Source organism: Exiguobacterium chiriqhucha RW-2, assembly GCF_000416965.1.
Taxonomy (GTDB): domain Bacteria; phylum Bacillota; class Bacilli; order Exiguobacteriales; family Exiguobacteriaceae; genus Exiguobacterium; species Exiguobacterium chiriqhucha.
Window position 1 is genome coordinate 569,515 of the sequence record NZ_ATCL01000014.1, and the last position, 57,671, is coordinate 627,185.

At 54.1% G+C, this 57,671-nt stretch carries 52 protein-coding genes and 1 riboswitch (2 of these 53 only partly in view); of the genes, 32 read left to right on the top strand and 20 right to left on the bottom strand.

The genetic code is table 11. The annotated features are described in order from the left end of the window. The 5 genes from wecB to M467_RS22530 form a co-directional block, all read left to right on the top strand. On the top strand, nucleotides 1-818 hold the 3' portion of the coding sequence (gene wecB, locus M467_RS22510) for a non-hydrolyzing UDP-N-acetylglucosamine 2-epimerase (RefSeq protein WP_021066435.1). The gene continues 289 nt to the left of window position 1, outside the view; the window shows 818 of its 1,107 coding nt (coding positions 290-1,107); its start codon lies off the left edge, out of view; it ends in the stop codon at nucleotides 816-818. Nucleotides 819-895: 77 nt separating this feature from the next. Then, entirely contained in the window at nucleotides 896-1,375 is a 480-nt protein-coding gene (locus M467_RS22515) for a hypothetical protein (RefSeq protein WP_021066436.1), read from the top strand. A gap of 24 nt (nucleotides 1,376-1,399) precedes the next feature. Next, nucleotides 1,400-2,833, top strand: coding sequence for an MBOAT family O-acyltransferase (locus tag M467_RS22520; RefSeq protein WP_021066437.1), 1,434 nt, complete (start codon nucleotides 1,400-1,402; stop codon nucleotides 2,831-2,833). An 18-nt stretch (nucleotides 2,834-2,851) separates the two neighbouring features. Next, entirely contained in the window at nucleotides 2,852-4,093 is a 1,242-nt protein-coding gene (locus tag M467_RS22525) for a DHHW family protein (RefSeq protein ID WP_021066438.1), read from the top strand. A gap of 79 nt (nucleotides 4,094-4,172) precedes the next feature. Further along, nucleotides 4,173-4,676: a YdcF family protein gene (locus M467_RS22530; protein WP_021066439.1), complete on the top strand. Its 504-nt coding sequence runs from the start codon at nucleotides 4,173-4,175 to the stop codon at nucleotides 4,674-4,676. A 34-nt stretch (nucleotides 4,677-4,710) separates the two neighbouring features. Here the strand turns inward: M467_RS22530 and chrA are convergent, their stop codons facing one another. Together chrA and M467_RS22540 are read right to left on the bottom strand one after the other, a co-directional pair. After that, complete coding sequence (gene chrA / locus M467_RS22535) at nucleotides 4,711-5,895, bottom strand: chromate efflux transporter (protein WP_021066440.1); 1,185 nt, start codon at nucleotides 5,893-5,895, stop codon at nucleotides 4,711-4,713. 5 nt (nucleotides 5,896-5,900) lie between these two features. Further along, entirely contained in the window at nucleotides 5,901-6,209 is a 309-nt protein-coding gene (locus tag M467_RS22540; protein ID WP_021066441.1) for a PadR family transcriptional regulator, read from the bottom strand. Between the two features lie 202 nt (nucleotides 6,210-6,411). Between M467_RS22540 and M467_RS22545 the strand changes: the two genes are divergently transcribed. After that, complete coding sequence (locus M467_RS22545) at nucleotides 6,412-9,096, top strand: HD domain-containing phosphohydrolase (protein WP_021066442.1); 2,685 nt, start codon at nucleotides 6,412-6,414, stop codon at nucleotides 9,094-9,096. Nucleotides 9,097-9,138: 42 nt separating this feature from the next. Here M467_RS22545 and M467_RS22550 read toward each other — a convergent pair whose 3' ends face one another. The 3 genes from M467_RS22550 to M467_RS22560 are packed head-to-tail and all read right to left on the bottom strand — an operon-like array spanning nucleotide 9,139 to nucleotide 12,303. After that, nucleotides 9,139-10,239: an ABC transporter permease gene (locus M467_RS22550; RefSeq protein ID WP_021066443.1), complete on the bottom strand. Its 1,101-nt coding sequence runs from the start codon at nucleotides 10,237-10,239 to the stop codon at nucleotides 9,139-9,141. After that, a complete protein-coding gene (locus M467_RS22555) occupies nucleotides 10,226-11,365 on the bottom strand; it encodes an ABC transporter permease (RefSeq protein WP_021066444.1) in 1,140 nt (379 codons plus the stop codon). The genes M467_RS22550 and M467_RS22555 overlap by 14 nt, the downstream gene beginning before the upstream one ends. A gap of 5 nt (nucleotides 11,366-11,370) precedes the next feature. Then, nucleotides 11,371-12,303 (bottom strand): ABC transporter ATP-binding protein, encoded by a 933-nt coding sequence (locus M467_RS22560; protein ID WP_021066445.1) that lies wholly within the window; start codon nucleotides 12,301-12,303, stop codon nucleotides 11,371-11,373. Nucleotides 12,304-12,449: 146 nt separating this feature from the next. On the opposite strand from M467_RS22560, the gene M467_RS22565 reads away from it, so the two are divergent. After that, nucleotides 12,450-12,848, top strand: coding sequence for a hypothetical protein (locus tag M467_RS22565; protein ID WP_021066446.1), 399 nt, complete (start codon nucleotides 12,450-12,452; stop codon nucleotides 12,846-12,848). A 55-nt stretch (nucleotides 12,849-12,903) separates the two neighbouring features. After that, nucleotides 12,904-13,101: a CsbD family protein gene (locus M467_RS22570; RefSeq protein ID WP_021066447.1), complete on the top strand. Its 198-nt coding sequence runs from the start codon at nucleotides 12,904-12,906 to the stop codon at nucleotides 13,099-13,101. Nucleotides 13,102-13,142: 41 nt separating this feature from the next. Here the strand turns inward: M467_RS22570 and M467_RS22575 are convergent, their stop codons facing one another. From M467_RS22575 to M467_RS22610, 8 genes are all read right to left on the bottom strand, one after another. Further along, nucleotides 13,143-14,063, bottom strand: a complete 921-nt coding sequence (locus M467_RS22575) for a CAP domain-containing protein (RefSeq protein ID WP_021066448.1) — start codon at nucleotides 14,061-14,063, stop codon at nucleotides 13,143-13,145. A 113-nt stretch (nucleotides 14,064-14,176) separates the two neighbouring features. Further along, nucleotides 14,177-15,412 (bottom strand): exo-beta-N-acetylmuramidase NamZ family protein, encoded by a 1,236-nt coding sequence (locus tag M467_RS22580; protein ID WP_021066449.1) that lies wholly within the window; start codon nucleotides 15,410-15,412, stop codon nucleotides 14,177-14,179. Nucleotides 15,413-15,573: 161 nt separating this feature from the next. Beyond that, nucleotides 15,574-17,208, bottom strand: a complete 1,635-nt coding sequence (locus M467_RS22585) for a C39 family peptidase (protein ID WP_021066450.1) — start codon at nucleotides 17,206-17,208, stop codon at nucleotides 15,574-15,576. A gap of 113 nt (nucleotides 17,209-17,321) precedes the next feature. Further along, nucleotides 17,322-18,080: an ABC transporter permease gene (locus M467_RS22590; RefSeq protein WP_021066451.1), complete on the bottom strand. Its 759-nt coding sequence runs from the start codon at nucleotides 18,078-18,080 to the stop codon at nucleotides 17,322-17,324. Beyond that, nucleotides 18,080-18,928 (bottom strand): ABC transporter ATP-binding protein, encoded by an 849-nt coding sequence (locus M467_RS22595; RefSeq protein ID WP_021066452.1) that lies wholly within the window; start codon nucleotides 18,926-18,928, stop codon nucleotides 18,080-18,082. Before M467_RS22595 ends, M467_RS22590 begins: the two co-directional genes overlap by 1 nt. Continuing rightward, nucleotides 18,925-19,128, bottom strand: coding sequence for a PLD nuclease N-terminal domain-containing protein (locus M467_RS22600; RefSeq protein ID WP_021066453.1), 204 nt, complete (start codon nucleotides 19,126-19,128; stop codon nucleotides 18,925-18,927). Before M467_RS22600 ends, M467_RS22595 begins: the two co-directional genes overlap by 4 nt. Before the next feature lie 106 nt (nucleotides 19,129-19,234). Beyond that, on the bottom strand, nucleotides 19,235-19,648 hold the full coding sequence (locus M467_RS22605; RefSeq protein ID WP_021066454.1) for a universal stress protein: 414 nt from the start codon (nucleotides 19,646-19,648) through the stop codon (nucleotides 19,235-19,237). Between the two features lie 109 nt (nucleotides 19,649-19,757). Then, nucleotides 19,758-21,239: a SulP family inorganic anion transporter gene (locus M467_RS22610; RefSeq protein ID WP_021066455.1), complete on the bottom strand. Its 1,482-nt coding sequence runs from the start codon at nucleotides 21,237-21,239 to the stop codon at nucleotides 19,758-19,760. 226 nt (nucleotides 21,240-21,465) lie between these two features. Between M467_RS22610 and M467_RS22615 the strand changes: the two genes are divergently transcribed. From M467_RS22615 to M467_RS22675, 13 genes are all read left to right on the top strand, one after another. After that, on the top strand, nucleotides 21,466-21,783 hold the full coding sequence (locus M467_RS22615; RefSeq protein WP_021066456.1) for an ArsR/SmtB family transcription factor: 318 nt from the start codon (nucleotides 21,466-21,468) through the stop codon (nucleotides 21,781-21,783). Nucleotides 21,784-21,796: 13 nt separating this feature from the next. Next, nucleotides 21,797-22,156, top strand: a complete 360-nt coding sequence (gene arsD, locus M467_RS22620) for an arsenite efflux transporter metallochaperone ArsD (RefSeq protein ID WP_021066457.1) — start codon at nucleotides 21,797-21,799, stop codon at nucleotides 22,154-22,156. A gap of 14 nt (nucleotides 22,157-22,170) precedes the next feature. Then, entirely contained in the window at nucleotides 22,171-23,928 is a 1,758-nt protein-coding gene (gene arsA, locus M467_RS22625) for an arsenical pump-driving ATPase (RefSeq protein WP_034797112.1), read from the top strand. Next, nucleotides 23,925-24,203, top strand: a complete 279-nt coding sequence (locus tag M467_RS22630) for a hypothetical protein (RefSeq protein WP_021066459.1) — start codon at nucleotides 23,925-23,927, stop codon at nucleotides 24,201-24,203. Before arsA ends, M467_RS22630 begins: the two co-directional genes overlap by 4 nt. Nucleotides 24,204-24,233: 30 nt before the next feature. Further along, nucleotides 24,234-25,520 (top strand): arsenic transporter, encoded by a 1,287-nt coding sequence (locus tag M467_RS22635; RefSeq protein ID WP_021066460.1) that lies wholly within the window; start codon nucleotides 24,234-24,236, stop codon nucleotides 25,518-25,520. A gap of 12 nt (nucleotides 25,521-25,532) precedes the next feature. Beyond that, nucleotides 25,533-27,191 (top strand): FAD-dependent oxidoreductase, encoded by a 1,659-nt coding sequence (locus M467_RS22640; RefSeq protein ID WP_021066461.1) that lies wholly within the window; start codon nucleotides 25,533-25,535, stop codon nucleotides 27,189-27,191. A gap of 160 nt (nucleotides 27,192-27,351) precedes the next feature. Beyond that, complete coding sequence (pulA, locus tag M467_RS22645) at nucleotides 27,352-30,273, top strand: type I pullulanase (protein WP_021066462.1); 2,922 nt, start codon at nucleotides 27,352-27,354, stop codon at nucleotides 30,271-30,273. A gap of 186 nt (nucleotides 30,274-30,459) precedes the next feature. After that, nucleotides 30,460-33,312, top strand: coding sequence for an EAL domain-containing protein (locus M467_RS22650; RefSeq protein ID WP_021066463.1), 2,853 nt, complete (start codon nucleotides 30,460-30,462; stop codon nucleotides 33,310-33,312). A gap of 107 nt (nucleotides 33,313-33,419) precedes the next feature. Then, on the top strand, nucleotides 33,420-34,493 hold the full coding sequence (locus tag M467_RS22655) for a nitric oxide synthase oxygenase (protein ID WP_021066464.1): 1,074 nt from the start codon (nucleotides 33,420-33,422) through the stop codon (nucleotides 34,491-34,493). 18 nt (nucleotides 34,494-34,511) lie between these two features. After that, on the top strand, nucleotides 34,512-34,928 hold the full coding sequence (locus M467_RS22660; protein WP_235045170.1) for an RDD family protein: 417 nt from the start codon (nucleotides 34,512-34,514) through the stop codon (nucleotides 34,926-34,928). A gap of 132 nt (nucleotides 34,929-35,060) precedes the next feature. Next, complete coding sequence (locus M467_RS22665) at nucleotides 35,061-35,912, top strand: DegV family protein (protein WP_021066466.1); 852 nt, start codon at nucleotides 35,061-35,063, stop codon at nucleotides 35,910-35,912. Nucleotides 35,913-35,931: 19 nt separating this feature from the next. Further along, nucleotides 35,932-36,255: a thioredoxin family protein gene (locus tag M467_RS22670; RefSeq protein ID WP_021066467.1), complete on the top strand. Its 324-nt coding sequence runs from the start codon at nucleotides 35,932-35,934 to the stop codon at nucleotides 36,253-36,255. 106 nt (nucleotides 36,256-36,361) lie between these two features. Then, nucleotides 36,362-37,279, top strand: coding sequence for a DUF5996 family protein (locus tag M467_RS22675; RefSeq protein ID WP_021066468.1), 918 nt, complete (start codon nucleotides 36,362-36,364; stop codon nucleotides 37,277-37,279). Between the two features lie 10 nt (nucleotides 37,280-37,289). Here M467_RS22675 and M467_RS22680 read toward each other — a convergent pair whose 3' ends face one another. The 3 genes from M467_RS22680 to M467_RS22690 form a co-directional block, all read right to left on the bottom strand. After that, nucleotides 37,290-38,018, bottom strand: a complete 729-nt coding sequence (locus M467_RS22680; protein WP_021066469.1) for a DUF4261 domain-containing protein — start codon at nucleotides 38,016-38,018, stop codon at nucleotides 37,290-37,292. 86 nt (nucleotides 38,019-38,104) lie between these two features. Continuing rightward, the gene (locus M467_RS22685; protein ID WP_021066470.1) at nucleotides 38,105-40,426 is read right to left on the bottom strand and encodes an ABC transporter permease; all 2,322 of its coding nucleotides are present in this window, start codon (nucleotides 40,424-40,426) and stop codon (nucleotides 38,105-38,107) included. A gap of 5 nt (nucleotides 40,427-40,431) precedes the next feature. Next, entirely contained in the window at nucleotides 40,432-41,130 is a 699-nt protein-coding gene (locus tag M467_RS22690) for an ABC transporter ATP-binding protein (protein WP_021066471.1), read from the bottom strand. Nucleotides 41,131-41,299: 169 nt separating this feature from the next. Between M467_RS22690 and M467_RS22695 the strand changes: the two genes are divergently transcribed. Both M467_RS22695 and M467_RS22700 read left to right on the top strand, forming a co-directional pair. Further along, entirely contained in the window at nucleotides 41,300-42,130 is an 831-nt protein-coding gene (locus tag M467_RS22695; RefSeq protein ID WP_021066472.1) for a DegV family protein, read from the top strand. Between the two features lie 129 nt (nucleotides 42,131-42,259). Further along, on the top strand, nucleotides 42,260-43,942 hold the full coding sequence (locus tag M467_RS22700) for a GGDEF domain-containing protein (RefSeq protein ID WP_021066473.1): 1,683 nt from the start codon (nucleotides 42,260-42,262) through the stop codon (nucleotides 43,940-43,942). 424 nt (nucleotides 43,943-44,366) lie between these two features. Here the strand turns inward: M467_RS22700 and M467_RS22705 are convergent, their stop codons facing one another. After that, the gene (locus M467_RS22705) at nucleotides 44,367-45,008 is read right to left on the bottom strand and encodes a homing endonuclease associated repeat-containing protein (RefSeq protein WP_235045171.1); all 642 of its coding nucleotides are present in this window, start codon (nucleotides 45,006-45,008) and stop codon (nucleotides 44,367-44,369) included. A gap of 453 nt (nucleotides 45,009-45,461) precedes the next feature. On the opposite strand from M467_RS22705, the gene M467_RS22710 reads away from it, so the two are divergent. From M467_RS22710 to M467_RS22735, 6 genes are all read left to right on the top strand, one after another. Then, a complete protein-coding gene (locus M467_RS22710; RefSeq protein ID WP_021066475.1) occupies nucleotides 45,462-46,274 on the top strand; it encodes an undecaprenyl-diphosphate phosphatase in 813 nt (270 codons plus the stop codon). Between the two features lie 94 nt (nucleotides 46,275-46,368). Next, nucleotides 46,369-46,511, top strand: a riboswitch (FMN riboswitch). 152 nt (nucleotides 46,512-46,663) lie between these two features. Then, nucleotides 46,664-47,743 (top strand): bifunctional diaminohydroxyphosphoribosylaminopyrimidine deaminase/5-amino-6-(5-phosphoribosylamino)uracil reductase RibD, encoded by a 1,080-nt coding sequence (gene ribD / locus M467_RS22715; protein ID WP_021066476.1) that lies wholly within the window; start codon nucleotides 46,664-46,666, stop codon nucleotides 47,741-47,743. Beyond that, nucleotides 47,724-48,365, top strand: coding sequence for a riboflavin synthase (gene ribE, locus M467_RS22720; protein WP_021066477.1), 642 nt, complete (start codon nucleotides 47,724-47,726; stop codon nucleotides 48,363-48,365). Before ribD ends, ribE begins: the two co-directional genes overlap by 20 nt. Continuing rightward, complete coding sequence (locus tag M467_RS22725) at nucleotides 48,365-49,549, top strand: bifunctional 3,4-dihydroxy-2-butanone-4-phosphate synthase/GTP cyclohydrolase II (RefSeq protein WP_021066478.1); 1,185 nt, start codon at nucleotides 48,365-48,367, stop codon at nucleotides 49,547-49,549. Before ribE ends, M467_RS22725 begins: the two co-directional genes overlap by 1 nt. Further along, entirely contained in the window at nucleotides 49,546-50,010 is a 465-nt protein-coding gene (ribH, locus tag M467_RS22730) for a 6,7-dimethyl-8-ribityllumazine synthase (RefSeq protein ID WP_021066479.1), read from the top strand. Before M467_RS22725 ends, ribH begins: the two co-directional genes overlap by 4 nt. A 94-nt stretch (nucleotides 50,011-50,104) precedes the next feature. Beyond that, nucleotides 50,105-50,920 (top strand): ZIP family metal transporter, encoded by an 816-nt coding sequence (locus tag M467_RS22735; protein WP_021066480.1) that lies wholly within the window; start codon nucleotides 50,105-50,107, stop codon nucleotides 50,918-50,920. A gap of 49 nt (nucleotides 50,921-50,969) precedes the next feature. Here M467_RS22735 and M467_RS22740 read toward each other — a convergent pair whose 3' ends face one another. Continuing rightward, nucleotides 50,970-51,338: an iron chaperone gene (locus M467_RS22740; RefSeq protein WP_021066481.1), complete on the bottom strand. Its 369-nt coding sequence runs from the start codon at nucleotides 51,336-51,338 to the stop codon at nucleotides 50,970-50,972. 54 nt (nucleotides 51,339-51,392) lie between these two features. After that, on the bottom strand, nucleotides 51,393-52,937 hold the full coding sequence (gene pruA, locus M467_RS22745) for an L-glutamate gamma-semialdehyde dehydrogenase (protein WP_021066482.1): 1,545 nt from the start codon (nucleotides 52,935-52,937) through the stop codon (nucleotides 51,393-51,395). Nucleotides 52,938-53,108: 171 nt separating this feature from the next. Between pruA and M467_RS22750 the strand changes: the two genes are divergently transcribed. The 3 genes from M467_RS22750 to M467_RS22760 all read left to right on the top strand — a co-directional run bounded on the left by M467_RS22750 (nucleotide 53,109) and on the right by M467_RS22760 (nucleotide 55,977). Beyond that, nucleotides 53,109-53,924 (top strand): nuclear transport factor 2 family protein, encoded by an 816-nt coding sequence (locus M467_RS22750; RefSeq protein WP_021066483.1) that lies wholly within the window; start codon nucleotides 53,109-53,111, stop codon nucleotides 53,922-53,924. Nucleotides 53,925-53,936: 12 nt separating this feature from the next. Continuing rightward, nucleotides 53,937-54,374 carry a thioredoxin-dependent thiol peroxidase gene (gene bcp / locus M467_RS22755; protein WP_021066484.1) on the top strand — a complete coding sequence of 146 codons (438 nt, stop codon included), beginning with the start codon at nucleotides 53,937-53,939 and terminating at the stop codon, nucleotides 54,372-54,374. Nucleotides 54,375-54,603: 229 nt separating this feature from the next. Continuing rightward, nucleotides 54,604-55,977 carry an alanine/glycine:cation symporter family protein gene (locus tag M467_RS22760; protein WP_021066485.1) on the top strand — a complete coding sequence of 458 codons (1,374 nt, stop codon included), beginning with the start codon at nucleotides 54,604-54,606 and terminating at the stop codon, nucleotides 55,975-55,977. A gap of 39 nt (nucleotides 55,978-56,016) precedes the next feature. Here M467_RS22760 and M467_RS22765 read toward each other — a convergent pair whose 3' ends face one another. Next, nucleotides 56,017-57,671, bottom strand: partial view of a methyl-accepting chemotaxis protein gene (locus M467_RS22765; protein WP_021066486.1) — the 3' portion only. Its footprint extends 49 nt past the window's final position; the window shows 1,655 of its 1,704 coding nt (coding positions 50-1,704); its start codon lies beyond the right edge, outside the window; the stop codon is at nucleotides 56,017-56,019.

Genomic DNA, 57,671 nt, shown 5'->3' on the forward strand with positions numbered 1-57,671 from the left:
CGACGACGACGTTCGCGGCCTCGCTCGCGGCGTTCTACAACCAAACTGCGGTCGGGCACGTCGAAGCCGGTCTTCGCACGTACAACAAGTACTCGCCGTTCCCAGAAGAGATGAACCGTCAGCTCACAGGCGTCATGGCCGACCTTCACTTCGCACCGACGGAAACGTCGAAAGAGAACTTGCTTCGTGAAGGCAAGCCGGAAGACAAGATCTTCGTCACGGGCAACACGGCAATCGACGCACTCAAAACGACGGTCCGCGAGGACTACTCGAACGAGTTGCTCGATTCAATCCGTGAATCGGGACGCCGTCTCGTCTTGCTCACGGCCCATCGCCGCGAGAACCTCGGCGAGCCGATGCGCAACATGTTCCGCGCTGTGCGCCGTTTGATTGAGAAGTACGACGATATCGAAGTCGTCTATCCGGTCCACATGAACCCGGTCGTTCGTGAACTCGCTAACGAGATTTTGCACGATATCGACCGTGTCCACTTGATTGAACCGCTCGACGTCTTCGACTTCCACAACTATGCATCGATTTCGCACTTGATCCTCACGGATTCGGGCGGCGTGCAAGAAGAAGCACCGTCACTCGGTGTTCCAGTCCTCGTCCTTCGTGACACGACGGAACGTCCGGAAGGCGTGGCCGCTGGCACATTGAAACTCGCTGGTGTCGAGGAAGAAGTCATCTTCGGCCTCGCCGATGAGCTTCTTTCTGACGCAACGGCTTACGAGAAGATGTCGAAAGCCTCGAACCCATACGGTGACGGGGAAGCGTCACGTCGCATCGTCGACGCCATTTTGGCAACAGACTTCTAATAATTTAATGTAAAAGAATAAGAGTTGTCTCGTACATGTGTACGGCAACTCTTTTCTTATAAAACGGAGGAAACGATATGGCAGTCAAACGAATTCGCCCTGCGATTTATCATTATTATCCGCGCGGTTACCAAAAGGATCACTTACGGATGCGCGAAGAAGGGTATAAGACAGAGGTTACGTTCATGCCGGAGAGTGAGTCCGACTCGATTTACGTGCAACTGTTCGATTTGAAATTCGAGATTCCGCCGTCGCAAATGTTTTTGCCGGACGCGCAGATGGACCCTTGCCAAACGATTGGCCTCGATACGCATATTCACGTGCTCAGTGACAAGACCGTGAAGCTCGAGATGTATTTCATGCAGTATACGAAGAAAGAACGCGTCTCGAATAAACGCTTCAAGTTGACGCTCAACCCGGGCGACAACCACATCGAGGAGTCGATTCCTCAAGTCGAAGGGGCAGAGTACTTCAAACTCTCTTACAAATATGTGATTGAGACGACGGAGCCTCAGACGATTCGACTCGATGATCTATACCTCTCGTTTGAGGAGTAATCTTGTAGGAAGGGACTAACTGATATGCTATTTAGTTCAACCGTCTTTTTATTTTATTTCTTGCCGATTGTACTCGGCCTGTACTTTATCTCACCGCGTCCCATCAAAAACACGATTTTGCTTGTCGCGAGTCTGTTTTTCTACGCCTGGGGTGAACCGCGATTTGTATTGATTATGCTCGCGTCGATTGCGATGAACTATGTCTTCGGGCTGCTCGTCGACCGCGACCGTCATCATGAAAAGAAAATCAAACTTTGGATGACTCTCATGGTGTTTGGAAACCTTGTAATGCTTGGGGTATTCAAATATACGAGTTTCTTTATCGAAAACGTTAACAGCGTGTTCGGTTTCTCGTTGAACGACCCAGAAATCCCACTCCCGCTCGGTATCTCGTTCTTCACGTTCCAAGCGATGAGTTACGTCATCGACGTGTATCGCAAGGACGGGCAAGTCCAACGCAACATCTTTGACTTGGCCTTGTATGTCTCGTTCTTCCCACAATTGATTGCCGGACCGATTGTTCGCTATCAAACGGTCGCCGATGAGATTGTCGACCGCCGCGAGACGATTGATGACTTCGTGTCTGGGATTCAGCGCTTCGTCATCGGTCTCGGGAAGAAAATGATTTTAGCGAACAGCGCCGGCTACGTAGCTGACCAGATTTTTGGCATGCCGGCCGGAGAGATGTCGACGACACTCGCCTGGATTGGGATTATCGCCTATTCGCTTCAAATCTACTTCGATTTCTCAGGATATTCAGATATGGCCATTGGGCTAGGGCGTATGTTCGGGTTCCACTTCTTAGAGAACTTTAACTACCCGTATATCTCTCGTTCGGTTTCGGAGTTTTGGCGCAGATGGCATATGTCACTCGGTAGCTGGTTCCGTGACTACGTCTATATTCCCCTCGGCGGAAATCGTCAAGGTGAATGGAAGACGTACCGCAACTTGGCTGTCGTCTGGTTCTTGACCGGGATTTGGCACGGGGCGAGCTGGACGTTTATCGCCTGGGGTGTATACTATGGGGTATTCATCATGCTCGAACGTGCCTTCCTCGGGAAATGGTTGAAGGCGATGCCGTCATGGCTGTCGCTCTCATTCACGCTGTTCGTCGTCATCATCGGTTGGGTCTTCTTCCGAGCTGACGATTTCCCGTATGCGATCGCTTACTTGCAGACGATGTTCGGCCTTCATGGCGGACCGTTGTTTGACCAGCAAGCGCTCTATTACTTGGTCCAATATGGTGTCGTGCTCTTGGTCGCCATCATTGCGGCCACGCCGATTCCACGGATTGTCGTCGGGAAGTTCTTGAGTCAAGAACTCGATGACACGAAAACGATGTCGACCCGCCGAATCGTCGGGCTCGTCCGGGTGAGCGGTGTGCTCGTGCTCTTCTTCTTGTCGATTTCGTATATCGTGTCGAGCACGTTCAATCCGTTCATCTACTTCCGCTTCTAAAGAGAAAGGAGCAATATGATGCAGAAGCCATTAGATTCTAGAAAACCTAGCCCGCGGCCGATTGAGCAAAAGCCGAAAGGGCTCGAGCAATCCTGGTTCGCCGATTTTCTGTTGCTCGGTGTCTTTTTAGGAGTGATTTTCCTCGGATTGGCCACGTATTGGTTCGGTCAAGATCGGGAAGTGTCGGTTCTAGAAGGGCGTCAGCTCGCGCAACAACCGGAAGCCTCGGTTAGTGCCGTGCGGGATGGTTCTTATATGGAGGAGTTCGAAAGCTACACGAGCGACCAAGTGTTCCAACGTGACCGTTGGATGGGTCTGCAGGCGGGCTTCCAAAAGAACGTCTTCCAACAAAAAATCAATAACGGGGTGCTCGCCCTCGACAATGGCGTGCTCATCGGTCCGGATGAGCCTGTCCGCGGGTTCGATAACATGAAGCGTCTGTTCCCTGAGTTCGGAGCCACGATGCAAGAACAGGATGTCCCGGTCTACTTCGCGTCCGCACCGAGTAAGCCGGTCCATGCGGCGCAAAATGAGATGATTCCGGACTACGTCATCAGTGGCGACTTAGACAGCCGTGGCAATCTTCATGACGCGGTCGAAGGAGCCGACTTTGAGCTCATCGACCTCGGAGATACACTCTTTGAGCGGCCGATGGAAGACATCTATTTCTATAACGACCACCACTGGAACGTCCAAGGGGCATTCCTCGGGTATCAGCAAATCATCGAACGGCTCCAACAAGATTATGAGGACGTCCCGAAATTAGAGGCGTCCGATATGGAAACGTTCAAAATCGATCAGCCTTACTACGGCTCCTACGCTCGAGAGATATCCCTCCCGTATGTCGAGAAGCTCGACTACTTGGAGTGGATGGAACCGAAAGACGGTTTCACGACCGAGGTATGCCGGAACGGGGATGATTGTGGTCACTCGGTCATCGCCCGCGAGGAAGCGGAAGAGACGAACCGATTCGCTGATTTCTATAAAGTGTTCATGAAAGACAACTATGGACAGTTGCGCATCGAGCAGAAAGATCCGATCAACGACTTGCACGTGCTCGTCTTGAAGGATTCGTACGCCAACCCGGTGCTTGGCTTCCTGGGGGAGTCGTTCGGGACGGTATCGGCGATTGACGTCCGCTACGCGGAAGGAAAAGTCGATATCACGGACTACGTCGAAGAGAACGATGTCGACCTCGTCTTGTTCATGCATAACGATCGTATCTCCGGGATGTCTGGGGATTATGAAGATAGCTTTTAACAAACTGCCAATCATCCACGTGATGATTGGCTTTTTTTGATGTGAAGTCGCTATACTAACAAGTAGGCAGGTGAGAGAGATGAAACGACGAACCGCCGACGGGACGTATCGGTACGTCCTCGTCCTCGGCGCCAAAGTGAATGGCATCCGACCATCGAGCGCCTTGCGCTATCGGATTGAGGCGGCCGCTGCCTATGCCAAACGGTATCCGCACGTCGAACTGATTGCTTCCGGCGGACAAGGTCCCGATGAAGGGATGGCCGAAGCAGACGTCATTGCCCGGGAATTAATGGCCCGAGGGATTGACGAGACGCGAATCCATATCGAGGCGGAGTCGACGTCGACGGTGGAAAACTTTCAGTTGAGCCGTTCGATTTGGGACGGCGAGCCCGGCCTGACGATTGTCACGAACGACTTTCACGTCAAACGGGCCCGGCTCGTCGGAAGGCTGTACTTTGGGCTCTCGACTGACGCGCTGTACGCGAAGACGCCGCCGGCCACGAAACTGAAATACGTCGTCCGCGAACAACTGGCGTACGTGAAACTGTTCATCAACTATATACGCTGGAAATGGCGGCCATGACAAAAGGGACTTCATCGTGAAGTCCCTTTTCGTGTTATAACGTACCGATAATCATCCCACCGATGACGCCGACGATGACGAGCGCCCACGGTGGCATCTTCCAATACGCAATCATGGCGAACAAGAAGGCGGCGAAGACGAAATCGACCGCACCGTTGACGGTACTCGTGAAAATCGGCTGATAAAAGGCAGCGATCAAAATCCCGACGACGGCTGCATTGACCCCGATGAGCGCGCCCGCGACTTTCGGGTTGCGACGGAGCGCATCCCAAAACGGCAAGGCACCGAGAATCAACAAGAACGCCGGCAAGAAGATGGCGAGCGTCGCGAGTAGTCCGCCCGGCACACCATTGATGACCGTACCGAGGTAAGACGCGAACGTGAAGAGCGGTCCTGGTACAGCTTGGGCAGCCCCGTAACCAGCGAGGAACGCCTCTTCGCTCAAGAAACCGGTCGGTACGAGCTCACGCTCGAGGAGCGGCAAGACGACGTGTCCGCCGCCGAAGACGAGCGCCCCGGCCCGGTAGAAGCTATCGAACAGAGCAATCGATTGACTTTCAATCGTCTCACGCAAAATCGGCAAGATGACGAGCAACGCACCGAATAGACCGAGCAGCGTCGCCCCGAGACGTTTCGAGAGCGGGAACGAAGCCGATTTGACGTCCAAGTTGTTCGGTTTGAAGAGCAAGAATCCGGCCAGACCGGCGAGCAAGATGACGAGTACCTGGCTGTAGGCGGTTTGCCATAACAATACGCCGGCGAGCGCAAAGAATGCGATCGTGCGAGTCTTCGCATCCGGTGTCAGTTTGCCGGCCATGCCGAGAATGGCGTGGGCGACGATGGCGACTGCGACGACTTTCAAGCCATAGAGCCAGCCTGCATCCGAGACGTCGAGTCCCGAGACAAGTAACGCGAATAAGATGAGGGCGATGACGGACGGTGACGTGAACCCGATGAACGACGTAATCCCGCCGAGAATTCCGCCTCGGACGATGCCGATGCCGATGCCGACCTGACTACTGGCCGGGCCAGGCAAGAACTGACAGAGGGCGACGAGGTCGGCGTAGGCACGCTCGTCCATCCATTTACGACGACGCACATATTCCTCGTGGAAATAACCGAGGTGGGCGACAGGTCCGCCGAACGAGGTCAAGCCGAGCCGGGTCGAGACGAATAAAATCTCCAGTAACGTCTTGAACGTTACACGTTGGTTAGACATGTGATTCACTCCTTAATCTCTTTAAATAGTTCATACGCTTTTTGACGGGCTTCCGCCAAGACGACGAGACCTTTTTCGGTCGTCGTATAGTTCTTCCGGATATGGCCTCCGACGAGCTCATTCGTCCGGACGAGCAGGCCATCCTGCTCCATCGTGTGTAAAATCGGGTAGAGCGTGCCGGCACTGATTGAGTAGCCGTGCTCCCGAAGTTCTTCGACCATCCACGCGCCATATACCGGATGTTCGGCAGCATGATGCAAGATGTGAATATGAATAAAGCCGAGGAACAGTTTGCGAAGGACGCGGTCTTCCACGTACATCATCTCCTTGAAATCGATTTTCGATATCGAATGTCGAAATCAGTGTAACAACCCACACAAATTTATGCAACCGTCGAACGTGCCCCTTTACAAAAACGTAATGTAACCGATTCATAAGAATCGAATCGGCAAATATAGGGAATTCATAAAAAATGAGGTAAACTGAATAATAGAAGTCAGCAGAGGAGGAAACGACGTGGCAGACCTAGACCAAACCAAATTCCAATCCTTGTTGCGCCATATGCCCCAAGGCTACGTCGAATTTAAAGTGCTCTACGATGAGGCGGGGGAGCCCGTCGATTACGAGTTCCACGAAGTGAACGAGGCGTTCGAGCGCATCATGAAGGCGAAGCGCGAACACTTTCTCGAGGGACGCATCACAGACAAGTTGAAAGACTTTGAGTACAGCGAGCGGGAGTGGATTGTCCAAGTCGCTCGAGCCGTCGATAGCGGTGAAACGATTACGTTCGAACACTTCTCACGCCGCAACAAGGCTTGGTATGAGTTGTCCGTGTTCAGTGAACGTCCGGGCTACGTGTCGACGTTATTCCATGACATCACACCGCACGTCCAAGAGAACAATGCACTGAAGCAACTCGTCAACGTGTCGCACCGGTTCGTCACGACCGGGCGCGAACTGTTGATGAACCAACATTTCCTCGATCAGATTCGAGGCTTTACTGGAGCAAAGGCCGTGACGCTCAATTTGATGGATGATGACGGGAAGACGTATTCGACCGTCGCGATGTCAGGAATGGACGAGCTGCTAGAGCGAAGTCTCGATGTGCTCGGTTTTCATCCGGTCGGCAAGAAGTGGCCAATCAGTTCGAAACGAAAAGAACTGTTACAGGCACCGAGTCCGATTGTGTTCGACGATATCATGCCACTCATCGATGGTATGTTGCCAAAACGACTCATCAAGAATATTTTGCGCATCTTCGACCTCGGTCAAGTCATCCTCTTTAAAATCGAGAAAGACGGTGTATTTTATGGAGATTTGACGATTGTGATGGACAAAAATAAACAGGCAAGCCGGCTCGGTCTCGTCGAGCTGTATATCGTCCACATCCTTGAGCAGATGACGAAAGCGGACCGACAGATTGGTGAGACGAAAGAATCGATGTTCGAAGGGTTCGCCAACGTTGATTTGGAATGCATCATGTCGTTGAAGACGCACGAAATTTTCCACTTGAATGCAGCCTGGGAGCGTGTGCTTGGTTTTCCGCTCGAGGAATTGGAAAATATGGACTTCACAAGTCTCGTCCATCCCGAGGATGTCACGAAAACAGACGAAGCGTTCACCTCTCTTGAAGAAGGGAAAGAGATTTACCGATTCATCAACCGCTATCGCACGATTGATGACGATTATCGCTTCATCGAATGGCACTCAAAAGTACAAGGCAACTACATCTATGCAGTCGCCAAAGACGTGACGGAGCGCGTTCAACTCGAGGAAGAACTCGCCGAGCGGGACCGCTTACTCACGAAATTGTCGGATCAAGTGCCCGGTGCCATCTATCAATTTGAGCGCCTCCCAGACGGTAGTTTCAACTTCCCGTTCTTTAGCCGAGGATTCGAGGTGTTGACCGGGATCACGCTCGAGGAGATGAAGGACGACCCGGGTCTCGTCTTCTCGAAGATTCATCCCGATGACTATCCGAACGTGATGGCGAGCATCGAGGCGTCGTATGAGAATTTGACGATTTGGGATGCGGAATTCCGCGTCATCACACCGGACGGGGGGACGACGTGGATTTTAGGGTCATCGCGTCCAGAGAAGCTCGGTGAAGGTCATGTTCTCTGGCACGGCTATATCGGTGACGTGACCGAGAAGAAGAAGTATGAGATGGAAATCGAATACTTGAGTTATCACGATCAACTGACCGGGGTGAAAAATCGTCGTTATTTCGATGAGGCACTGATCACGTACGACGAACCATGCTATTATCCGCTCGCTTTGATTGTCGTTGATATTAACGGATTAAAGTTGACGAATGACGCGTTTGGTCATCTTGTCGGGGACCGTTTGTTGATTGAAGCGACGATGACGCTCAAGCGTGAGATTCGTGGCAAGGATACGGTCGCTCGAATCGGAGGCGATGAGTTCGTCATCATCATGCCGAACACGTCGCGCGACGAGGCAATTCTTCTATCAGAACGTTTGAGTCAGCTGTTTCACGATAAAGCGATTGAAGGCTTGCCGATCTCGGCATCGTTCGGGGAAGCGGTGAAAGTCGACGACTCGCTCTCCATTTCCGAAGTGTTCAACTTGGCCGAAGATCGAATGTACCACCATAAGGTTTCCGAGAAACAGAGCCGGCGACATTACTCGATTCAACTCATCATGCGGACGCTTTATGAGAAGATTCCGCGCGAGGAGGCCCATTCACAGCGCGTCGCCGAATTGTCACGACAACTGGGGCAAGCGATGAACTTCACGAGCGCCGAAGTGAACGAGCTCGTTACGGCCGCAACGCTTCACGATATCGGCAAGGTCGCGATTAGCAATGAGATTTTAGACAAGCCTGGGATGTTAACTGAGGCCGAATGGCGTGAAATTAAACGTCATCCCGAAGTGAGTTATAACATCTTGAGCACGGTGCCGGAGTATGGGCCACTATCCGAGATTGTACTCGCCCATCATGAGCGGTGGGACGGGAAAGGATATCCGAAAGGGATCAGCGGCGAGCAGATTCCGCTCGCGGCACGAATTATCTCGATTGCCGACACGTTCGACGTGATGGTGACGGGACGCCCGTACCGGAAAGCGAAGACGCTTGATGAGGCGCTCGCGGTCATCGAAGAAGAAGCGGGCCGGCAGTTCGACCCTGAACTCGTCGAGGTGTTCTTCAAGAAAGTCGTGCCGACGTTGCAGCGGTGATTGAAGCATTAGAAAAAGGAGAGCCATCGCGGCTCTCCTTTTTCATGTGAGCGGTCGCTTCTTCAACGCCCAGGCGATGACGAGGAAGATGACGAGCGCCATCCCGAGCAATATGAGGACCGAGTTGACCGGGAAACGGTCCTCATACATCTGGGCGACCCCGTAGTTGAACCAATACGTCGGCAAGAAGCGCCCGACGACTTGGAGCGTCTCCGGAAGCCACGTCAGACTGATGAAGGCGCCTCCGGTGATGGCCGCTGCCATCGTCACGGACGTCTGCCAAATGTTCGCTTTCTCCCGATTCGTCGCGAGGATGGCGATGAGCGACCCGATGGCGAGACAGACGAACAAATAGACGATGAACAACAACGTCAGGACAGGCAGGTGAGCCAGAATGTCTTGTCGATAGAGAACGGCACTGAAGGCGAGCAACATGAGCACGTAGAGCAACCCGACCGCACAGAACGATACGAACAACGAACCGATGTAACGCCGCGGTGTGACCGGGGCGGCGAACAGGCGGGAATAGATTTTCTCGTCCCGGTCGTCGGCGACGAACAACGGGATGAACTGGAGAAAGGCCGACATCATGACGAACGACAGTAGACCGAGGAACGCCTGCGTTCGCGCCGTCGTCGCCACGCTCTGTTGAAACGGCTCGCTCGAGAGCGTATAGCCGTTCTCCGTCTCAAGATCGGCCAGTTCGTTGAAACGCTCTTCGTCAAAATCACTTGCAATCAGTAACTGCCGTTCACGAGACAGGTGCGAGTTGAGCGCTTGCTCGATCAACGCGGCGTCACTTCCTTCGGTCGCGCTGAACGAGAGACGCGGCGTCTCGCCATTCAAGAGCGCCTCGGTGAATCCGTCCGGAATCGTCAGGACGACGTCTTGTCCTTGCAGTAACGCTTCATCGGTCTCGTCCGTCTCGAGCGGTGTCACCGAACCGAACCGTCCCGCTTCTTCAATCACACGATTGGCGAGTGTCCCGCCATCCCGGTCGAGGATGCCGATGGAGGCGTTCAACGCCGACGTCGAGCTGAGGAACGATAGAATCAAGGCGAAACCGAATACGGAGACGAACGTGAACACCCATAGCCCTTTTTTCCGCAGCATGCGCTTGGCGACATGTCTAAATAGCACCACGACGGTTCACCCCTTTCCAAAGCAAGAGACTGAGGACGGCGAACACGAGAAGATGCAAGGAGAGCCAACCAAGGCTCTGCCAAAACACGGTCGTATCCCCACCGCGCAGAAGCACCTGGAGCATGCCTTCCCGCATAAAGATCGGCATGAAGACGTATTGGGCCCACGGTGCCACGCTCAGCGTCACTTGATCGAAACCAGGGACGTAACCGCCGGAAAGGATCATGATGATGGCGACGAACCCGTTGACGATCGCATCTTTCGTACCGCGCGAGAGACGGGGCAGACTCGATACGAGAAAACCGAACGCGGTACCGTATAAGGCGAGGGCGAGCCAAGCGATAAACAAGAGCCCGAACTCGACATAATCGAGTGAGAAGCTGCGATAAACGAAGTGGCTGAACCAAAACACGAGCACGAGTTGCAGGAAGATGAGTGTGTATCGGCTCAAGCTGCGAGCCAGGCGATATTCGATCCGTTTGACGGGAGCGGCTTGAATCCGGAGATAGCTCCCGGTCATCGGCTTCTCCTCACTGAGCATGCCGGTAATGTAGAATGCACCGAACAGTGCCGTCATGATGGAAATCGTGACGGTGAAATATTCGAGTGATGTCGGGGTCCGACCCGACAAATCGACGCTCTCGCTGTCGATGAACGTCGTGGGCTCGAACGGGGCGGAAACACCTGCCTCAGCGAGCATAATCTGCTGATTGGCGACGTCCGTATATTGCCGGAGAATGGCCTCGATGACGTCAAATTCGATTGTCGACGGTTCCTCGTACAGCAGACGGACGTCGGGACCGTCCAAATGGAGGATGACGTCGGCGTCGCCATCGTTCACGCCGGTTTCAGCAGCGGCGATACTATCGTACGGGACGAGATTGATGAATGCTTTGATGTCGTCGTCGGCGAGAAAAGTCTCGAGCGGCACCCGATAATCATCCGTCGACTGTTCGACGTAGGCGACGTCCGTGACCGGGAGCGAGAAGTTGCTATTGAAGATGGCCGACAGCATCGTTCCGAGCCCGAAGATGAGAATGATTGGGAAGATGAGCATCCAAAACAAAGTCGAACGGTCCCGCAGTTGCTGTTTGACATCATATTTGATGAACGTCCATAGTTTCATCGTCATCACTCCCTAAGTGTCTTACCGGTCAGGGCCAGGAAGACGGTATTCAAGGATGGACGGTCGACCGTGATCGAGGTGAAGCGAACCCGCTCGTCATGAAGGACGTCGAGCAGCGGGGCGAGCGGGGTGTCTTTCTCGAGCGACACGTCGAGGAACGGTTCCTCGTAATCGACTTTCTTCACCCGCTCGAGCGATTCGAGTCGTTCCAAGAGGCCCGGAGTGAGGGCGTCGACCTTGATGCGGGCCGTCTCGAGCGTCATGACTTGATCTTTCAGCTCATCTTGCGTGCCCTCGGCGATAATCCGTCCCTCATCGACGATGGCGACACGGTCGCAGAGCATCTCGACTTCCTCCATATAGTGGGACGTATAGATGATCGTCGCCCCGCGTCGATTCAACTCACGGATGTTCTCGAGGATGGTGTTGCGTGACTGCGGGTCGATGGCGACGGTCGGTTCATCCATGAAGATGAGTTCTGGTTCATGCACGATGCCGCAGGCGATGTTGAGACGACGAAGGAGCCCCCCGGACAGTTCCGGCGGACGTTTCTTTTGGTGCGCGGTGAGTTCGACGAAGTCGAGAGCGGCCACGGTCTTTTGTTTGGCCTCGGCCGGTTTGAACCCGTACAGCTCGGCGAAAAATTGAATGTTCTCGAACACTGTCAGCTGGTCGTACACGGAGACGTGCTGCGGGACGATACCGACGCGCCGTTTAATCGTCTGCTCGTCTTTTGGCATCGAGTGGTCGAAAATCTGGATGGTACCGCTGTCCGCAGGATATAAGTTCAGCATGACAGAAATGGCGGTCGTCTTTCCGGCCCCATTCGGTCCGAGTAAGCCGAACAACTCGCCGGCCTCGACATGAAGTGAAAAGTCGTTCAAGGCAATTGTCTCACCGAACCGTTTCGTGACATGGTCGAGCGCGATGATAGACACGTGGACGCAACTCCTTTCAAATCAGGAACGTGAAAAAGCATACAATGTTTTGTTCCCGTTTGCAGGAACTTCCGAACCCAATGACGAATGAATTATAATAGTCGAATTATTCAGACAATTAATGGAAGTTGAAGTGAGGGATCGCGATGAAAGGGTGGCAGTTCAATAAAGAAGAGTCGAGCGAGAAGTTTCCAGATGAGATGGCGTGGGCGTTGTTTTGTACGGTCGAACCGAAACGGATGGATACGACACTCCCGTTTTATTATGACGAGTCGGTGTTCCGTTTCTCGAACGGGACGGAGTCATTTTATTTTAAAATCTCCCCGAGCTACCACGAGTTCGAGGTGAACGTCAAGGACGCGTCGGGGGAGTTGTTGTACTATCAGCTGCTGCGAACGGTCGGGAAAGTCGAGGTGCTCGAGGATCGCCGCGATCACGGCGAACTGTTGATCGTCATGAACGAGGACCGGAACCGCACGGTGACGACGATCGAGTTGACCGTCCGACCACGTTTCCGGGTTCTTGTCAAAGAGCATTACGTTTGAATTTTCCTCAGAGTGGTACATGAATTAGACATGATACCACGAGGAGGAGATTCACATGAAAGACGGACTAAACAAAAAAGTTGATGGTTTGATCGATAAAGCGGCAGGCAAAGCGAAAGAAGCGGTCGGCAAAGCGACGGACAATCAATCGCTCAAGCGTGAAGGCCAGAAAGATCAAGTGAAGGGTACGGCCAAAGAGAAGACCGGCCAAGCCCAACAAAACCTCGAAAGCCTGAAAGACGAACGCCGCTAATACAAAACGGGAAGTCGCGACAACAGCGACTTCCCGTTTTTTCATTTGGTCAAAAAGACTTGGACATGAATCGTCGAGCCTTGCGCGTTCTTGGCAGCACCGACACCGAGGTGCGTGAAGTTCCCGTTCAAGATGTTGGCGCGGTGGCCGCTCGAGTTCATCCAGGCGTTCACCGCTTGAGCCGGGTCGTTCGACCCCATATAGATGTTCTCACCCCAACCGCGATAGCTGACATCGTAGGCATCGAGCGTGTCACCTGGGCTCCCGTTCTCACGGAGCTGATGCGAGAACTGGCCCGTCTGTGCCATCTCGTCGGCCCGGACTTGGGCGACACGGTTCGCTTCGCCCGACGCTGCGAGCGCCGATAAGCCAGCCGTCTGACGCTCTTCGTTCGTCTCGGCCAAGACACCGCTCGCCGGGGCTTTGAACGTGATGTGTTTCGCCAAAATATACCCCGTCTTCGTGCCGATGTTCACTTTATACCAACGCGTCGTGCCTGTGTAACGATACGAGATCGTCTCAAGCTTCATTCCTTGGCGAAGAAACACGACGTTCGACGAGGTCGTGAGCGGACGCGATTTTAAGTAGACGCTCGATGGGGCGACGTACGTCGCCTTCGTGAACGCGACTTCGGCGGTCGACAGCTTGATATACGTAGCCGGAACGTAACCGTACCCCGTGCCCCATTGGATTTTGTACCAGCGGGCCCCGTTCGTCGTGAACGACGTCCGGACCATCATCGTGCCGTCCCGAACAATTTTACCGACACTTGTCGCTGAGCTTGACGGTGTTTTGCGGACGTTGAGTTGACTGATGCCCGTAACGGAACCTTTCGTGTTGACGGCCGTCTCACGATATGAGGCTTCGACCGTGGCTGGATTGACGGTGAGCGGGGACGTTGGGGTAAATGTGAACGCAGTCGCTAAGGCGGCAGCGAGCAAGACTGAGGCAGATTTTTTCAAAATGGGAAGCTCCTTTTTCGATCATATAACCATATAATATATTGAATAGGGCGATAATGGGTATTAACATTTGATTACAAAAAGAGGCAGACTCCAGTGAGCCTGCCTGCTCCTTATTTATACAACAAATACTCTTTCCGAATCGGCAAGAACGCATCGCGCTCGGCATCGACTTTCGTCATGATCGCCTCAAGCGACTCCCCGGCGAGGATCATGTCTTTCACGTAGGCGTTCCCGGTCAGCTTCGTGATGAAATCATTGGCGAGGAACTCGAACTCGTCCGGATACAGGTCGTGTGCCGTCTTGACCATGGCGATGCCGGTCTTGACCGCTTCGAACTTCGTCGGCTCCGTGACGTACACTTCAACGCCGTGCGACAGTTTGCCAGCGTTCTTCGAGAACGTCGGCGTGAACGAGGCGGCACGGAACGTGACGCCCGGAAGCTCGAGCGCGTTCAACGTCTTGGCATAGTCATGCGCCTTCACGTAAGGGGCGCCAATCAATTGGAACGGCTTCGTTGTGCCGCGTCCTTCCGACAGGTTCGTCCCTTCGAACAGACCGGTTGCCGGATAGACGTTGACCGTGTCCGTCGTCGGCATGTTCGGTGACGGCATGACGAACGGGAGTCCCGTATCCTCGTACAGCATCGAGCGCTTCCAGCCCTTCATCTTGACGACTTCGAGATCGGCTTGAATCTGATACTCCGTGTTGAACAAGCGTGCGAGCTCACCGACGGTCATGCCGTGCTTGAGCGGGATCGGATAGAGGCCGATGAAGCTCGAATAGGCCGGGTCGAGCACTGGACCTTCGACGCGGAGGCCACCTTGCGGGTTCGGCCGGTCGAGGACGACGAACGGGATGTCATTCTCGGCTGCGGCTTCCATTGCATACGCCATCGTATAGATGTACGTATAGAAGCGTGTGCCGACGTCCTGAATGTCGAAGACGAGCACATCGACGTCTTTGAGCATCTCGGCCGTCGGTTTTTTCGTCGCCCCATACAGACTATAGACGGGGAGTCCCGTCACTTCGTCGATATAGGAACTGATCGTCGATCCGGCTTGCGCATCACCGCGGACACCGTGTTCTGGTCCGTACAGTGCCGTCAATTCGAAATCATCTGAGTTATGGAACAAGTCGACGATACTGGTCATGTTGGCATCGATTCCGGTCGGATTCGTGATCAGTCCGACTCGTTTACCGGCCAAGATTTCAGGGTTGTCCATCAACCGGTCGACCCCGAGCTCGACTTTCGGTTTCTTCGGCTCTGACTTGGCATCGGCATCGAGTAACATGACAGATGACGTGACGAGTGTGAGGGCGGCGAGGCCGCCAATCCATTTCTTCATAACTTTTCCTCCTTCATGAATGTAAGCGCTTTACTACTTATTGGAAAGTGTACCATTCTGTATTTTTAATTCAATATAAAGTGAATAAAATAGGAAATTTTATTTCTGAATTTGATTCGTTGTACCTAAAAAGCCACCGGATTTCTCCGATGGCTGGTCGATTATCGTACGGCAAGTGCTTTCCATCCCGTCGCGCCCATGACAGAGCTGACTTGGCTTTTCGGGATGACGAGGCGACCGCGGTAAGGGTCGTTGATGTAGAGGTTGTTCTTGTCATAGCCCGTCGCGAGCATGACATGATAATTGACGAAACCGGTGAATTTTTTGTTCGAAGCGGTATACCAATTGAAGTGACCGTAAGGCTGTTTAAAGTCGACGCTTGCCCAGACGATGACCGGATTGCCGAGTGACAGCTCGCGCTCGATTGAAGATAATCCTTGGCCGGACAAGTCTTTCACAGGCCGGTATTTGCTCGAGAAATTGATCATGCCTTTCGGATAAATGCCGTAGTTGCGATATTTGCTGAGCTTGCCTTTCGGGTCGCCTGTGAACATGACGTTCGGGTCGACCCAGCGGTAGAGCCGATTCTCATAGCGGGCGTTCCACATGCTTTTCGGCATCTCCCGATATAGCGTCTCGGCGCTGACGACGCGTCCTTTTTTCTCGAGCGCCATCTTGAGCGAGAAGAACTCGCAGCCGGACGGGTAGCCCATCTGGAACTGACGATAGAGCGGCACGCTCATCTTATAGGTGGAGAGCGGGTTGCTATAGGCGCCCCGGGCATCGAACGTGGCGTTGCCGATGCGTTTGTTCTTATACATGACGCCCGACAGATCGAAGAAATACCACTTGCCGTTGATGACTTGCCAATCTGTCTTCTTCGTCAAGGTCGGTGCAAAATATTCGTATTGCGTCGTATATTTCCAACCAGTCTCACGGACGCCGGTCGAGTGGAAGTAGTAATAGCGAGTCCCGACCTTGTGTTTTCCTTGCAAACGATAGCCGTAGACGGGATGGAACCCGTACACTTTGCCGTCAATCGTCTGCAGGCCGTAGCGACGTTTTCCGTCCGTCCCGAAATAGTAATAGCGAGAGGCGACTTTTTGAACGCCGGCCAACCGATAGCCGTACGTCTCGTGGAAACCGTAAACGGTCGTCCCAATCTTTTTCAGCCCGTGCTGGCGTACACCGCTTGTACCGAAGTAGTAGTGGCGCGTGCCGATTTGGTGCCAGCCGGTCGCGACCTGTCCGTCTTTCAAGAGCAAGTATTTCTTACCGTTGATTGTGTACATGCCCGACCGAATCGTTCCGTTTTCGAATATGTAATGCTTCACGCCGTTGACGGTTTGCCAACCGCTCAACCGTTTCCCTTCAAGAGAGAACAAGTAGCGTTTCCCGTCCACGGTCAAAAAGCCGGTCGCCATGACGCCATTCGATTTGAAGTAATAGAGACCGTTCGTGAGTTGTTGCCAGCCTTTCAGCTGCTTCCCGTCGGCGGCGAACAAGTAGATCGCCCCGTCAATCGAATAGCGCCCGGTGACGAGCACACCGTCCGTTTCAAAATAATATGTAGCGCCATCGATTGCTTGCCAACCGACGGCCATCGTCCCATCTGCCGCGAAATAGTACGTCTTGCCGTCAATCACTTGCCAGCCGGTCAGCACCGTGCCGTCTTCTGTCGTATAGACCGTTCCCGTCGTCGTCGTTTGAAATCCGGCCGCGGCATGGACGTGGTCGTTACTGAGGATGATGCTCATACTGATGGCCAAACCTGCTACTACATGACTCCACTTCATAGTCGTTCCTCCACAATCGAATTGCAAAATTGGAATTATTTTGTAAATTAAGTATACATGAGAAAAGCCGCCCTGACTCGGCGGCTAAAGGACTATTTTGAGAAGGTGTTACATCAGGACGAACGGCTTATGAACAACAACCGTTTCGAGGCGACGAAGAGCGTCGCGCCAATCAACAAGACGCTGCTGACGATCGGCCAAACGAGTAAACTCTCGCCCATGAGCACTTCGGCCGATAACGAGCCGAGCCGCCACGGCATCCAGTCCCACTCGAGCCAACCGAGAAGGAGTGACATGATGAAGTGGAGGGCGAGCGTGATGACAAGGGCGACGAGGCCGCTCTCGAGCAACGCTGCGAACAAGAAGAAAATCGATAGCTGGACGACGAAATGGAGCATGAGCAGCCCGGTCGCGATCAAGAAATCGGTGACGTCGAACGAATCGAATAAAACGATTGTATAGTAGGCGGCGCTCAATTGGGCGAGGCCGATGGCGACGACGGCGAGTAGCGAATAATGTCCCCATTTGCTGAGGACAATGCGCGTGCCCGGAATCTTGAGCGACTTGAGCCAGGCGAGCGTGCCGAGCGACCGTTCGTGACTGAACGTATGCATGGCGGATAACAGCACGACGAGCAGGCCGATTTGTCGCAACTGTTCGCTCGCCGACATGAGCACTTCTTCTGGTGACGGGGTCGGAATTTCGATGACCGCCCCGTCCGGCAGGTTGCCGCCCGAGGCCAAGATGTCCGGGAGGAAATAAAGCGTGAGCGGTTGCATCGCCGCAAGCAACATCAAGGCAATCGGTACCCAAATCATCCGTTTATTGCGCCATGACTCTTTCCACTCTTGTTTGAAGATGGCCAGTTTCATCAGGCGTTCACCTCCAAAAAGAGTGACTCGAGCGATGGATGCCCGACATGGAGCGATTGGAGTCTTAGACCGCGCTCCAGCAGCAACTGCAGTAGCGCCCGTTCCGTCACGTCTTTCGCGTCGGTCTCCAGTTCCCATGTCGTCCCGGAGCGGGTGGCGTGGCTGACACCCGGGAGCGTTCGCCACTCATCCTCTGTCACGACGTCGTTGAACAGACGGACTTGAATCGAGGACTTCGAGCCGAGCAAATCGGTCACGGTCCCTTCCATGAGCAGGCGACCTTGTCGGAGCAGGAGTACCCAGTCGCTCGCTTCCTCGGCATCGGGGAGCACGTGCGTCGAATAGAGAATCATCCGCTCTCGTTTCAAGTCGCTTAAGAGGTCGAGTACTTCCCGGCGGCCGCGCGGGTCGAGCGCCGAGACGGGTTCATCGAGCAGTAACAGCTCCGGGTCATGCACGAGTGCCTGGGCGATGCCGAGCCGTTGCCGCATGCCGCCGGACAAGTGTGCCGCCGGTCGATCGACGGGCTCGAGTCCGACCCGTTTCAACAAATGGACCGGGTCGACATTCGTGACGCCGGTCAACTCGGCCGCATAGCGAATCGTCTCGACCGGTGTGAGCGATGGATAGAGCGCCGGTCGCTGTGGCAGATAGCCGATACGGATGGCGTCATGCCCGACGATCTGTCCGGACGTCGGTGTCGTCACGCGGGCAATCATATTGAGCAGTGTCGTCTTGCCGGCCCCGTTCTCACCGAGGAGCGAGGTACAGCCGGGGCGGAGTGAGAAGCTGACGTCGTCGAGCGCGGTGAACGTGCCGAATCGTTTCGTCAGTTGAGTGACGTTCATCGCTTCGTCCGTCCCCATAGGAAGTAGACGATCGGCCCGAGAATGTTGATGAATAGGATGACGAGGAGCCATACCCATTTCGGTCCATTCGTTTCTTGCCGTTTGAGCAAATCAATCAAGGCGACGACGAGCAAGATGAGTTGCAGCACGAGCAATGGCAAGAGGATGAGCAATAAATTTGAGTCATTGGTAATGTCCAATTATGTTCCTCCTTCATAAATGAGTTCACTACTTCATTCCACATATAGGACCTATTTCCTGTATGGAACAGAAAAAAGCCCTTTCTCCGTAAAGAAAGGGTGACAATCATTTGACGATGATGACCGGGGCGAGGGCGCGCTTGGCGAGCTTATGGCTGACGCTGCCGAGCACGAACTCTTGGAACGTGTTCAGTCCGCGTGAACCGACGACGACATACTCGTATGGTTGATGGTTCGCATATTTGACGAGCTCGATGTCCGGCTCCCCACGAAGTTCGATATATTCATACTCAAGCCCGGCTGCAACGATTTGATCGAAGAGCGGTTGCAACATCTGCTGGCGCTTCGTTTCAAGATCGATTTTTCCGGTCGAGTTGAGTGCGGCTTCTTTCGATTCTTTGGCGCTGACGACATGGACGATGTCGATGGATGCGTCTGATGCCTTGGCGAGCTGGATCGCTTTCTCAAGTGCCCGCTTCGAGTGGGCAGATCCGTCTGCCGCTAAAAATACCTTTCCCATTGAAACGTCCTCCTCTTTCACACAATCTACTTTTAGTATATGCGATTTACTAGAGCCATGGATATAAAAAAGGGAGCGAACGTGAATGTTCACTCCCGAAGAAATTGAATTAATGGCCGGCGCTTGTTTCTTGTTGCTTCAAGTGTAGCGCGAGCGTATTGAGCAGTTTCTCTGAATCTTTGTTCAAGTTCAACAGTTCCGGCTCGATCCCGACTTCACGGTACTTAAAGACAACTTTATCAATGGCGCCGATGGCCGAGTCGTCCCAAAGATGCGTGTTCGAGAAATCGATTGTGACGTATTTAACACCGTCTTCGGCGTCTTCGGTCACATCGAACTGATTGACGAACTCGGACGTCGAAGCGAAGAAGAGCTGACCGTTCACGATGTAGCGGGCACGGTCGGCGTCCACACTGCGGTCAAGTTCGATTTTCGAGATTTTTGCGGCGAAGAGGATGGCTGCCGTCAAGATCCCGGCGAACACACCGAGTGACAAGTCGTGCGTGACGACCGTGACGAGCACCGTCACGAGCATGACGACCGTATCCGATTTTTGAGCGGTGCGCATCGCTTTGAGCGAGCCCCAGTCAAACGTCGCATACGAGACGAAAAACATGACACCGACAAGGGCGCCGATCGGGATGAGCATCAACACGTCACTCATCGTCATGATCATGATGAATAACGCGAGTCCGGCGACGAACGTCGACAGACGGCCGCGAGCACCGGACGAGACGTTGATGACCGATTGGCCAATCATCGCACACCCTGGCATCCCGCCGAAGAGACCGGCGATGATGTTGGCGATACCTTGTCCTTTTGATTCTCGGTTCTTGTTCGAATCCGTTCCCGTCATGTCATCGACGATTTGTGCCGTCAACAGCGACTCGATCAATCCGACAAAGGCGAGGGAAATCGAGTAGGGGAGGATGATCATCAACGTCTCAAACGTCAACGGGACGTTCGGGAATAAAAATTCCGGGAGCGTTGCTGAAATCGTACCCATGTCGCTAATGTTTTTCGTCTCGAGCCCGAGCGTGACCGCCAGAATCGTCATAACGACGATGGCGACGAGCGGTGCCGGGATGACTTTGTTGATGCGTGGGAACAAGAAGATGATGGCGAGCGATCCAATGACGAGCGCCCAGATAATCCAGCTCTCACCTTCAAAGTTCGTCAATTGCGCCTGGAAGATCAAAATCGCCAAGGCATTGACGAAGCCGACCATGACGGCGCGCGGGATGAACTTCATCAAGCGGGCGATGCCGAAATAGCCGAGCGCAATTTGAATGATTCCGGCGAGAATCCCGGCAGCGAGTAAATACTGCAACCCGTAATCGGCGACGAGCGAGACGATGACGAGCGCCATCGCACCGGTCGCAGCCGAAATCATGGCCGGACGCCCACCGGCAATCGAGATGACCATCGCGATGATGAACGACGCATAGAGCCCGACCATCGGATCGACCCCAGCGATGAGCGAGAAGGCAATCGCCTCAGGGATGAGGGCGAGTGCGACGACGAAGCCGGCTAGGACGTCGGCCCGGACGTTGCCGAGCCAATCTTGTTTAATCGTATTCAATTTTTCCAAAAGAACACACCTCTCTATATATTTTTTTGACTTTGATCTCCGAGTCTCACGAAGATCAAACGCCGCATTATATGAGAGAAGTCGTTCGACCGACACATGTTTTCACAACGTGTTCCATCATACCGAACTTTTTACGAGAAGACAATTGCTCCGCATGAGAAACTATGGTATTTTCATAACGTAAAGGTTATATAACGGATTTGTTATACAGAGAAGGAGAATGACGATGCATACGGTAGATGATTTAAGTAAAGTGCTCAAAGTGCTCGCCGACCCGACCCGTTTGACGATGCTCAAACAAATGCAAGGCGGGGAGCAATGTGCCTGCAGTTTTGTTGACTGTTTCGACATTTCGCAGCCAGCCATTAGCCGCCACTTGAAGATGATGCGGCAAGCAGGGCTCCTGTTAGAGCGCCGCGACAAGCAATGGATTCACTATCGATTGAACGAGACGAGCCCATTCTACTCAATCGTCATCGATTTGCTCGACAAAATCGAGACGGTCGAGGCGAATTGTGACTGCGAAACGGACTGTGCGATTTAAGGAGGAGTCAACGATGAAACTTGAAGTATTCGAACCAGCTATGTGTTGCCCGACCGGACTTTGTGGTCCGTCAATCGATCCGGAACTGACGCGGATTGCGACAATCCATTACGTATTGAAACAACGCGGCTTTGATGTGGCCCGTTATAACCTCGCCTCCGAGCCGAACCGCTTCGTCGAGAACGCCCATGTCCAAGCTGAAATCGCGAACGGACTCGAGACGCTTCCGCTCACCGTCGTCGACGGTGCCATCGTCAAACGTGGGGCTTATATGACGAACGAGGAAATTGCCGAGTTGACAGGACTCCCTGTCGAAGCGTTCGCCGCACAAGACGGCGAGAAACCGAAAGTGCGCATCACGCTTAAAAAATAAGGAGGCGCGTCATGATGAATCGCTTTGATTTCACGACAATCGAACCAACTCGCTATGTGTTTTTGACCGGTAAAGGCGGTGTCGGCAAGACGTCGACGGCTTCGAGTCTCGCATTGACGCTTGCTGACCGCGGTAAGCGAGTCTTACTCGTGTCGACCGACCCAGCGAGCAACCTTCAGGACGTGTTCGAGATGGAATTTGACGAGACACCACGCCTCGTCCCGGAAACCGGTCTGTTCATCGCGAACTTCGACCCAGAAGAGGCGGCGAAGCAGTACATGGAACGGATGGTCGGTCCTTATCGCGGTGTCCTTCCGGACGTGGCCATCCAGTCGATGGAAGAACAGCTGTCCGGCGCCTGTACGGTCGAGATCGCGGCGTTCGACCAGTTTACCGAGTTACTGACGTCTGAGTCGGCACGTGAGACATACGATCACGTCATCTTTGACACGGCACCGACTGGTCACACGCTACGGTTGTTGACGTTGCCAAGTGCGTGGGACGAATTTTTAGAGACGAATACGACCGGCGCGTCTTGCCTCGGTCCGCTTGCTGGTCTGGCCGACAAGCAACAGCAATACAAACGGGCTGTCGAGACGCTCACCGACGGCAGCGAGACGACATTGTTGCTCGTCGCCCGTCCCGAGACATCGACGCTCGTCGAGGCGGCGCGTGCCGCGACCGAGCTTCACGCGATTGGCATCGAGCGGATGCAACTTGTCATCAACGGCGTCGTCGCATCAGACGAAGAGACTGACCGCTATACGAAACGGTTCATCGAGCGTCAACAACAGGCGCTCCGTGAACTTCCGAAAGGTGTCGCCGACCTCGAGACGTTCACGCTGTCATATGCGTACGAGAACCTCGTCGGTGTCCCGGCGCTCCGACGCTGGGTGAACGGGGAGACGGCCACCGTCCCAAATACACGTTATGACACGAGTCATTATGGCTCGATTGACCGACTCGTCGATGAAATCGAGCTGGATGGACCGAGCGTCATTATGACGATGGGGAAAGGCGGTGTCGGCAAGACGACGCTCGCCTCGCTCGTTGCCGTCGCGCTCAGTGAGCGAGGACACGCCGTCCATTTGACGACGACAGACCCGGCCGCACATGTGGCTTTCACAATCGGCTTGGATGTCCCGGATACGTTCACTGTCGATGCGATTGACCCGAAAGTCGAGATCGAGAAGTACCGGATGGACGTGTTCCGGGAAGCGGGGGATCTGAACGACGAGCAGCGCATGATGCTCGAAGAGGACTTGCGTTCGCCGTGCACCGAAGAGATCGCCGTCTTCCGCGCCTTCGCTGATCAAGTGGCGAAAGCGAAAGACCGCTTCGTCGTCATCGATACGGCGCCGACGGGTCATACGCTTCTTCTCTTGGATGCGACTGAAAGTTATCACCGTGAACTCGAACGGTCGACTGGGGTCGTCCCGGAAGCGGTCCGCGACCTGTTACCAAAACTGCGCGATCCGAAACAGACGCACGTCATCATCATGACGCTGCCTGAAGCGACACCGGTTTATGAAGCCGAGCGACTCGTCGCTGACTTGGAACGGGCCGAGATTCAACCGTTCTCCTGGGTCGTCAACCAATCGTTCACACCGCTCGATGTGACAAGCAAGCTGCTTACGGCGAAAGTCGCGAGCGAGGCGCCTTGGCTCGAGCGTGTGAACGCCTATCCGCGACCGACGTTACTCGCATGGCAAGAACAACTGCCGGTCGGTTATCCGGCACTGTCACAACTACTCAAGGAGGAAGTTACATGAACATCACGAATGAAGCCATCGATTTTATGAAAGACGCACTGGTTGAAGAGGAAATAAAATCAGTTCGTATCTGTACGGAAGCCGGGTGCTGTGGACCGACGCTCGGTCTCATCGTCGCCGCTCCAGAAGCGACGGATGACGTCAAAGACTTCAACGGCCTCACGTTCGCCGTCGCGAACGACGCCGAAGCGATGGCGGAAAACGTCACGCTCGACGTCGAGTCGACGGAAGACGGTGTCAGCCTCGTGCTTCGCGGCTTGCAACAGACTTGCTAAAAAAATAGAGAATTATTGGAGGAACTCATTGTGCAGTGGATTGCTAGTATTATCTTTTTGGTGACGCTCTTCCTCATCATCAAGCAACCGAAAGGCCTTGGCATCGGTTACTCGGCGATGGGGATGGCGGTCATCGCCCTTCTCACCGGGGTCGTCAATTTAGATGACGTCGGTACTGTCTGGGGAATCATTTGGAACGCGACGTTCACGTTTATCGCAATCATCATCATCTCGCTCATTTTGGACGAGATTGGATTCTTTGAATGGGCTGCCTTACATATGGCCCGCATCGCCAAAGGCGGCGGCGTCAAGCTGTTCGTCTATATCACGTTGCTCGGTGCGCTCGTCGCGGCGTTGTTCGCGAATGACGGGGCGGCGCTCATCTTGACGCCGATTGTCCTCGCCATGGTGCGGGCACTCAAACTGCCGGATGCGGTCGTTTTGGCATACGTTATGGCGTCTGGGTTCATCGCTGATACGGCGAGTCTGCCGTTCGTCGTCTCGAACCTCGTCAACATCGTCTCGGCCGATTTCTTCGGCATCGGTTTCGCCGAATATGCGGCACGGATGGTGTTCGTCAACGTCTTCGCCGTTACCGGAAGTTTACTTGTCTTGTATTTGTATTTCAAAAAGGACATTCCGAAGCAATATGATTTATCGAAACTCGTCGAGCCGGCCTCGGTCATCAAAGACCATAAAATGTTCCGCTTGTCGTGGGTCGTGCTCGCACTTCTCGTCATCGGATACTTCACGAGTGACATCGTCGGCATTCCGGTCTCGCTCGTCGCTGGGATTATCTCGTTATTCTTCCTGATCATGGCGAACCGTTCACCGGCCGTGCCGACCCGGTCCGTTCTACGCGGGGCGCCATGGGCGATCGTCTTCTTCTCGCTCGGGATGTATATCGTCGTCTACGGACTGCAAAACGCGGGACTGACGCAAGTGCTCGCCAACTTCATCGACTGGTTCGCCGTGAACGCCTTCAGCGCTACGTTCGGGATGGGCTTCTTGGCCGCCATCTTGTCATCGGTCATGAACAATATGCCGACCGTCATGATTGACGCGCTCGCCATCGATTTGACGAATACGACCGGTCAGATTCGGGAAGCACTCATCTATGCGAACGTCATCGGGTCCGATCTCGGTCCGAAAATCACACCGATTGGGTCACTCGCGACGTTGCTATGGCTCCACGTGCTCCGTACGAAAGGGCTTAAAATCGGTTGGGGTCAATACTTTAAAGTCGGGATCATCTTGACGATTCCAACGCTCGCCATCACCTTGCTTGGACTATACATCAGCCTACTACTTTACTAAGGAGTGTTTAATATGAAATTGGTCATCATCGGTTCAGTCGCCGCCGGTACATCGGTCGCGGCAAAAGCACGTCGTAACAACGAAGACGCACAGATTACGATTTACGACCGCGACTACGATATCTCGTACTCGGGTTGCGGCATTCCGTATTATGTTGGCGGCGAAGTCGAGTCGCGCGACGATTTGACGCCTCGCGATGCGGCATTCTTCAAGAAACGCTACAACATCGACGTCATTACACGTCATAACGTGACGGCAGTCGATGCCGACGCACAGACGGTCACGGTCGAGAACCTTGAGACGGGTGAATCGTTCACGGACAGCTATGATTCGTTGGTCCTCGCGACAGGTGCCTCGAGCATCATCCCGCCGATTCCGGGTGTCGATTCGGACAACGTGTTCCCAATCCGGAACATTCAGAACGCGGAAGCGACACGTAACTTCGTCGATGCGACGAACCCGAATCATGCAACCATCATCGGCGCCGGGTTCATCGGCCTCGAGATGGCTGAGCAGCTCAAACTGCGCGGCGTCGAAGTTACGGTCATCGAGCGTTTCCCGCAAGTGATGCCACCACTCGATAAAGATATGGCTTGTCGCGTCGAGGATCACCTCGAGAAGAACGGGATCGAGCTCATGCTCGGGGAGACAGTGACTGAACTCGTCGGTGATGGTCATGTTGAACGCGTCGTCACTGAAAGTGGCAAGACGATTGATACGGACCTCGTCATCCTCTCCGTCGGTGTCCGTCCGAACACGGAACTCGCGAAGTCGATCGGTGTCACAATCGGCGAGACGGGTGCGATCGCCATCAATGAGCGGATGGAGACGAACGTGAAGAACGTCTATGCGGCCGGCGACGTCGCCGAAAGTTTCTCGCTCGTCACGGGCAAACCGATTTGGCGTCCGCTCGGTTCGACGGCGAACAAGATGGGGCGTGCCCTCGGGGACCTCATCACAGGAGGCGACCTTGAACACCGTGGCATCCTCGGCACAGGCATCTTCAAAGTGTTTGGCCAAGCCGTCGCCCAGACCGGTCTCTCGGAGCGTGAGGCACGTGAACTTGGCTATGACGTCGAAGTGCTCCATAACACAAAACCAGATAAGCCGGCCTACATGGGCGGGAAAGACATGACAATCAAAGCAATCGGCGACCGGGTGACACGCCAACTCCTCGGCGTTCAAATCGTCGGGTTCGAAGGCGTCGATAAGCGCATCGACGTGTTCGTCACGGCCATCACGTTCAAGGCGAAAGTCGATGATTTGTTCCATCTTGATCTCGCATACGCACCGCCGTTCTCGACGACGAAAGACCCGGTCATGTACACGGGCATGGCGCTCGCGAACAGCATGAACCAATCGGCGCGTCTGATTACGCCGGCCGAGCTTCAGCAACGAATCGATGCAGGTGAGGACATGCAAATCATCGATACACGCAAAGCCTCGCAGTTCGAGAAGGCGTGTGTCGACTGTGCGGTGAACGTACCACTAGGTGATTTACGCGAAGCCGCCAAGGACATGGACAAAGACAAACCAACCGTCGTGTACTGCAACGGCGGGGTGACGGGGAACGCGGCGCAAAACGTGCTCCGTAATCTCGGCTTCACGGACGTCTACAACTTGTCAGGTGGAAACAAGAATTATCAGTTATTCAAAAAATACGGGAACTAACAAAACGGCGGCCTGAGCAATCAGGTCGCCGTTTTGTCATGGAATTGTAGAGATAGAAGTCATTCCCTGTTCTTGAAAAAAACATTGTATTCCAAAAAGGAAACGTTTACAATTTTTGTGTAAGCGTTTTCCTAAAACAATGCTACAAGGAGGGACCCACATGGTCAACAAACGATGGAAACAGGCATGGGCAGTTGTGCTAACGTTTGCACTAGTGTTCTCAATGTTTCCGATGTCATCGTCCGCTCTCGATAAAGGCAAGTCGACGCTCGTCGTCGTCCACTATCAAGAGGCACCGGGCAACCAAACGGATTGGAACTTATGGCTTTGGGCGAACAACCCAGATTATTTCCCGAACAAAGGCTTCGCCTTCAACGGCGAGGACGACTTCGGAAAGGTGGCGGCCTACGAATTCCCGGTCGATGCACCAGAAAAGCTCGGTCTGATCGTCCGTACGGACAATTGGGAGAAAGATAAAGGGTCGGAGAACGACCGCTTCATCACGAGCGATATGATTAAAGACGGCGTTGCCGAAGTGTGGATCAAGTCAGGCGACTCGAAGATCTATACGTCGAACCCGGACGGGGAGACGGCAGCAACGGACGTAGACATGAAAGTTCATTACTTCCGTTACGACAATACATACACGGACTGGGGTCTTTGGACATGGCCAGACGGTGGGGACGGACAAAACATCAACTTTGATGAGACGGACGCTTTCGGCGGCGTTGCGAATGTGAAGTTTGCGAACCCGGACGCGAAGAAACTCATCGGTCTCGTCACGAAAAAAGGGGAATGGGCCGAGAAAGACGGTGAAGACCGGTTCGCGCTCAGCACGGCGAAAGAGATTTGGCTCGTCGAAGGGGATTCGACGATTTACTACTCGGAGCCTGAAATCGATCGCTCACCGAAAATCATCTCATTCGAGGCGGATACGTTCCGTCAAGCGGAGCTCACGCTCAACCGCGTCATCGATGAGACATTCTTGAGTGAATTGACGGTCGAAGGTGCAACCGTTGAATCGGTTGAGAAGTCAGGCGACAAGTCGGTCACGGTCCGTTTCAGTGCCGACATCGACTTGGCGGCGGTCATCACGGCGAAACATCCGACGTTCGGAGATAAAGTGCTCCAAGCGGGCGATGTGCTCCGGTCACCAGAATTCGATGCGAAGTACGCTTACGACGGCAAGCTTGGCGTGACGTACAAGCAGTCAAAATCACAATTCGTCCTCTGGGCCCCGACGGCTCAAGACGTGAAACTCGAACTATGGAACATGCCGAAAACGCGTCCTGCTTCAGATAAAGATTTGAAGAAGACGATCTCGATGAAGCGTGGCGAGCGCGGCACGTGGATCGCTACGGTTCGCGGTGACTTGGACGGCATTGGCTACACATACAACGTCAAGCACGCGTCAGGCAGCGTCCGCGCGGTCGATCCGTACGCGACAGCTGTCGGTGTAAACGGGGACCAAGGGGTCGTCGTCGACTTGAACGAGACGAAACCGAAACGTTGGAACTCGATGAAACCAAAATTGGCGAAACGGACAGATGCGATCATCTATGAGACGCACGTCCGCGACCTCTCGATTTTTGACGTCACATCAGACAAATACGACTCAGGCATCACAAACAAAGGCAAATATCTCGGAGTCGTCGAGCCAGGCACACGTCTCCTCGTCAATGGCAAGAAGACAGCGACGAAGACTGGACTCGACCATATGAAAGACCTTGGTGTCACGCACGTCCAGTTCATTCCGGTGTACGACTATAACACGGCCTCGGTCGATGAAACGAAACCGGACGCATCGTACAACTGGGGCTACGACCCGAAAAACTACAACGCGCCGGAAGGTTCGTATTCGACGAATCCATATGACGCCAAAGTCCGGATTCGCGAGATGAAACAAATGATTCAAGGGCTCCACGACAACAACTTGCGTGCCGTCATGGACGTCGTCTACAACCACATGTTCGATGCGCAGGCGTCGAACTTGCACAAAATCGTTCCAGGTTATTACTACCGTTACACAGAAGGCGGCGACTTCGCGAACGGAACGGGTGTCGGTAACGACACCGCTTCGGAACGCAAGATGATGCAGAAGCTCATCGTCGACTCGGTCGTCTATTGGGCACAGGAGTACCATTGGGACGGGTTCCGTTTCGATCTCATGGGCATTCATGACGTCAAGACGATGAACCAAGTTCGTTCGGCGTTGAACAAAGTCGATCCATCCATCCTCGTCTTCGGCGAAGGTTGGGACCTCGGCACACCGCTCGACCCGGCGAAGAAGGCGAACCAAAAGAACGCCTACAAGATGCCGGGTGTCGCGCACTTCAACGACAACATCCGCGACGGCTTGAAAGGCAGTGTCTTCATCGACACGGACAACGGCTTCATCAACGGGAAAGCCGGCCTGGAGAACCGCATCAAGACAGGCATCGTCGGCGAGATCGATTATAGCGCCGACATCAAAGGCTTCACGAAAGAACCGACGCAAGCAATCACGTACGTCGAAGCGCACGACAACCACACGCTCTGGGACAAGCTCGAACTCACGAATCCAGAGACGTCTGAAGCGAATCGGACGAAGATGCATCGCCTCGCGTCAAGCATTCTCTTGACGAGCCAAGGGACGACGTTCATCCATGCCGGTCAAGAGTTCATGCGGACGAAAGAAGGCGACCACAACTCGTACAAATCGCCGGACCGCATCAACCAAATGGACTGGAAACGGGCCGCTGACCGTAAGGCGGACGTCCAGTACATGAAGGGCTTAATCGAAATGCGTAAAGACAACCCAGGTCTTCGCATGACGAAGGCGGTTGACGTGAAGAAAAACTTGAAATTCTATAAAGCCGAAGCGAACGTCATCAGCTACTCAATCGATGATAAGGCGCCAGGCCAGAAGAAGGACTTGTTCATCACGCACAACGCCAACGCGAAGACGGTCAAAGTGAAATTGCCGAGCGGGCAATGGAACCTGATCGTCGATGGGAAACAAGCGGGCACGAAGACGATTAAACGCGTCTCGGGCACGGTCGATGTACCGGCTTACGGTTCGGTCGTCGTGAAACAACGCTAAGCAACGCACCAGAGGTCAAACGACCTCTGGTTTTTTTTTATGTGTTCAAACGGTTCAATGTGCAATTTAGAAAAATCATTCCCATGATTATCCAATAAACAGGGAGATGTGATTATGCGATTTTATATAATTTAAACAATTAGACACGTTTCAGCATGACATTCGTCACATGAAAGGGTGAAGTGCATGGGCTTTTTCCGGAATTGGAAACCAGTATTGGAAGTAAACGTTGAACAAATCGATCGAAATGAACGAATCAACCTTGACCCCCTCCTGATTGATCAATATCCTGACGCGGTCTATGTGCTAGACAGTGACATGAATTTAATAGATTCGAACGAGAAGCTATCCCTTTTGTTCCAAGGAAAAGAAGCACGCTTTTTAAAACCAGACACTTGGCTGAGCAAGCAGGAAATGGAGCGTGTCATCTCGTTTCATCAACGAGCTCTTCAAGGCGAGACGGTCCATTACGAACTGAAGGACGTTAATGAGGACCAGAAACGAATCCACCTGTCCGTGACGAATACACCGCTTTATACGGGGCATGTCATTACCGGATTGTACGGTATCGTCAAAGATTTGACGACCCAGACGGAACTGCGCGAACGTTACAATAAGATGATTGTCAGTCGGGCATTATTTGAGCGGATTCCTGGGTTGATTTTGGTTGAACTCGACCTTGAGACGGGTGAGTTCTATCACTCTCCGCAAACGGGAAAGTTGCTTGGATTGTCACAACGGCAACTTGATATGATGGAGCGTGAACATTTTCGCAATTTGATTCACGAAGACGACCGGCCGACGTTTGCTGCAGCTGTCAATCGATTGATTCAAGATCCGAACGAGTTCGAGTATGAGACACAATTGCGTGTCTTCAATCCGAAGCGACAGAGCTGTTTAAACATGATTGTGAAAGTCGGAATGTCCAAAGATCGGAAAGCAATCACATGGGCGATGTTCGACGTGACGAACTTGACGAGCGTGGAAGCGGAGTTGACCGAGGAAAGGTCGAAAGTAAAACAGTTGTGCGAGATTGTCGATTCGGTCATTTTCGAGCGCTATTTTGAATCAAAACAGTTCAAGTTTTTGACGCCGGGCTTTGCGCACGTATTCGGGTATACGGAAGAGCAGTTCAATGCCCATCCGGATTACTGGCAAAAAGTCGTCGTCCCGGATGATATTCCAAAAATTCATCAGGCGCGGGAAATGACGCTGAGCGGAAAGTCTTCTACGTTCTCCTATCGAATATTTGCCAAAGGGGAAGTAAAGTGGATTGAAGAGAACCGTGAACCGATTTTTTCAGAGTCTGGACAAGTCATCGGGCTACGAACTCTCGTTAAAGACATCACACAATTGAAAGAGCAACAGGAAGAGATATTCCGTCTCGCCTCGCTCGACCCAATCACGAACATGCCGAATCGCGAGTCGATTACGGAGACGGTATACGAATTGACGCAAAAACAGGCCCCGTTCACTTTGTTCTCGCTGTCGTTTAATCGGATTGCGGAGATCAACCATACGTTCGGATTTGAGCTCGGGGATCAATGGCGCGTCGTGACCGCCAACCGTTTGAGTCGTTTATTACCGAAGGATGCAGTGCTCGGTCATTTGGATGCGGACAACGTATTGATCGTCATGCCGCGGCGGATGGAAGATGAGGACGTACTCGCGCTCGGCAATAAACTCGGTACGCTCTCTAAACACCGGTTCCGAGTCGATGTGTACGATTTGTTCGCCCGAATTTCCATCGGGGTCAGCCGCTATCCGGACGACGGGGCGCAAGCGAGTGAATTGATTCAACGGGCCTGTATCGCTATGAACCGGTCGGATCGCAAGGTGGGGAGCCAGCTCGAACTGTATTCGTCACAAATGGACATCGAGTCGCTGAAGCGCTATGAACTGCTTCGTGATATGCGGGGCGCTCTCGAGACAAAACAGTTCTATCTCATGTATCAGCCGAAAGTGAACGCCTGGACGGGTGAAATCATCGGGGCTGAGGCGCTCATGCGTTGGACGCATCCGACGTGGGGCTCCATCTCGCCGGCCGAATTCATACCGCTTGCTGAGGAGAGCAGCCTCCACCTCGACTTGACGAACTGGTTGATTGAAGAAGTGTGTCGCTACGTGATCATCCTCCCCAAAAAAATCCCAATCTCGATTAACGTGTCGGCTAAATATTTGTATCAAGAGCATTTCGAGCGTGTGCTCGAGGATACGCTCGACCGATTCAGCGTCCCGAAAGGCTATCTCGAAGTCGAAATCTCTGAGACGTCGCTGTTAGAGGATGCCCAACAAATCACGCAGGCGTTCGGACGATTGAACTACCTTGGCATCCCAATCGCCTTCGATGACTTCGGAAAAGGCTATTCGTCGCTCGCTTACTTACAAGCGTATAGTGCTCAAACGATTAAAATTGACCGCGTGTTTGCCCATCACGTCAGCCAGAATCGGAAAGCACAAGGCATCGTGCGCAGTCTGCTCGTCATCGCCGAGGAGTTCGGCATGGACGTCGTCGTCGAGGGTGTCGAATTGATGGAAGACCTGCTCTGTCTGCGCAACTTCGGTTGCCAAGTCATTCAAGGATTCATCTTCAGTCGTCCGCTCAAGGAAATCGACTTCGAACGGGCACTCGCTGATGGCGTACTGACACCGGTTGAGGAGATGGTCGAGGTGATTCAGCCGTCGAATCGATTGATTCATGCAGGAATCACCATCACCCGTCTGCGCAATCGCGACGTCACAGTCGGGACTTCCCCAATTTTGATTATGCGGCGCGGCTTCAATATGATTGCCTTTTATGGATCGATTCGGCTTCCGGTCGACAGCGAACTCGGTTTGGTCATCATTCTGAACGATGGAAAAGATCCGTTTTCGATTCGTGTGAATCGCTTGACCGAGCTCGCCAATGGACTATATCAATATGAGGCGTCGTATGAGCAAATGGTGGAGCTCGAGAAACGATTGACTGCCCTTGAGAGTGAGAAACCGCGAGACTTTACGATTGAACAACCGAAAGACTTGGTCGTCGAGACCGAATGAGACGAGCGGACCGCACATCGGTCCGCTCTTTTTATGGCATCCGGGTAGAAAACGAGGAAGGTTTCCCTTAAGATGGGAGGGACAGAATGAAAGAGGAGATACATGAGATGGACATTCAGGCAGCCCGACACTTTTTCTCACAACTAGAAGGCGATCACGCAGACCGGCTCGAGGCGATTATCACAGAAATCGAACAGACGGGAACGTATACGCTGACGACCGACGAGTTGACGGAAGGGGCGAAACTCGCTTGGCGCAACTCGAATCGATGTATCGGCCGTCTGTTTTGGCAGACGCTGAACGTTCGGGATGCCCGCGACGCAAAGACGTTCGACGACGTGTTCGAGGCGCTCGTCAGTCATTTACGGTACGCGACGAACGATGGCAAGATTCGCTCGACGATGACGGTGCTCCCGAATGAGTTTCGTTTGTTGAACGCGCAACTCATCCGGTACGCGGCGTATGAGACGGAGGACGGAATCATTGGCGACCCGCTATCCTTGACGATGACGCGACAGGCCGAACGACTCGGCTGGAGCGGGACCGGGACCGAGTTTGACGTCTTGCCGCTGTTGATTACGGACGGTCGTGAGGTCCGGCTCTATGAACTGCCAGATGATGCGGTGCTCGAAGTCGAGATTCGGCATGAGGCGTGCGACTTGTTCGACGGACGCACGATCAAGTGGCACGCCGTCCCGGCCATCGCCGATATGGAGCTTGAAATCGGTGGCCAGCGTTTCACATCAATCCCGTTCAACGGCTGGTATATGGAGACCGAGATTGGAGCGCGCAACTTGGCCGATACGGACCGCTATAATCTCTTGCCGCTTGTCGGCGCGTCGCTTGGGCTCGATACGTCGAAAGAGCGGACGCTTTGGCGCGACCGGGCCCTCGTCGAGTTGAATGTTGCCGTCTTGCAGTCGTTCGAGCGGGCCGGGGTGACGATTGTCGACCACCACACGGCGGCGAAACAGTTCAAACGGTTCGAGAAGAACGAACTGGACGCAGGTCGCGACGTGACCGGCCAATGGAGCTGGCTCATCCCGCCGCTGTCACCGGCCGCGACGCACGTGTTCCACCGCCATTATGATGACAAAATTGTGACGCCGAACTTGTTCGCGCGTTCGGGTTGTCCGTTTTCAGCGTTTCAAGCGAAGGCAAAAGAGGAATCTAAAGCCTAGAACCGAAACGAGAGGATGATGAACGTGGCAGTCCCAATTTGGAAACGTGCCGTTGCCAGTCAAATTGACCAACTCATTTTTCAAACTCCAGCGAAACTCGTCGAGAAGACGATTCGGAAGAAGTTGTTTCCTGGAAAAGAAGTGAAACGTTACTATTTGCCGACGCTCGTGACGATGGCAGGGGAAATGTACTTCTTACTCAACAAAAATGGCCAGACGATTGGTGACCAAGTCGTCGGGATTAAAGTCGTCAGTCAAGACGGTCGACCGCTCTCGCTCGAACAAGTCGTGAAGCGGACGCTGTATAAAGATGTCGTCTATCCGGCCACGCTCGGTCTGCCGCTGTTAAAAGCGTTGCAACAGATCAAGTCGGGCAAAGACATGGAATTGCCGCACGATGAGTTTGCCCATACGAAATTGATTTCGACACGATGAGTCGAAGCCGAAGACAGCGCGACGATGAGTCGAGCTGTCTTTTTCGTGCGAATCAGTCAGAAAGGAAGGATTTCGAAAAATAAGGTATAATGAGTTAGGAAAAAATTGAACGACCATTGGAGGATTTTTGTTATGACCAAAATCGCATGGATTACCGATAGTATGGCCAATTTCTCGAAGGAAGAGGCGGCCCGTCTCGGTGTCGATATCGTCCCGATTCAATTGATCGTCGACGGCAGCGGCTACAGCGAAGTCGACTTGTCTCTCGAAGACTTGCACCGCTATATGATTGACCAAAAGAAAGAAGCGAAGACGTCACAGCCGATCTTCGGTGACTTCATCGCTCGTTATGAGCGTTTGAAAGAAGAAGGCTACGATTGTGCCATCGCCGTCCATTGCTCGAACGGCTTGAGCTCGACCGTGAAAAACTCGAGTGCGGCGGCCGAAGCGGCTGGCTTCAAAGTATATACGGTCGATTCACACGCTGCGCTCGAAGCGCAGCAAGAACTCGTCCGTCTCGGTCTCGCCGCTGAGGCTGAAGGTAAGTCGGTCGAAGAGATCGTCGCCTTGCTCGAAGCATGGCGTGACAAGAAAAACTTCTTCATGATTATCGGCAACATGGAAACGATGCGCCGCGGCGGTCGCGTGTCGTCAGGCGAGATGTTCCTTGCCAACATCCTTAACATCAAACCGATTATCACGCTCGATGAGACGGGGAAGGTCATCCCGTTCAAAAAAGCACGGTCGCTCAAGAAAGCCTACGCCGAGATGGTGACCGAGCTCGAACGTCGTCACGCCGCGAACGGCATTCATAACAACCGTGTCTTCGTACAGACGGCGCTCGCTCCAGAGATGCAGGACAATATCGTCGCGCTCATCCAAGCGAAATTGCCAGACATTGAAATCGTCAAGACACGTTTCTGTCCGTCGATTGCGGTTCACGCAGGCTTTGAGACGGTCGGCATTCTCTGGCTCGACGCGTAACCATAAAGGAGGGAGTTTGATGGAAGCTGTCACCACGCTCACGGCGTTACAAGACCGGATTGCGGACTCGGACCAATTGCTCGTCTACGTCTCGCATCCGACCTGTAGCGTCTGCCACTCGCTCAAACCGCAAGTCGAAGAGATGTTGACGGAGTTCCCCGATATCGAGGCGGTCGCCATCGATTCGGATCAGGTGCCGGAAATTGCCGGTGCCTACTCGATTTTCACGGTACCGGTCGTCCTGTTCTTCCTCGACGGCAGAGAGACGCTCCGTCGCGCCCGATTCGTCCCGATCGGCGAGCTGACCCATCAACTCGAGCGTCTCCAAGAGATGAGAGGGTGAATCCACAGACAGCGGTCTGTGGATTTTTTTGGTTGTGTGAACCGGGTATGGGGAATCAAAAGAATAGTTGGGTCACTGTTGTGAATGAAGAAATGGGGAAACGCGAATGAATCTGATACGTCACTCTGAATGGGCGGACACGAAGCTCACGCTCCATCTCGTCTCGCAAATTCTCGGAAAAATCAAACTCGGGCTGGCCCCGCAAGAGCCTCAGTGGGCTCACGTCACATTGCCGCTCACCGTGACCGGGTTTTCAACCGGGCCGCTCTGGAGCGGGGAGACGATGTTCGAGGTGGACGTCGATGTCGCGACCTCGGTGATCACCGTGCAAGTCGAAGGCAAAACGAACGCAATCCCGTTGACCGACGGGACGTCAATCAAGTCATACTACGACGCAATCGTCAGCGCGCTCCGTGGGTCTGGCGTCGAGGTCACCATCAACCCGAAATCGCAAGAGATGCGCGACACGTGGTGGCTCGACCGAGACGAGACGTCGCTCGTCTATAACGCTTCGGTTGCTCAGAAAGGTGTGCGTTTGTTCCAATACGCCGCACGGGAACAAGCGGCGTTTCTTGCCCCGCTCCGATGCCGGAAAGTGAAACCGGCCTTGTTTTGGGGCACGTTCGACGTCTCGTCGATTATCGTTTACGGGAAGTCTGAGCCGTTCCTGGAAGACAAACTGATTGAGAAGGCGGCGTTCGATGAGCATATGATTGAGTTCGGATTTTGGCTCGGGGATGAGTCCGTCGACGTGCCGACGTTCTTTATCTTGCCGTATCCGTTTCAATACACCGAACTCGCCTCGGAACGGCTTCAACCTGCGGACGCCTACTACGACGCCAAGATGAGCGAATGCTTTCTGTCGCTGGAGAAAGTAGAACGGTCGGGTGACATCCAAGCGTTCTTCCGGACGTCATTCGACCTATTGAGTGAACAGCTCGGATGGGAAGGGTGCGCGCATTATTTCTTGCCGCTCGATATGCCGCCACAAGCAAAACAAGGGCCCACAGACGAAAGTCTGTGAGCCCTTATTTTTATTCTGCTGCGACTTGTGGCACGAGGTAAATCAAGCCGAACGGGTTATGGAGCAAGTTGTCGATTGACGTCCGCTCGTCTTCACCCATCTCGACCGTGAACGTCTTGCCGTCCTCGAACGTGAAGCTGTCTCCGTCTCCGAACATCGAACCACCCGAGATGAGGTGGAAGTTGAACGAGTGGACGACGTGAATCGCGTCTTCAATCTCGAGCGTGGCCGGTACGGCGACGTCGGCGTGACCGAACGCTTTCATGCCCCACGAGACGTAGGCGTCTTCTTCTTCCGTGATGGCCGTCAGAAGCGAGTAGTCGAGGGCGAGGTCTTCTTCTTTCGACTCCTGCCATTCGTCTTTCGAGTAGGCAACACCAGCCGTCTCGACCATGACGCCGAGGCCGCCGGCGTTCAAGATGGCGTTGGCTGCACGGCGCGCCGCCGCGATGTCTGACACGTCATTGACGTCAACAATCAAATAGACGATGTGCGTATGGCGGGCGAGCCCTTTCGCGATTTTCGGCGTGAAGCCACCTGAACTGGCGTGAATCATCGCCTCGGCGAGGGCAGGGTCGCGCTCGACGACTTCGACCGTGAACGCTTTCCCAGTCTCGTCTTCTAGCAGCAACAGGCCGGCCATCGTGTAGCCTTCACTATGTAAACTGATTTGTTCGCTGACTGCCTCGGCCGATGACCAGTTTCCTGGGATGGCGAGCAATACTTGTGTACGGTTCATAAGAATCATCCTCTTCTTCTAATAGTCAGGCCCCTCACAGGGAGAGGCCCGGTCTCTTCTCTTATTATGCCCTATTTGGCGACAAATTATTCTTGATATGTCTTCAATACTTCTTGTAGCGGGATTTGATCGATTTTCCGACGACTGATGAACGTACTTGCGAAGAAGAGGAGCGTCACCGCGCCGAGAGTATACAGCACGTACACCCATTCAAATTCGAGCGGCAGGACGAGGCCGTAATCTTCTGCGAACACGACGATGATGACCCGCAAGATGAGGAGGGCGATCGGGATGCTGAGGAGCGCAGAGGCGAGCGCGTACATGAAATAGCTGTTCAAAATCATCGAACGGACCTCACGCCGGTCATAGCCCATCACTTTCAACAGCGAGATGACGTAATAGTTTTTCTCGACCGTGAGCGCCGTCAAGACGAACAGGATACTGAAGGCGATCAATGCCGACCCGCCGATCATGACGTTCATCATCAAGTTCATATATTCATTGATGGACTGGGACTGCTCGATGAGGCCGCTCCGAGAGATGATGGTCGGATAGTCCGTCTCGTCCGGACGTTCGGTCGCGTAAATGCCGTTGAACAACTCGTCCGTCGTCCCGTCCGACAACTGTTCGCTGAGAGCCGCACGCGATAGATAGACCGTGTCCCCCATATACTCATCCGCGATGCCTCTAATCGGATACGACAGCGTCTCGTCCTCGAGTTCGATCTTGAGGGTGTCCCCGGTCTCGAGTCCGAGTTTCAAGGCGAGCGAGGCGCTCACGATGACCTCGTCTGCGGCGGGCGTCAAGTCATTCCCATCTTCGTCTATAAGCCGATCGAGCGTGTTCGTCGCATCGAGCCCTTTCAACGTGACGAGCTTGTCTTCGACGAACGCGAACGGATAGGTGAGGAACGGTTCTTGTCCGTCACGAAGCGTGGGCTGCGTCGTCGTATACGCCTCATACGCATAGTCGGCCTCATTCAATTCCCCGACGGTCATCCGGTCGACGGCCCCGTTCATCATGAGGGCGAAGACGATGAGAAGGGTGGAGAACAGGATGCCGAGGAAGAAGATGATGAAACTGCCCGTGCTTTTGACGGCGTATAAATATTTGAACTTCGTCTTGCCGCGTGTGTTACGGAGCATGCGGCTGACGATTCGACTGAGGCGGTTGAGCGATACGTTGTCGCGAGGTGACAACAAAGCGAGCGCGCTCTCACCCATGATTTTATAAATGACCGCCCCTGCGACGAGTGCGAAGAAGAAGAGCGGGGCGAAGACGGCCGTGAGAAAGACGAGCGGGCTTTGAGCGATGGTGATGGACGGCAATAGATAGAAATCGAGATACAAGTTTTTGAGCGGTTCGGCGAAATAGAGCCCGAGAAAGTAGCCGATGACGAGCATGATGGTCGCGAACACCAAGATGAGCACCAGATACGGTATGGCAATTTGGCGTCGGTTATACCCGATTGCTTTCAATAGACCGATTTGTCCGCGTTCGGCCTCGAGCATGTTCGAAATCAAGATGGCGACGATGATGACGGCGATGGAGACGATGAATAAGCTCAAGCCGAGCGCCATCGCTTTACCGGACGAGATTTCGCTATAGATGGCGCCGCTGCGCATGATGTTCTCCGTCTCCATGACCGAGATGACGAACGGGAGCTCGACGTCCGTCACGACTGTCCCGTCGGCGGCACCAGCCAAACGGAACGATTCCGTGCCGGTCACTTCCTCGTAAGCGGTGTCCGTCATGAGGAGGAGCGTCTGCGTGCCCGGGTCGAGGTTAAAGTAATTTTCATCAAACAGCGGCAACGTATAGTCCGGGAACAGGACGAACCCGCTCACCGTGAACGGGCTGCCGAGGTCAATCGTGTCGCCGATGGCAACGTCGTTCTTCTCGGCGTATTTCGCGTTGATGGCGACCTCGTCGTCTCGCACGGGGCGCTTGCCCGCTTCGAGATACGAGAGGTTGATGGCGTCCGCTTCTTTCAAGACGAGTCCGCGGTGCTCACTCGAGCCGAACGGATAGTTAATCAGTTTTGAAGCACGCAGTTCGAGCGTCGCGTTGCCCATGTCACGCTCGACGGCATCAATCCGCGCCGTGACCAACGCATCGAAAGCCGCCTCGTCGACACGTTGCAAGTCCGATAGTGTATATCGACCTGAAGCGATGAAGTCGGCGAGGGCGGGGGCGGTTGCTTCTTCCGCGGTGACGCGGTTGAGCATCTCGACGGCAAAGTCTTCTTGATTCGATGACGCAAGATATTCCTCGGTCGGGACTTCGATGCCGCTGATGCCATAAAACATCATCGTGTACGTGAGCGAGCTCATGACGATGATGACGGCGATGGCGAGAAGCTGCATCCATTTACCGGCGAGCGTCTTCCATACATTTTTATAAAGCATCTGTCTCACCCCCAGTGGATGTCACGAGCAGATCGTTTAATCGGGTTGTGCGTCAATTCAATAATTCGACCCGAGTTCATTTTGATGACGTCATCGGCCATCTCGCTGATGCCGGTGTTGTGCGTGATGACGACGACGGTCTTGTCATACTCCTTGTTCAACCGTTCGAGCAGTTCGAGCACCCGTTTCGAGTTGTCCTCGTCGAGCGACCCCGTCGGTTCGTCACAGAAGACGATGGACGGATTTTTGGCGAGGCTGCGGGCGACCGAGACGCGCTGTTGTTCGCCACCGGACAGTTGGTACGGATACTTGTCGCGGGCGGCCGTCAGTCCGACCTGCTCAAGCAATTCATCGATTGGGAGTGGGTTGTCAGATAAATCGGCCCCGATTTGAATGTTTTCATAGACGGTCAGGTTTTGGAGCAGATTATACTGTTGAAAGATAAAGCCGAGATGGTCGCGCCGAAACGCGGTCATTTGTTCCGGGGACAACTTGGTCAGGACGGTATCACCGAACGTGATTGTCCCGGACGTCACCGTGTCGAGTCCGCTGATGACGTTCAACAGCGTGCTCTTGCCGCTCCCGCTCGGTCCCAGGATCACGACGAACGCGCCGTCCTGAATCGTCAACTCGATGTCTTTAAGCGCCGCCGTCTCGACATCCCCGGTCTTATAGATTTTATTGACGTGCTCGATGTGAATCATGCCGATTCCTCCTTTGTCCGATGCTATCTTTTACCCGTTTCAGGCGCATTGTGGACGGGAATATGTGAAACTTCAAGGGAATTCGATTTTTGAAAAAATAGTGAAACCGCTTCACCTGTGATAAAATAATATTACCAGGTACTAATTTTGATTGAAGGAGAGCCCTAACATGAAAATTGCTTATATTACGGACAGCACCGTTGTCCTTCCAGATTCGATTCAGCACCACCCGGACATCCATATCGTCCCGCTCTACGTCGTCAAAGGGGATCAACCGTATAAAGATGGGGTCGAGGTCGATGCCAAGACCGTGTACGAATGGATTGATGCGGGCGAACGCGTCTCGACGAGCCAACCGGCCATCGGCGACTTCGTCACATTGTATGAAGGAATCAAAGATCAGTATGACATGGGCATCGCCGTCCACTTGTCATCCGACTTGAGCGGCACGTATTCGGCATCGGTCCAAGGCGCAGAGATCGCTGAGTTCAAATTGCTCGCGATTGACTCGCGGGCCGGGATCTATACGATGGGACTCATGCTCGAAGAGTTGATTGAACGTGTCGAACGCGGTGACGCGCTCGAGGACGTCGAAGCGTATATGAAACAACGTGTCGAGGATGTCCGCATCGAGTTGATTTTGCAAAACTTGACGCAGATGCAAAAGGGTGGACGTATCTCGAAGTCGAAAGCGCTCATCGGCAACATGTTGCAGTTGAAACCGGTGCTCCGTTTCGAAGACGGGCTCATCGTCCCATATCAGACGGTCCGGACGTATAAAAAAGCGCAGGCCCAGCTGTTCGAAGCACTTCGTCAAGCCATCGATTCAGGCGAGTGTACGGACGTTTCGATTTTCCACGGAAACGTGCCAGAACTGGCCGAGTCGTGGAAGCGGGAGCTCGGTGACAAAGCTAAGATTCGGGTCGACACGCTCGCTCCGCTACTCGGAGCACACACAGGGTCGGGCTCAATCGGCATCTCGTTTTTAAAAGCAAAGTGATGACAGGATCGTGACGAGAGTCGCGGTCTTTTTTTCATTGTCAAAACTTTCAAACAACGGCTGGAATCTTCAACCAAGAACCTTCATACTGTGTAAGAATGATAACGGAAAAAGGAAAGGGGGGAGACGATGCGATTTCGGAAGTACCTCGTCAGGAGCTGGTTCTCGTGGTCGATCGTCTTCATGGGGATTCTCTCCTATATGTGGCTCGGTATCGGGACGTTTGATTGGTCGTTGTTTTGGTTCATCTTTACGCTCGGTGCCCTGTTCGTCATGAATCCGCTCAAGCGGCGGCACTTGCACTTCACGTTCCATGAGATGTTTGTCTTTATGACGTTCTTCTTGTACGGTCTGCTCCCAGCCTTATTGATGGGACAGCTCCTGCTGCTCACATTCCAGGCCCGGACGTTCGCCAACAAAGTCGGGCGGCGACGATTCTTACATTTCTATCCGCTCAATACGTTGATTGAGGCGATGTTGCTCGTCTTACCAGGACTCGTCTACTTGCGGCTCGGCGGACAAATTGGTCCCAACGTCCATCTGCTCGAGCAAGGTACGGCGCTACTCGGTTTCTTCGCGATCTTGTTCCTCGTCCTCGGATTCAGTTTCCTCATGTCGCGGTTCTTGATCGGGGAACGGATTCCGCTCCCGATCATGTGGCGTCTGCTCCGATTCGACTGGCTCGTCATCTCGCTCGAGCTATTGTTCACGATGGTCGCGATTGAGGCGTTCCAACTGTTCGGCTACACCGGACTGATGGCGACGTTCCTCATTCTGTCGCTCCTCAAGATGGGGCTGTCCAAAGCGACGGAGACCGAGGAGACGCAGTCGAAAATTGATCAAGTCGAGCGTTTGAAAGAACAGCTCTACCGGGTCGACAACGAACAACTGCTCATCGAGAAGTTTTGGAACGGGTTAAGAGAAGTCGTCGAACTTGAACGTGGCTGGCTACAAGTCAATCGAACCGGCGACCGCACGTTCTATGACGTCAGCGGACGAAAGTCAAAACCGATTGCCGACGCCTTTACGCTCGAACGGCATCGGGATGCGGAAGAGCCGTACTTCGTGTACGATTCGCTCCATGAGTGGCATCCCGACCTGCAGGCACAACAGACCGAGTTACATCATTCGGCCCTCGTCATCCAGCCCGTTTCGAGCACGACGAACGCGGTCAGTTGCATGATTTCGACGACAGCGAACGGCGCGTATGAAGGGGCGATCGCCGTCGAGATTCATCGACTGTTGAAAACCTTGTCCTGGTCACTCGAACGGATTGACGAGCGCAACCGGCTCCAGCATGAGAGCCTGACCGACCCGATGACCGGACTGCCGAACCAGCGGGCGCTCAAACGATGGACGAAGGAGCGATTGAACGACATCGCCTCGTATCCGTTGTCCGTGTTCTTGGTCGACTTGGATCATTTCAAGGCGATTAACGATACGTATGGCCATGCGTTCGGGGATGAAGTGTTAATCGAAGCCGGGGCGTTGTTCAGTCGTCTCGTCCGAAGTGGTGACCTCGTCACTCGATATGGCGGCGAGGAGTTCGTGTTCGTCTTTCCGCGCATGAACGAGGCGGCCGCGCTCGTGACGGGAGAGAAGATCCGCCAAGCGCTACGCGCCCATCCGTTCGGCTCCGAAGGGATCCGCGTCCAAGTGACGGCGAGCATCGGCATCGAGACGATCCACGAGTACGACGACCTCGACACGCTACTCCGCCACGCCGACCGCGCCATGTATGTCGGTGCAAAATTCAACGGCCGGGACCGTGTCGCCCATTATCGCGACACGTCGACGGAACGGATTCAATGATGAAAGAGAACACCAATAAGCCGGTGTTCTTCTTTTTCGTCTAATCAACATGAACGATGTTCGGCCGACGCCCTCCGTTCCTGGGGCGATGCGGATGACTCCGCAGCGCATGCCGCGCTTTACGGGGTCATCCTTGCATCGCTCTCCCCTAGGAGTTCGGGCACCGGCCAAGGCATCGTTCAACAAATATTGAACGAACTTTCATGTCTGACACGGGACATTGATGTACCGTTGCGCGTTCGATGCGCTCGTCCGTCGGCGCCCCGACTCTTGCAGGATAGCAATCCGACGGAGACCCAGCAGCGTAAGCGATGCGGCTCCGGGATTGCCTGCAGAAAGCGTGGGCGCCGAAAGGACGATGACGCAACATCTACAAAATAAAGGAGGACACCGGATACCCGGCGTCCTCCTTATGAATGAAAGATTATAATTTCTGATTGAAAATTTCTGACTCGACCGCGTGAATCGCAGCCGACCATGAACCGTAACGATGAAGAATTGCTTTTGTGGAGGGTTTGTTGTTTCGTTTTGCCCATTCGCGATACGCTTCGAAGGAAAGAGAGAAGCCCATCTCGTGAATCGCTTCACGGAGTGCGGTGGAGAGCTCTGATTTCGAGTACGTCACACTCGCTTCAAGTCCGGCTTCGGCGCAGGCGTCATGCCACGAACCGAACGTCTTGACGATATGGTAATGGCTCGGTGCTTTCGGATGAAGCTTGCGCCATTCCTGATACTTTTTAAGCGTGATAATCGATCCCATGTCGCGCGAGTAGAGGGCGAGTGTCTCGATGATATCTTCACGCGTGTACTTTGGCATTTTGTCCGGGAGATCGACAGTCGCCTCTCCGTGCCATTCATAGCCGGCGATTGCAAGCGCCTCGGCCCATGACCCGAACTGTCGGATAATCGACTCGGGAGATGGCCAGCTTTGTTCCATCGCGAAGCGACGATACACAGAGCGTCGTGGACGTTCCTTCAACAAGTCGCCGAGCAGTCGAATACAGTGAATCATCCTCTGCTGTTCGGTGGACAAGTGGTGGGATTTAGTGGATAGCGTTTGACTCAATGATGGTTCCTCCTTCCATGGACTCATATCTGAACCGACAAAGATGACGAAGTTGCTTCTACAATCATACTATCGGCCAGTTTTTACAATTTATAAGTGCATTGTTCAAGTTTTTTTAAACCGATTTTACGAACCGATAGGTCTAAAGTCATGTTTGTACTTTGAAAAAATGGTAACAGTTCTATTACAAATTTAATATTAAATGGGTTCAATTGTAAACAAAAAGTTTTATCGTGGCTAATATGTAATAATCTGTACGAAAAAGTACCCAACTGGCCAATGGGGTCATCACCGTCGCACCAGTTGAGTACTCTTCTATAATAAATTTAATTTTCAGACTAATCAAATGAAAGTTTTGAAAATAACGATTTTTTTTTGAAAGGGTGGTCAGTGAAACGGACGGTCTGCTAAAATAATGGAATTGATGTAAATAAGAAAAGAGGATATTACGATATGACAATATGGTTATTTTATCTGCTGCTCGGCTTGATTCAAGGCTTTACCGAGCCGATTCCAATTTCATCGAGCGGTCACTTGGTCATCTTCCAAGAACTGTTTGATATCCAATTACCAGGTCTCTCATTCGAGATTTTCGTGAACTTTGCTTCACTGCTCGCTGTTTTGACGATTTATCGGCAGGACGTCGTCCGTCTCGTCGTCAGTCTATGGACGTTCTTGTTTAAAAAAGACCGCAGTGACGAGACGATGGTCGACGTCAAGTTCATTGGTCTCTTGCTCGTCGCCACGGTCCCGGCCGGTGTGCTCGGCGTCCTGTTCGGCGATTGGATTGGCGAGAAGCTCAGCGGCGTCGCCACGGTCGGTTATACGCTTATCTTGACCGGCGTTGCGCTCTGGTTCATCCGGAATATGCGAGGGAATAAAGGAGACGGCGGCATCACGCTCCGCGACGCCATCTTGATCGGTCTCGCCCAAGCGGTCGCGCTCATCCCAGGCATCAGTCGTTCCGGGGCGACAATCGTCATGGCGATGTTGCTCGGCATCAAGCAAGAGTCGGCGCTTCGTTTCTCGTTCTTCCTTTTCATCCCGATTAGTCTCGGGGTGACGATTTTAGATGGACCGGAGTTGTTCACGAATCCAGAGACACGTGATTTGTTCGGACCGCTCATCTTGGCGTTCATCGCCTCGTATGCGCTCACGGCGATCTCGCTCAAATGGTTCCAACACATCATGGCGAAAGGCGAGCTCAAATACTTCTCGTTCTATTGCTGGATTGTCGGACTCCTCGTCGTTTTATTCTTGGCTTGATTTACAAGGCGCTGCTCATACGAGCGGCGCTTTTTTTGCGCATTTCGTTTTGCCATCCATTTATTTTTGCGCTAAAGTGGAAACGTACAAACAAATATTCCTTCGGGGTCGGGTGAAAGTCCCAACCGGCGGTGATGGGCGCGAGCCTTAAGTCCGTGACCCGGGCGCACGTGTGCGAACGGTGGATCTAGTGCGATTCTAGAGCCGACAGTATAGTCTGGATGGGAGAAGGAAACATGACAGGTCCATGCGACCTGTAGTTCGTCGTACGTTTTTCTGTAAAGAAAACGCTTATTTGGCTTGCCCAAATGACGATGAACGACTCCCACCGAGACCTTGAGGATCATTCCTTGAGGTCTTTTTGTTTGTACGAAACAAGGAGGGAGATTATGCAACAGTACATGCAACAAGCCATCCAATTGGCAAAATCCGCCTCATCGACCGGCGTCAATCCGCGTGTCGGAGCCGTCATCGTCAAGGACGGTCGGGTCGTCGGGTTCGGCGCCCACTTGAAGGCGGGGGAAGCGCACGCCGAAGTGCACGCCATCCGCATGGCCGGGGCCGCCGCCTATGGCGCGACGATGTACGTCACGCTCGAACCGTGCTCGCATCATGGCAAGACACCGCCGTGTGCCGATTTAGTCGTGGAGTCGGGCATCAAGCGGATCGTCATCGCGATGAGCGATCCGAACCCGCTCGTGGCGGGACAGGGCATCGCTCGATTGAAAGCGGCCGGGATTGAAGTCGAGGTCGGACTGCTCGAGCGTGAGGCACGAGCGCTCAATGTGGCGTTCTTGCGTTCGCTCGAGACGAGACGGCCGTACGTCGTCTTGAAGACCGCGACGAGTCTTGACGGCAAAGTCGCCCTTGATACTGGTGACAGCAAGTGGGTGACCGGGACCGAAGCGAGACGGGACGTCCATGAACTGCGGTCGACGGTCGATGCGATCTTGACCGGTGTCGGCACCGTGCTCGCCGATGATCCGGCGCTCACCGTCCGGCTCGACCGCGAGACGACGCAACCGCTCCGGGTCGTGCTCGACCGTGAGTTGCGCACGCCGCTCTCGAGTCAGCTCGTCCGGACGGCGAATGATGTGCCGGTATTGCTCTACACGACGTCCGACGATCGAGTGAAGCGGGACGCGTTCACACAACGCGGCGTTGAGCTCGCCGATTACACGTCGCTCGACGCTGTGCTGCAAGACGTCTACGCACGCGGCATCGGTCGCCTGCTCGTCGAAGCGGGACCGACACTCGTCACCTCGCTCTTGGACGGACAGTTCGTCGACGAGTGGGTCATGTATCAGTCGCCACGCGTGTTCGGCGGCAAGGGCGGTTTCTACCGCTCGCATCATGACGGGCCGCTCGATGCAATCGAGCGGTATGACGTGCAAGCGGTCGAGACGGTCGGCACCGACATCAAACTCATCATGCGAAAGGGGGAGTCCGATGTTCACGGGAATCGTTGAAGAAATCGGCAGTGTGAAGGCAGTGAAACGGAACGGGCCATCCCTTCGGCTCACGCTCGCCGGACAGGTCGTCCTCGAGGACGTGAAGCTCGGTGACAGCATCTCTGTCAACGGCATCTGTCTCACCGTGACGACGTTCGACCGTGACAGTTTCTCGGTCGATGTCATGCCGGAGACGCTCAAGGCGTCGAGTCTCGACGGGGTCCGCCCCGGTACGAGCGTCAACTTGGAGCGGGCCATGCCCGCGAACGGACGCTTCGGCGGTCACTTCGTCTCGGGTCACGTCGACGGGGTCGGGCGCATCGTTAAAAAACGGTCGCTCGCGAACGCCGTCTATGTCGACATCAGCTGTGAGCCATCGCTCCTCCGTTATATCGTCCCGAAAGGTTCGATTTCGGTCGACGGGACGAGCTTGACGGTGTTTGACGTCACGGAACGTGGATTCACGTTGTCGCTCATCCCGCATACGTACAGTGAGACGGTGCTCGGGATGAAACAGGCCGGGGATACGGTCAATTTGGAATGTGACATGTTAGCTAAATATATGGAAAAACTCGTAAGTCAAAAACCGATGACGCTTGAATCGCTCGCGTCACAAGGATATGGGAAGGCGGGATGGTAATGTTCCATACAATCAAAGAAGCAGTCGAAGATTTAAAGATGGGACGCCCCATCATCGTTGTCGATGACGAGGACCGGGAGAACGAAGGAGACTTCGTCGTGCTCGCGGACAAAATGACAGCGGAGACGATGAACTTCCTCATCACGGAAGGGAAAGGACTCGTATGCGCTTCTCTCGCTGAAGAAGTGGCCGTCCGGCTCGACTTGCAGCCGATGGTCGCGAACAGTACCGATCCGCACGGGACGGCGTTCACGGTCAGTGTCGACCACGTCGATTCGACGACGGGCATCTCGGCGAGCGAACGGGCCCATACGGTGCGCGAACTCGCGAACATCAACGCCCGTCCGGCTGATTTCCAACGTCCCGGTCATATCTTCCCGCTCATCGCCAAAAAAGGTGGCGTCTCCGTCCGGCGCGGGCATACGGAAGCGTCGGTCGATTTGGCGCGACTTGCCGGAAGTGAACCGGTCGCTGTCATCTGTGAGATTATCCGTCCGGACGGCGAGATGGCCCGGGTGCCGGACCTTGAACGTGTCGCACAAGCGCATGATTTAAAATTCATCACGATTGAGGAATTAGTTCGCTATATGGAGACGGACCTCGTCGAACGAGAGGCGGACGTCTCGCTCCCCTCGGTGAAAGGGGACTTCCGATTGATTGGTTATCGGAACGTCCTCGACCGGGAAGAACACGTTGCGCTCGTCAAAGGTGAGCTCGAACACGCACCGCTCGTCCGGATTCATTCCGAGTGTCTGACCGGTGACGTCTTCGGGTCCCATCGTTGCGATTGCGGGCCACAACTGGACACAGCGATGGCGAAAGTGGAAGCCGAAGGCGGTGTCATCTTGTATATGAGACAAGAAGGGCGCGGCATCGGGCTGCTCAATAAATTGAAGGCGTACGAACTACAAGAACAAGGGCTTGATACGGTCGAGGCGAACGTTGCGCTCGGACTTCATGCCGATTTGCGCGATTACCGGGTCAGCGCGGCCATGCTTCGTGACCTCGGCGTCACGAACGTTCGGCTCATGACGAACAACCCGGAAAAAGTCGATGCGTTAGAAGCGTGCGGCATCACGGTCATCGAACGTGTCCCGATTCTCGTCGGCGCCCATGCGGCGAACGAGAAGTACCGAATGACGAAACAACAAAAAATGAACCACTTTGGAGGAGAAGAATCATGATGCATACATTTGAAGGAAACTTGGTCGGAAAAGGCTTGAAAGTCGGAATCGTCGTCGGACGGTTCAACGATCTCATCACGATGCGCTTGCTCGACGGGGCGAAGGATGCGTTGAAGCGCCACGGCGTCGAACAAGACGACGTCGAAATCGCGTTCGTCCCTGGGGCGTTCGAACTCCCACTTGTCGCGAAGAAGATGGCGATGAGCAAGAAATATGATGCCGTCATCACACTCGGGGCCGTCATCCGTGGGGCGACACCACACTTCGACTACGTCTGTAACGAGGCGGCGAAAGGCATCGCCCAGGCGAGTTATCAGTCAGAAGTACCGGTCATTTTCGGTGTCTTGACGACCGAGACGATTGAGCAAGCGATCGAGCGAGCTGGAACGAAAGCCGGGAACAAAGGTTGGGAAGCGGCAACGTCGGCCATCGAGATGGCGAACTTGATGCGCGCGTTTTAATTGGACGGGGGAGAGCGAACCAGCTCTCCTCTTTTTTTGTCGTTAGCGACGCATGCGTCCCGGGAAAAGGATAGGGTGGAAGGAGGCGATGGTGATGGGGGAATGGGTGGCTCAACTGAGCCCGGCCATGCAGGCGCTGCTCGGGACGATGTTCACGTGGGGGATGACCGCGCTCGGGGCGGCCATCGTCTTCATGACGAAGTCGATTAACGAGCGGTTGATGGACAGCATGCTCGGGTTTGCCGGCGGTGTCATGATAGCGGCCAGTTTTTGGTCACTCCTCGCCCCGGCCATCGAAATGGCGGAACAAGACGCGATGCCGGCTTGGTTTCCGGCCACCGTCGGTTTTTTAGTGGGTGGTCTGTTTTTGGCAGTCGTCGACAAACTGATTCCGCACGTGCATCCGACGTCTTCCCTCAAAGAAGTGGAGGGCATCCGTCCACAAAAACGGAAGCGTAGCACGTTGCTCGTCTTGGCGATCACGCTGCATAACATCCCGGAAGGACTGGCCGTCGGCGTCGCTTTCGGGGCGGTCGCGGCCGATTTCCCGTCCGCATCGCTAACGGGTGCCATCGCCTTGGCCATCGGCATCGGCATTCAAAACTTTCCGGAAGGTGCCGCCGTATCGCTCCCGCTCAGACGGGACGGGCTCTCCCGGCGCCGCAGTTTTTTCTACGGTCAGTTATCGGGCATGGTCGAACCGGCGGCCGCACTGGTCGGCGTCTGGGCCGTGCTCGTCATGGAGCCGCTCTTGCCGTTCGCGCTCAGCTTTGCCGCCGGGGCGATGATTTTTGTCGTCGTCGAAGAAGTGATCCCGGGGTCGCAAGAGAATGGGCATAAAGATATGGCGTCGATGGCGTTGATGCTCGGCTTCACCATCATGATGATTTTGGACGTGGCGTTAGGATAAGCCACAGAAAAGGAGCGATGACATGCGCGTCATCGCTCCTTCTTTCAGATCAACGCCAAAACGACGTGTGACCGGCCTTATCTTCGATATTGAAGGCGATGATGTCACGAAGCAAATCGTAGTCGACGGCTTGGCTCCACTTGATACGGAACAGCTGTTTCGTCTGCGTATAGCCCGCCTCCCGGATTTGCATCTGGAACACCTCGAGCGGGACGGCCTCCGGCGCGACGGCAAAGTGTGCTTTGGCCACACTGAAGGCGATGATGAACGTCCCGTGATCGGTGAACATCGGCTGATTCCAGGCGATGCGTTCCTCGAGGTGCGGGAATGTCTCCCGGACCCACACGAATATGTCGTCCAGTTTGGCACGGTGTTCCGGGTCGTCAATCGTTGCTAAAAAATCGTCAAACGTCTCCATGAGAAACCTCCTTTGGTGAAAGAAAGCCCGACTCAGATGAGCCGGGCTGATTGATTAAAACGTCTCAGACGTCGTTTTTGCTTGCATGTGGAGCTGGATGTAATCCGGTCCGCCTGCTTTCGAGTCTGTACCTGACATGTTGAACCCGCCGAACGGCTGATAGCCGACGATGGCGCCTGTGCAACCACGGTTGAAATACAAGTTCCCGACGTGGAAGTTCTGACGCGCGTACTCTTGGTTCGAGCGGTCACGCGTGAGGACGGCACCCGTCAAGCCGTATTCCGTGTTGTTGGCGATGTCGATCGCTTCTTTGAAGTCTTTCGCTTTCGTGAAGGCGACGATCGGTCCAAAGATTTCTTCTTGCATGAGACGTGCTTTCGGCGCGACGTCAGCGACGACCGTCGGCTCGATGAAGTAGCCTGTCGAGTCGTCGGCTTTACCACCGGCGACGATTTTGCCTTCTTCTTTGGCGACGTCGAAGTATGATGTGATCTTCTTGAACGCGGCCGCATCGATGACCGGTCCCATGAAGTGTTCGTTTTGCTCCGTGTTGCCGACCGAGAGTTCGTTCGTCAATTCGACGACGCGGTCGAGCACCGTGTCATACACGCTGTCGACGATGACGGCACGAGAACAAGCCGAACATTTTTGACCAGAGAAGCCGAACGCCGATTTGACGATTGACTGGGCCGCGAGTTCGAGGTCCGCTGATTCGTCGACGACGATCGTATCTTTTCCGCCCATCTCTGCGATGACGCGTTTGAGCCAGATTTGGCCGTCGTTCAATTTAGAGGCACGCTCGTTGATGCGTAAGCCCACGTCACGTGAACCTGTGAAACTGATGAAGCGTGTCTTCGGATGGTCGACGAGATAGTCACCGACTTCTGCGCCTGGTCCTGGGATGAAGTTGAGGACGCCTTTCGGAAGGCCTGCTTCTTCCATGACCTCGACGAATTTCGCAGCGACGATCGGTGTCGTCGATGCTGGTTTCAAGAGGATCGTGTTACCGGCAACGATAGCCGCGACGGCCGTCCCTGCCATGATTGCGAACGGGAAGTTCCAAGGGCTGATGACGATCCCGACCCCGAGTGGGATGTAGTCATAGCGGTTGTATTCGCCCGGACGGCTCTCGACTTTTTTACCTGGTTTGAGCTCGAGCATTTGACGTGCATAGTATTCCATGAAGTCGATCGCTTCTGCTGTATCCGCGTCCGCTTCGTTCCACGGCTTGCCTGCCTCTTTGACGAGGTAAGCCGAGAACTCGTGCTTGCGCTTGCGGACGATGTTCGCCGCTTTGAACAAGACGTCGGCACGGACGGCCGGATCGACATGGCGCCATGAGTCGAACGCTGTGAGCGCTTCTTGCATCGCACGCTCAGCGAGCTCTTGGTTCGCTTTCGAGACGTGACCGATGACTTCTTCTTTATTGGCCGGGTTGTAAGACGTGATTTTGCCTTCCGTCGTAACTTTCTCCCCACCGATTACGAGCGGATAGTCTTTTCCGAGCTCACCGTTGACTTTCTCGATCGCCGCTTGGATGGCTGCGGCGTTCTCTTTGTTTGTAAAGTCTGTGAATGGTTCATGTTTGTATGGAATCATTCTCGTTCCCCCTTAAAAGTGATCGTATATTGAAGCGCTTACGTCTGTATTGTATCTAAAATCGTGGTGAAATCCTAGTGAAACAATTTTCCAGAAAAGCGTGTCGTTTTCGCTCGAAATCGAGTCGTGGTAGGATGAGAGTACAGGACGACTTGCGAAGGGAATGATTGAATGAACAAGTGGATGATGCCGCTCGTGCTGACCGTGTTGCTCGCGGGATGCGGAACGGCGGACGAAACGCCGACGGAAGAGGCGGCCGAAGAGACGAAAGCGCCGCTCCCGGAAGCGGTCGAGACCTTGTATACGTCATACCAACAAGCGCTCGAAAACGGGGATGCGGCGGCGCTCAAAGCCATCGACTATGCGGGCGAGTTGACCGACATCCCGGCGACCGGTGCCGAGATGCGTGGCCTCACGCCGGGCGATATGTACGAGAGCTGGGTGAATGAGGACGGGGACGTCGCGTTCATCGTCCATGAGATGGAGGACGCGGACGGCAATGAACTGCCGAACCGACTCTCGAAAGTCGCTATCAAAGAAGGGGAGGACTGGAAACTCGTCGTCACCCCGGCTCTTATCCCGGCCGATGTGATTGGAGAAGTCGGCGACATGTTGACGGGAATCGAGGCGAACGAGTACGGCGTGAATGCAGAAGCAAATGCCCGTCTCGCCGAAGTGCCGGAAGACGAGGCTGGCCCGATTTATGACCAAGTGAACGCCCAGACCGACTACGTCGCGCTCGAGGCCGACAATAACGTCTTCTTGCTCATGGCCGAGACGCTCACCGTGCCGGAGAACCAAGACACGATGGCCGACTACTTCGAGGCGTACCGGACGTGGTATACCGACAATGAGGCGGCACTTAAAAAGGCCGCTGCAACAGAAGACCCGGTCGAGTATCTCGAAGTGCTCGAATCGCTCAAACAAAAATTAGAACAAGCGATCGACGGTTATGACGAGAATCTCGTCGACCCGTCGTTCGGATAAGGAGGAAATAACATGTTAGCACCGACATTCACATTACCGAACCAAAACGGGGACATGATCTCGCTCGAGGACTACCGGGGCCAGAAAGTCGTACTTTATTTCTACCCGAAGGACGCGACACCAGGTTGTACGACCGAGGCATGTGATTTCCGCGATGCGACACCGCGATTGAACGGGGCCGTCGTCCTCGGCATCTCGGCCGACAGCCAGAAGAAGCACCAAAACTTCATCGCCAAACATGAGCTGCCGTTCGATTTGCTCGTTGACGACACGCATGAGGTATCGGAGCTATACGGCGTCTGGCAATTGAAAAAGAATTACGGGAAAGAGTACTACGGCATCGTTCGTTCGACGTTCCTCATCAACGAGGACGGCTATATCGAACAGGAATGGCGCAGTGTGAAAGTGAACGGGCACGTCGACGAGGTCGTCGCGGCGCTCACGACATGAAACGAGACGGCTCCCAAAACGGGGGCCGTTTTTTTGTGCCTCGCATTACAATTTTATTTCAAATACTAAATTCAGAATCAGGTTAAGATAAAGCGCAAAAGTGGTATATTACAAAAATGTTACACAACATCGGACCGGATTAATGCCTTGTCAACTTGACGAAGTTGAGAATGTTCTGAAAAATATGAAGGAACGGTGAACACCAGATTTACATAGGGGGCAGAGTAACATGGAAAAGTTTGAAGCGGTCCTGACGAGTTTATCCAACCTCGTCTGGGGGCCACACTTATTGATTCTATTGATTGGGACGGGCGTCTATTTGACGTTCCGGCTCGGCTTTATCCAAGTGACGCGGCTCGGATACGGTTTGAAAGAAGCGTTCATCCCGAAACAGAAAACGGGAGCGGAAGCGGAGAAACAGAAAAAGCAACGTGGTGACATCTCTCACTTCCAGGCGCTCATGACAGCGCTCGCGGCCACGGTCGGGACAGGGAACATGGTCGGCGTCGCGACGGCGGTCGTCCTGGGGGGACCGGGCGCCATCGTCTGGATGTGGCTCTCTGGTTTCATCGGGATGGCGACGAAATACGCCGAGGCGATTCTCGCCGTCAAATATCGTGTCGTCGATGAACGGGGCGAGATTGCCGGCGGGCCGATGTATTATTTGGAGCACGGTTTGAAGAAGAAGTGGCTCGGTATGACGTTCGCCTTGTTCGCTGCGATCGCCGCGTTCGGTATCGGTAACGGCGTCCAGACGAACTCGATCAGTATGGCGCTCAATACGTCATTCGGGATTCCTATGCTCGTAACGGGCATCGTGCTCATGGTGCTGACAGGATTCGTCATCCTTGGTGGCGTCAAATCAATCGGGAAAGTCGTCGGTGTGTTCGTACCGGTCATGATTATCGGTTATGTCGGGGGCGGACTCGTTATCCTCGTCATGAACTTCGAGTTGATTCCGTCGGCATTCGCGACCATCTTCTCGAGCACGTTCAGTGCGGAAGCCATCGGCGGTGGGGCGCTCGGTGCCGCGATTCGATACGGGGTCGCACGCGGCGTATTCTCGAACGAGGCTGGCCTCGGCTCGGCACCGATCGCAGCAGCAGCCGCGAAGACAGATTTCCCGGGACGGCAAGCGCTCGTCTCGATGACGCAAGTGTTGATTGATACGCTCATCGTCTGTTCGATTACCGGATTGACGATCGTCATGAGCGGTCAGTACACGAGTGGTCTTCAAGGCATCGAGTTGACGCAAGCATCCTTCGCGTATTTCCTTGGTCCGATCGGGGAATTGATCGTCACGATTTCACTCGTCTTCTTCGCCTTCTCGACGGTGATCGGCTGGTGTTATTATGGGGAACGGTCGGTCTATTACTTGCTCGGGGAGAAAGCCATCGTGCCATATCGGATGGTGTATATCGTCGTCGCCGGACTCGGCGCGATGACGACGAACTTGAATCTGATTTGGGCGATCTCGGACGTCTTCAACGGGCTGATGGCGATTCCGAACTTGATTGGTCTCTTGTTCTTGTCAGGTGTCGTCGTCGCCGAGACGAAGCGTTTTGAGCTCGAACGGCAAAAAGAACTGCGGCAAGCCGCTTAACCAAAAGGAAGCATCCTCACGCGAGGACGCTTCCTTTTTTCATACCTTGAATTGACCGATCAACGCGTTCAATTCGTCCATCTTTTGTTGGGATATTTCTGTGACGCGGTTCAATTCGCTGAAGCGGTCGACAGACATCGTCACTTTCTCGGCGATTTCCTGTGTGCCGAGCGCACCGTTGTTGACCGTGACAGCCACGTCTTGGATGACCCGGATCATATTCGACGTCAACTGCTCGAGTTCAATAGCGGCGACGGCAAACTCTGAGGCGGTCGCTTCGAACCGGCCGGCGTCCTCACTGTAATGCTCGGCCGCCTCTTCGAGTTGGTCATAGTCTTTCAACACGTTTGTATCGAGGAAACTGAGCATCTCGCTCGACGTGTCGTTCAAATGGTCGACGGAGTGGAGCACGGTCGTCGAGATGGCTTGAATCCGTTCGACGGTCGTCCGGCTCGTCTCGGCGAGTTTCCGAATCTCATCGGCGACGACGGCGAACCCGCGTCCCGCCTCACCAGCCCGAGCGGCTTCAATCGAGGCGTTCAAGGAAAGGAGATTCGTCTGGGCGGCGATGTCTAAAATGTCGTTCGTGAGTGTCGCGATCTCCCGGACGGCTTTGGCGTCTTGCATCGCCTGCTCTAAATTGACGCGCGTCGACGAGAGGACGTGGAGGGCGGACGCTTTTGCCTCGACGGCATGGTCGCGCAAGGCGACGGCGCGGGCATCGACTTGCTCGGCCTCGGCTTTTCGCTCGGCGGCCATCGTCACGATGTTGTGAAGCGTCCGTTCCATGTCAGAAGCCGACGCGTTCATCTCTTGGGCGCTCGCGGCCGTCTGTTGCATCCCGGCCGTCAAGTCCTCGGTCGTGGCGGCCGTCGTCGTCATGTACGTGTCGAGCTCGCGCAACTCATCATACATGCGACTTGACTGTGCGGTCACCCCGTGAGACACACCGTTCACTTGCAAAATCAATTGGCGAAGGTTGGCAAGGAATTGGTTGAAGTCGCGGGCGAGTCCCGAAAACTCATCGCGGCGCTTCACCGGGATGGCCGTTGTCAAATCGCCTTGGCTCGTGGCTAGCTCCCGCATCTTCACTTTAAACTCGTTTAATGGCTCAAAGATGGAGCGGAAGATGAATACCATCATCAGCACCGTGAAGATGACGGCAGCGGCCATGATGATCATGAGTGTGAGCTGGACTTGTTCGAACAGCGCCGCACCGGATTCCGTGTCAGACCGAATCTCATCGCGGTTCAAGTTGACGAGCAGACCGAGCGTGTTTGACAAGGCGTCAGCGCTTGGTGTCGCCGTGTCCCGGAAGTAGGCGTCGGCCGCGGCTTGCCCGTCCTCGTTCGAGACGCGCACCAACTCATCGATGTTCGTCTGGAATGACGTCCATTGGGTCGTCGCTTGATCGAACAATTCCTGATCGGCCTGTGTGATAATCGTTGACTCATATCCAGTCATTTGTTGTTCGAGAATCGTGACGGCTGTCTGCAAATCACGCTCGATGTTTTGCTTCATCACCTCGTCCTCGACCAAGGCGTGGCGCGTCATATGGCGACGAATCTCGAGCAACTGTTTGTCGACTTGATGGATTTGGTCCATCCCTGGCACCCACGAGACGGTCATATCTTGTTGGGCGGCCTTGGATGCATTCAACGCATAAAACGAGTAGCCGCTCACCCCGAGCAACA

Coding starts and splice junctions, on each gene's coding strand:
- M467_RS22515 (WP_021066436.1), top strand. CDS start 896: ATGGCAGTCAAACGAATTCGCCCTGCGATTTATCATTATTATCCGCGC.
- M467_RS22520 (WP_021066437.1), top strand. CDS start 1,400: ATGCTATTTAGTTCAACCGTCTTTTTATTTTATTTCTTGCCGATTGTA.
- M467_RS22525 (WP_021066438.1), top strand. CDS start 2,852: ATGCAGAAGCCATTAGATTCTAGAAAACCTAGCCCGCGGCCGATTGAG.
- M467_RS22530 (WP_021066439.1), top strand. CDS start 4,173: ATGAAACGACGAACCGCCGACGGGACGTATCGGTACGTCCTCGTCCTC.
- chrA (WP_021066440.1), bottom strand. CDS start 5,895: ATGTCTAACCAACGTGTAACGTTCAAGACGTTACTGGAGATTTTATTC.
- M467_RS22555 (WP_021066444.1), bottom strand. CDS start 11,365: ATGAAACTATGGACGTTCATCAAATATGATGTCAAACAGCAACTGCGG.
- M467_RS22565 (WP_021066446.1), top strand. CDS start 12,450: ATGAAAGGGTGGCAGTTCAATAAAGAAGAGTCGAGCGAGAAGTTTCCA.
- M467_RS22570 (WP_021066447.1), top strand. CDS start 12,904: ATGAAAGACGGACTAAACAAAAAAGTTGATGGTTTGATCGATAAAGCG.
- M467_RS22580 (WP_021066449.1), bottom strand. CDS start 15,412: ATGAAGAAATGGATTGGCGGCCTCGCCGCCCTCACACTCGTCACGTCA.
- M467_RS22585 (WP_021066450.1), bottom strand. CDS start 17,208: ATGAAGTGGAGTCATGTAGTAGCAGGTTTGGCCATCAGTATGAGCATC.
- M467_RS22590 (WP_021066451.1), bottom strand. CDS start 18,080: ATGAAACTGGCCATCTTCAAACAAGAGTGGAAAGAGTCATGGCGCAAT.
- M467_RS22595 (WP_021066452.1), bottom strand. CDS start 18,928: ATGAACGTCACTCAACTGACGAAACGATTCGGCACGTTCACCGCGCTC.
- M467_RS22605 (WP_021066454.1), bottom strand. CDS start 19,648: ATGGGAAAGGTATTTTTAGCGGCAGACGGATCTGCCCACTCGAAGCGG.
- M467_RS22615 (WP_021066456.1), top strand. CDS start 21,466: ATGCATACGGTAGATGATTTAAGTAAAGTGCTCAAAGTGCTCGCCGAC.
- arsD (WP_021066457.1), top strand. CDS start 21,797: ATGAAACTTGAAGTATTCGAACCAGCTATGTGTTGCCCGACCGGACTT.
- arsA (WP_034797112.1), top strand. CDS start 22,171: ATGAATCGCTTTGATTTCACGACAATCGAACCAACTCGCTATGTGTTT.
- M467_RS22630 (WP_021066459.1), top strand. CDS start 23,925: ATGAACATCACGAATGAAGCCATCGATTTTATGAAAGACGCACTGGTT.
- M467_RS22640 (WP_021066461.1), top strand. CDS start 25,533: ATGAAATTGGTCATCATCGGTTCAGTCGCCGCCGGTACATCGGTCGCG.
- pulA (WP_021066462.1), top strand. CDS start 27,352: ATGGTCAACAAACGATGGAAACAGGCATGGGCAGTTGTGCTAACGTTT.
- M467_RS22650 (WP_021066463.1), top strand. CDS start 30,460: ATGGGCTTTTTCCGGAATTGGAAACCAGTATTGGAAGTAAACGTTGAA.
- M467_RS22655 (WP_021066464.1), top strand. CDS start 33,420: ATGGACATTCAGGCAGCCCGACACTTTTTCTCACAACTAGAAGGCGAT.
- M467_RS22660 (WP_235045170.1), top strand. CDS start 34,512: ATGAACGTGGCAGTCCCAATTTGGAAACGTGCCGTTGCCAGTCAAATT.
- M467_RS22665 (WP_021066466.1), top strand. CDS start 35,061: ATGACCAAAATCGCATGGATTACCGATAGTATGGCCAATTTCTCGAAG.
- M467_RS22670 (WP_021066467.1), top strand. CDS start 35,932: ATGGAAGCTGTCACCACGCTCACGGCGTTACAAGACCGGATTGCGGAC.
- M467_RS22675 (WP_021066468.1), top strand. CDS start 36,362: ATGAATCTGATACGTCACTCTGAATGGGCGGACACGAAGCTCACGCTC.
- M467_RS22680 (WP_021066469.1), bottom strand. CDS start 38,018: ATGAACCGTACACAAGTATTGCTCGCCATCCCAGGAAACTGGTCATCG.
- M467_RS22685 (WP_021066470.1), bottom strand. CDS start 40,426: ATGCTTTATAAAAATGTATGGAAGACGCTCGCCGGTAAATGGATGCAG.
- M467_RS22690 (WP_021066471.1), bottom strand. CDS start 41,130: ATGATTCACATCGAGCACGTCAATAAAATCTATAAGACCGGGGATGTC.
- M467_RS22695 (WP_021066472.1), top strand. CDS start 41,300: ATGAAAATTGCTTATATTACGGACAGCACCGTTGTCCTTCCAGATTCG.
- M467_RS22700 (WP_021066473.1), top strand. CDS start 42,260: ATGCGATTTCGGAAGTACCTCGTCAGGAGCTGGTTCTCGTGGTCGATC.
- M467_RS22710 (WP_021066475.1), top strand. CDS start 45,462: ATGACAATATGGTTATTTTATCTGCTGCTCGGCTTGATTCAAGGCTTT.
- ribD (WP_021066476.1), top strand. CDS start 46,664: ATGCAACAGTACATGCAACAAGCCATCCAATTGGCAAAATCCGCCTCA.
- ribE (WP_021066477.1), top strand. CDS start 47,724: ATGTTCACGGGAATCGTTGAAGAAATCGGCAGTGTGAAGGCAGTGAAA.
- M467_RS22725 (WP_021066478.1), top strand. CDS start 48,365: ATGTTCCATACAATCAAAGAAGCAGTCGAAGATTTAAAGATGGGACGC.
- ribH (WP_021066479.1), top strand. CDS start 49,546: ATGATGCATACATTTGAAGGAAACTTGGTCGGAAAAGGCTTGAAAGTC.
- M467_RS22735 (WP_021066480.1), top strand. CDS start 50,105: ATGGGGGAATGGGTGGCTCAACTGAGCCCGGCCATGCAGGCGCTGCTC.
- M467_RS22740 (WP_021066481.1), bottom strand. CDS start 51,338: ATGGAGACGTTTGACGATTTTTTAGCAACGATTGACGACCCGGAACAC.
- pruA (WP_021066482.1), bottom strand. CDS start 52,937: ATGATTCCATACAAACATGAACCATTCACAGACTTTACAAACAAAGAG.
- M467_RS22750 (WP_021066483.1), top strand. CDS start 53,109: ATGAACAAGTGGATGATGCCGCTCGTGCTGACCGTGTTGCTCGCGGGA.
- bcp (WP_021066484.1), top strand. CDS start 53,937: ATGTTAGCACCGACATTCACATTACCGAACCAAAACGGGGACATGATC.
- M467_RS22760 (WP_021066485.1), top strand. CDS start 54,604: ATGGAAAAGTTTGAAGCGGTCCTGACGAGTTTATCCAACCTCGTCTGG.